Raw genomic sequence first — 55,916 nt, 5'->3', positions numbered from 1 at the left:
GCTGATGATCCATGGCCGCCCGGATCAGGCCCACAAGATCGTCGACGGCATCGAGCGTTCGGTGACCGGGCATGATCAGGATCCAAGCGGTCGACGCTTCGCCAAGGTGCGCCTGAAGATGCGCGATCACACCCCGATCAGGGAAGTCGTGCACACGCTGTTCTCTGTCTATCGCCAGCGCGCGCTGGTCGGCCTCGTGCTGATGGTCGCGCAGGCTTTCTTCTACAACGCGATCTTCTTCACCTTTGCGCTGGTGCTGACCGATTTCTACGGCATCAGCGCCGATCATGTCGGCTGGTACCTGCTGCCGTTCGCGGCCGGAAACTTCCTTGGTCCGCTGATGCTCGGCCGCCTGTTCGATACGCTAGGCCGCCGCACCATGATCATGTTCACCTATGGCGTCTCGGGCCTGCTGCTGGCGGTGTCAGGTTATCTGTTCTCGATCGGTGCGCTGAGCGCGCAGGGGCAGACCATTGCCTGGATGGTGATCTTCTTCTTTGCCTCGCCTGCGGCGAGCGCCGCCTATCTCACTGTGAGCGAGACCTTTCCGCTCGAAGTTCGCGCGCTGGCGATTGCAGTGTTCTATGCGGTGGGCACGGGCATCGGCGGCGTCGTAGGCCCGGCGCTGTTCGGCGCCCTGATCGACACGGGATCACGCAACAGCGTGTTCGCCGGCTATTTGCTGGGGGCTGCCCTGATGATCGCGGCTGCGATCGTGGCATGGCGCTACGCCGTCTCCGCGGAGCGCAAATCGCTCGAACAAATCGCGCGGCCGCTTGCCTTTATGGAGTAGACTTATGACATCGGAACTTGCTGAATTGGATCAGAAGCACGCCATGCCCGACGAAGAAGCGCCCGACGCCGTCCCGGTGCCGCATGCACTCGTCCCGCATCTCAACGAGACCGCGATCCTGCTCGACATCGACGGCACGCTGCTCGATTTGATGCCGACGCCGCGCGAGGTGTGGGTGCCGCCGGGCCTCTCGGAGACGCTGAACCGGCTGACGGAGCGCACCTCGGGCGCGCTGGCAATGGTGAGCGGCCGCTCGCTCAACGACATCGACCTGATCTTTGCGCCCGATGTGTTTCGCGCCGTCGCCGGTCACGGTGCGGAGATGCGGCTGTCGGTGGACAATGAAGCCGACGACGTGCACGCACCCCCGATGGACAAGGAGCTGAAGCGGCGGCTGGCCGCGATCGCAAAGCTCAGTCCCGGCATTCTGCTCGAGGACAAGGGCTATTCGCTGGCGCTGCATTACCGGCTTGCGCCGCATGCCGAGAAGGCGATCTATGAAGCCGTCTCGCTGATCCGGGCCGATCTGCCCAATGCGCCGATCGAGGTGCTGCCCGGCAAGTTCGTTTGCGAGATCAAGCATCCCGGTTTCACCAAGGCAACCGGCGTGCGCGAGCTGATGAAGCACGAGCCCTTCAACGGACGCCGCCCGATCTTCATCGGCGACGACGTCACCGATGAAACCGTGTTCGCGATCATGCCCGACATGAACGGGCTCTCCTTCTCGGTCGGCCGCCGCGCCATCGGCGTCAACGGTCACTTCGATGCGCCGAACGATGTGCGTGCGTTCCTCGCGCACCTGCTCGACGACACAAGGTTGGAATAAGGCACGGTCATCGCAGAGCCACATTGTAACGCGCAGTTCCTTCGCGCGCCTAACTTATGTTGCGTGAATTTCACGCCAAGGCTCCCCTTTTCCGAACGAAATCCCCGGGTTCCCTCAGGGAAACTGGTTCCAACGCGCGCGCCTGACTTTGGTTTCATTTCGCAGAAATGATGACAGGAACCATATTGATGAACGGCAGTTAAACGGGGTGGAATGAACAGGAGGGGACGACCTGTGAATTTAGTCGTCATTTCGAATCGAGTTGCGCGCGGGAAACCCAACGAGCCCATGACGGGCGGCCTCGCTGCGGCATTGCTTCCGGTCGTGGAGCATTCGGGTGCCATCTGGGTGGGTTCCTCCGGTCGCGTACGTGACGGCCATCAGAAGGAGCCTTTCGCCGAGATCGAGGCGCTGGGCTCCGGCGCGATTGCGACGCTGGATCTGCCGGCAGCGCATTATGGCGGCTACTATGAAGGCTTTGCCAACTCGGCGCTGTGGCCGGCGCTGCATTCGCGCAGCGATTTGATCCGCGTCTCGCGCGAGGACTATGTCAGCTATCGCGAGGTCAACGCGTTCATGGCGCGTGCCTTGATGCGCTTCCGCAAGGCACAGACTGCGTTCTGGGTGCAGGATTATCATTTCCTCGCGCTCGGCGCGGAGCTGCGCGATCTCGGCGTCGATGACCCCATCGGCTTCTTCCTGCACACTCCCTGGCCGGTGGCTGCGGTGATGCAGGGCGTGCCAAATCATCGCGAGCTGATCACGGCGATGCTGGCTTACGATCTGCTCGGTTTCCAGACCGACGAGGATTGTCAGAATTTTCTCGGTTATGTCGGCGGCGAGCTCGGCCTCACGGTCGATGATGGCGTCGTCATTTCCCAGCACGGTCGCACGCGCTGTGAAGTGTTTCCGATCGGCATCGATGCGGAAAAATTCGCGCAATACGCCGCGAAGTCGGTGTCTCATCCGGATGTGTCGCGGCTGCGCCGCAGCCTCAATGGCGAGCGGCTCGCGATCGGCGTCGACCGGCTCGATTACTCCAAGGGCCTCGTCAATCGCATCACCGCGTTCGACCGGCTCTGGACCGAGCATCCGCAGTTCGCGCGCAGCATTTCGCTGCTGCAGATCGCCAACCCGTCGCGGGGCGCGATCGAAGCGTATGGCAATCTGCAGAACGACGTCGCGCGCCTCGTCACCGACGTCAACGGCCGCCATGGCGAGGTCGACTGGACGCCGATCCGCTATCTCAACAAGGGTTTTAGCCAGACCGTGCTGGCAGGCCTTTATCGCACTGCGCAGGTTGGCGTGGTGACGCCGCTGCATGACGGCATGAACCTTGTCGCCAAGGAATATGTCGCCGCGCAAAACCCGGCCGATCCCGGCGTGCTGGTGCTGTCAAAGTTCGCCGGTGCTGCCAACGAGCTGGAGACGGCGCTGCTGGTCAACCCGCACGACATCGACGGCATGGCCCGTGCCATCGCGGTCGCTGCCGCGATGCCGCTCACCGAGCGCAAGATGCGCTGGGACGCGATGATGAAGACGTTGCGCGGCCACACCATCCAGCAATGGTCGTCGGATTTCGTCGCCGAGCTGGAGAAGTGCCGTACCGAGAAGGTCGCGGCCGCCCCGCTCGCCGCGCAACCGCCGCAGGCGCTTCGCTGGTTGAAGTCGGCGATATCGGGTGTGCGGTTGATCTAACTCGCGCCCCATTCTTATGGGGAGAGGCGAGCGTCAATAGCAATACGACACGCCATCCAGAATCGCACACTGCCGCTTGCTCGGCGCGTTCGGATCGTCCATTGGCACCACGCCCTTGCCCTGGCCGACGAACACGCCGGGTCCGACATGCACCGAGCTTTTGTTGCCGATGATCACGCTCTGGTGCGGGGTCGAGCTGGAGCGGGTCCCGTCCGGCCAGAGGATGGCATCGCCCGAAAGCACCCCGCGCCGCCCATCGTCGCAGGTCACATCGACGCCCTGCCGGATGCAGGCCTGCGCGTTGGCTGACGCGGTAAAGGCGGCGCCAAGGGCCAAAACAAGGGCCGAAATCAGGCTTGGCGCGGTGATGGTTTTGCAGATGGCCATGGCGTCCCCGTCGTGTTTGGCGTCGTTGAATGAATCGTCGCGCCAAACCCGCGACTGGTTCAGCCATAGGCAAGTTCCGGCGGTCTCGTGGCGCGAGATATTCCGCTGTAAATACAATATGTTGCGGAAAATCCGACCGTTTTACCTGCGATCCCTTGCAAAATCACCGGCGTCCCTTCAAGAGAAGGCGCTCCGGAGAGATGGCCGAGTGGCTTAAGGCGCACGCTTGGAAAGCGTGTGTGCGGGAAACCGTACCGTGGGTTCGAATCCCACTCTCTCCGCCATTCCACGATTCTGTAAGCCAAGCTACGATCTTCTACGATCCTAACAGCGCGGTTGAGCGCCTATCAGGCCGTGTCGGCGATCTCCTGGATCGCTCCCCCCGCGATAGGCTTCCTGTGGCTGCTAACGGGTGCGGTCGAACCCCTCATTGCCAGCGCGGAAAGATCACGCTGGCGTTGATGCCCCCGAAGCCGAATCCGTTGGAGACCGCATGCTCCATCGTCATGCGCCTGGCATCGCCGGGATCGCTTCCGCTCTTCCGGCCGCGCCGAGCAGATGACCGGTTGCCGATTTGGTGGCGCTCACATGGTTGCTTTCGATCATGCGCTCATTCTGTCGCCAATACAGCGCGAGCCAGCTCCGACGGATTCTCGACCGCGGAGAAATGGCCGGTGTTCTTGGGCGTCACCATCTGCGAGGCTGGAATCGGCGACCGGGTGCGTTGGCGTTCATTGGGCCGAGACCAATCGCTATCGCCATAAACGAGCGTCACGGGTGCCGAGATGTGCCGATAGTAGTCGCGGGCCTTGCTCCAGGAGCGCCAACCCGCCAGCACCTTGCGTGCGACCCGCTTGTATCCCGCGTCGAAGCTCGCGCTCGGATCAATTTGGTGAGTGGCCGTGGCCCGGGAGGTCAATGGAGTACACCGTATGTATGAGAAGCAGCGGAGGCCCGCTGCCGGTCTTTTGGAAACGTACGCTTAGCTTGTCCGATATCTTCAGCAAGCTTGGCTTGGCTTCGGTCGGGCTGAGCATTCGATCTCTCCGTGTTTCGAGGAGCGTGCTTTCAGGCGGCAGCGGCGTCGCGAACCTGTTCGGCCGCAGCATCCAAAAGCGCCTGAGCCAGATCAGGGTCGTTGACGACGCGCGAGAGCGTCACCGCGCCAACCATCGTCGCGAGAATGGCCATCGCTTTGCCGCGGGAGGTCTCGTCGCCGGTCCCGGCGACGAAACGGCTGAGCACGTCGAGATGCGCCTTGATCCCGGCCTCGAATGCCGCCTTGACGTCGGGGCCCTGTCGGGCGGCATCTGAGCCGAGTGCCACGATCGGGCAGCCGTCCATCTTCTCTTCGCGATGGTCGCCACTGAGGTAAAACCCGATCACTGCGCTAAGCGGATCATCAGGATTTTGAGCGGCTGCGTCCGACCATCGGCCGGTCGCGCTCTCCAATGCCCGCCTGGACGCCTCGACCGCCAGATCCTCTTTCGACGCGAACTGCTTGTAGAAGGCGCCTTGGGTTAGGCCGGCCCCCTCCATCAGATCCTTGAGCCCGATGCCATCGAAGCCGCGCTCCCTGAAGAGGCGACTTGCCACATTGATCACGGTTTGGCGGTTCTCCGCGGCCTGAACGCGACTTACTCGCATCGGCATCCTCCGAAGTTAGATTGTGCTCGAACTCTAATAGGCTAAATAGCGGCTGAACGCAATCTAACAAGAATCATCTCCCCTTCTTCTTTTAGATTGCATTCGAACTCTAAGCGAGATATAGAGTGCAAACGAAATCTAAATTTGGGAGACTGAGATGAAGATGCGGGGTTTTGCGGTCTTGGCCGGTATTTTGATCCCGGCGGGGGTGGCCACGTTCGTTAGTCTTGGCATCTTCGCCCCAGAAGCCTCCGCCGTGGGCGACCCGAGGCAGGAACCGCCGATGGTCAGCTTGGTCACGGCCGCACGGGTGAGCGGATCCGAGCGCGGGTTTACGGGCACTATCGGCGCGAGAGTGGAAAGCAATCTCGGCTTTCGCGTCGCAGGCAAGATCGTTGAGCGGCTGGTGAATGTCGGTGAGCAGGTCAAAGCCGGGCAGTCGCTGATGCGGATCGACGAAACCGACCTGCGCCTCGCGGTCGCAGCGAAGCGCAACGCCGTCGCCGCCGCGCGTGCAAGTGTCGTTCAGACCGAAGCCGATGAGCGGCGATACGCCAACCTGGTGAACGACGGATGGACTTCCAAACAGCGCTATGAGCAGGCGAAGGCCGCGTCGGATACTGCCAGTGCGCAACTCGCCGCGGCCGAAGCCGACGCTCGCGTCGCCGAGAACCAGGCGACCTATTCCGTCCTGCTGGCCGATGCGGACGGAACGGTTACCCAAACGCTTGGCGAGCCGGGACAAGTGGTCTCCGCCGGCCAAGCGGTCGTTCGGCTGGCACAGTCCGGTCCTCGCGAAGCTGTGGTGGCGCTTCCCGAAACGATCCGACCCGCGATCGGCTCGCTCGCCGAGGCGAGCCTGTATGGGAGCGATGGACGCCGCTATACCGCGCATCTCCGGCAGTTGTCGGATTCCGCCGATCCCCAGACCCGCACCTATGAGGCCCGCTACGTGCTTGATGGTGAGGCCGCGGCGGCACCGCTTGGCGCGACGGTCACCATTCGGCTCGCAAGCCAGGAGAGTCAGCCGGAAGTCCAGGTGCCGCTGGGAGCCCTGCTCGATGACGGCAGAAAGACCGGCGTCTGGGTCTTCGACAACGCTACCTCGACCGTTCACTTTCGGTCCATCAAGCTTGTGCGTGTGACCAGCGAAGCCGCCGTGATCTCCGGGCTGAGCTCTGGTGATCCCATTGTTTCGCTGGGCGCTCATCTCCTGCAGGACGGCGCTCACGTCAGGACCGCCTCTGAAAGCCGGAGCAACTGAAGCGTCTCAATCTTTCCGCGCTGGCCGTTGGAGAAGCCACATGCTGTACAGCTACATCGTCGAGCAAGAAATCCGAAAGACCTTCGACCACGTCAACAACCATCGCTGGGATGAAGCGGTGAAAGCAGTCGCGCCGCATGTCCATCACCGCGTTTCCGGCGCCCACGCCCTTGGCGGCGAGCGCCACGACAAACAGGCTGTGCGCCGCTGGTTTGAGCGGCTCGGACGCGTCCTGCCCACTCTCCATCTCACGGTCAACAATGTCTGGGTGAAGGGCTGGCCCTGGAACACCACTGTCTTTGTCGAGTGGGACGGCACCGCAACGCTGCTCGACGGCGACGCCTCGTACGTCAACCGCGGTCTCCACGTATTCACTCTGCGGTGGGGCAGAGTCCATGCACTCGAGGAATTTCAAGATTCACAGCAAGCCGCTCGTGGGCTTGGCGTCCAAGCGGCAGCTGGCCTCACAGAGGCTGTCGCCGAACCAATTGTGAGTTAGCAGATGAACCTCAATCTTTCCGCGATCGCTGTTCGCGAACGGGCCGTCACCCTGTTCTTCATCCTCCTGCTGGCGGCCGCGGGCGCCTACGCCTTCTTCATGCTCGGGCGGGCGGAGGACCCCTCCTTCACCATCAAGACCCTGACGGTCACCACCGTGTGGCCGGGCGCGACAGCACGCGAGATGCAGGACCAGGTCGCCGAACCCTTGGAGAAGCGGATTCAGGAACTGACCTGGTACGACCGGGTGGAGACGACGACGCGGCCCGGCTATGCGTACATGACGGTTACGCTGAAGGACAGCACGCCGCCATCGAGCGTGCAGGAGGAATTCTACCAGGCCCGCAAGAAGCTTGGGGACGAAGCGCGCAAGCTGCCCCCTGGCGTGCTCGGCCCCTTCGTCAACGACGAATATTCGGACGTGAGCTTCGCCCTCTATGCCCTCAAGGCCAACGGCATGCCGATGCGCGAACTCGCCAGGCAAGCCGAGACCATTCGCCAGGATCTCCTGCATGTACCCGGCGTCAAGAAGATCAACATCCTCGGGGAACGCCCCGAGCAGATATTCATCGAGTTTTCCTATGCCAAACTGACAACCCTCGGCGTATCGGCACCGGACATTGTTGCCGCCTTGCAGCGGCAGAACACGGTCACACCGGCAGGCTCGATCGACACCAAGGGGCCGCAGGTCTTCATCCGGGTCGATGGTGCTTACGACAGCGTTCAGGCGATCGCCGACACGCCGATCGTCGCTGCCGGGCGAACGCTGAAGCTTTCCGACATTGCCGAGGTCCGCCGCGGCTACGAGGATCCACCCACCTACATCATCCGACACCAGGGTGAGCCCACAATCATGCTCGCGGCCGTTATGCAGGAGGGCTGGAATGGTCTCGCGCTCGGCACGGCACTAGAGGAGCGGTCCGCAGCTATCGCTCGGACACTGCCACTCGGGATGAGCCTGGCCAAGGTCAGCGATCAGGCCGTCAACATCACCTCGGCGGTTGACGAGTTCATGATGAAGTTCGCGATGGCACTCGGCGTGGTGCTGCTGGTCAGCCTGCTCAGCCTCGGCTGGCGCGTCGGCATCGTTGTCGCGGCTGCCGTCCCCCTGACGCTCGCCGTCGTGTTCCTCATCATGCTGGAGACCGGCCGGTTCTTCGACCGCATCACGCTCGGCGCCCTGATCCTGGCGCTTGGTCTTCTCGTCGACGATGCCATCATCGCAATCGAGGTGATGGTGGTGAAAATGGAAGAGGGCATGGACCGCATCTCGGCGGCGGCCTATGCGTGGAGCCACACTGCGGCGCCGATGCTGTCGGGCACACTCGTGACGATCGCCGGCTTCCTGCCCGTGGGCTTCGCCCGCTCGACGGCCGGCGAATACGCCGGCAACATCTTCTGGGTCGTGGGGTTCGCTCTCGTCGTCTCCTGGATCGTCGCGGTGGTCTTCACGCCCTATCTGGGCGTCAAGATGTTGCCCGCGATCAAACCGATCGAAGGTGGTCACCACGCGATCTACGGTACGCCGAACTATCGGCGCCTGCGCGCGCTCATTACCTTCGCCGTGCGCCACAAGTTCGTTACCTGCGGCATCGTCGCCATCGCTTTCGCGCTTTCCGTCGTCGGCATGGGTGGAGTCAAGCAGCAGTTCTTCCCGACGTCCGACCGCCCCGAAGTGCTGGTGGAGGTTCGCCTGCCGGAAGGCACCAGCATCGAGACGACAACCGCCACGGTCGAGAAAGTCGAACACTGGCTGCAGGACCAGCCGGCGGCCAAGATCGTCACGAGCTATGTCGGTCAGGGCGCTCCCCGCTTCTTCTTCGCGATGGCGCCGGAGCTGCCTGATCCGGCCTTCGCCAAGATCGTCGTGCTGACGCCGGACGCGGAGGCGCGCGAGGCTTTGAAGCATCGGCTCCGACAGGCGGTGTCACAGGGCCTTGCACCTGAGGCCAATGTACGCGTCACCCAGCTCGTGTTCGGACCCTATACGCCTTTCCCTGTGGAGTTTCGGGTCATGGGTCCCGACCCCGCCCAATTATACGCGGTTTCTCAAAGGGCCCTCGAGGTCATGCGCGGCGTTCCCGACGTGCGGCAGGCGAATCGCGACTGGGGTGATCGTACGCCCGTGCTCCGTTTCATCCCGGATCAGGATCGATTGAACCTCATCGGCCTTTCGCCAGCCGAAGTGGGCCGGCAGCTCCAGTTCCTCCTCACCGGCATCACGGTTACGCAGGTCCGCGAGGACATCCGCAATGTCCCCATCGTGGCGCGCAGCGCCGGCGGTGAGCGACTGGATCCGGCGCGCCTGGCGGATTTTTCGTTGACGAGCCGGGACGGCCGATCAATTCCGCTCGATCAGGTCGGCCATTCGGAAGTCCGATTTGAAGAGCCGATTCTGAAGCGCCGCGATCGCATCCCTGTCGTCACGATACGCTCGGACATCAATGAGGCGACCCAACCTCCGGAGGTCTCTAAGGAGATCAAGATCGCCCTTCAGCCGCTGATCGCATCCCTGCCGGCCGGCTATCGTATCGAGTTGGGCGGATCGATCGAGGAGGCAACCAAGGCCAACGACGCGCTGGCGACGATCTTTCCCGCCATGATCGCTGCCATGCTGATCGTCATCATGCTGCAGGTGCGATCCTTCTCGACGATGGCCATGGTCGTGCTGACGGGACCGCTTGGCCTCGTTGGTGTCGTGCCGATGCTGCTGACCTTTCACCAGCCCTTCGGATTCAATGCGATTCTGGGCCTGATTGGACTGGCGGGCATCCTGATGCGCAACACCCTGATCTTGACCGAACAGATCAAGGAGAACCTTGCCGCCGGACTTGATGACTATCACGCCGTTATCGAGGCAACGGTGCAGCGCACGAGGCCTGTGATCCTGACCGCACTTGCTGCCGTGCTAGCGTTCATCCCCCTCACGCATTCCGTTTTCTGGGGGTCGATGGCCTATACGCTGATCGGCGGCACCGCAGTCGGAACGGTGTTGATCCTGCTGTTCCTCCCCGCGCTTTACGCTGCCTGGTTTCGGATCAAGCCCACCGCAGATGATATGCACGAGGTCTCGCGCGAGGAGCCGGAATTGCGACCAGCAATGGCTGCCGAATAAGGCTCCGTTACTCCAATGGATCGTCCGGTCCGAACGGGAAAAGAGTCCGACGAGGCCCGCGCGCGGATACTGGGAGCGGCGGAGGAGCGCTTTCGCCGCGTCGGTCATCACAGGACGTCGGTGGCCGACATCGCCGCTGAACTCGGCATGAGCCCGGCCAATATCTACCGTTTCTTTCCTTCCAGGAATGCAATCAACGAGTCCGTCTGCGGGCGTCTCATGAACGAGGTTGCCGACATCGCTTTCGCGATCGCACGCACCAACGCGCCGGCCGGGGAGAAACTCGACCAGCTTCTGACCGCCGTTCACCACCACAACAAGATGATGCTGGTCGGGGCACGGCCCATGCACGAGTTGATCGTCGCTGCCACGCAGGGAAACTGGCCAATCATCAAGGCGCATATCGAGCGGATGCTGACGATTTCTGAGGCGATCATACGCGAAGGCACCGAAGCGGGCGAGTTCGACGTCGAGGATGCCGTGCAAGCGGCGCGGGCGGTTAGATCCGCGTTCACGCCATTCTTTCATCCAATTCTGATCGAGCACTGCGTTCAGCACGACGGAACCGAAGCACGTCTGCGCGACCAGATACGCTTTATCCTGAAAGCTCTCGGCAAGACCGGTTAGCCAGTTTCCTATTTCCAGCCTACACCGAGGCCTGAGGTGCAGCGGGCAGCTGGTTAGTGGTAGCGAGGACCGTAGGTGCCCACGCGCCGAGATAACAAACAGCCCGTACATCGACGCGGATCGACTGCCACTCTCTTTACACGATCACAAAGTTCGATGCGTGCAACTGGCTGATCGCGGTGTCGATGAAATCGAGAGACCCTGCGTTAGGAGCACTGCCCAGGGCAAGCTGGGTCCCGCCATGTCCGTCGCTCTTTAGCGCGCTCATGATGTCGGCGACGGAGTGGTAATTGCCTGCGCCGTTTCCAAGGTCGATGACGCCGAGCGGGTCATTACCAAATCCGGAGATCGTATCGATTTGGCTGCTGGAGTTGACAGAGACGGTCAGACCCGTGCCGTGATCGTTGATGTCGACATGGGCCGGGCCATTGATGATCGCCTGATTGCCGAACCCGACAAAGTTGAACTGGTCCGATCCGCCATTGACGGTAATGACGTCCAGGCCAATCTGGTTTGTCACACTTGCCGTGGACCCGTTGAGCGCCACGTGATTGGCGACTCCGCCAAGTGTGATTGTATCGTGGCCCGCGCCAGCAACGACGTTATCCGCTCCGTTGCCGGCTATGATCGTGTTCGTTCCGGAACCGACGGTGATCTGGTTGACCATCCCGCCGAGATTCACGGTGTTGTCGCCATCACCGAGCGTGACGCTGTTGGCGCCGCCTCCGCCCGTGACGAGATCGTTGCCATTTCCAAGCATGACCGTGTTGCCAAATCCGGAGAGCGTCACTTGGTCGTTGCCGTTGCCAGCCGTCGTTAGGCTGGTGCCGTCACCGGGATGGACAAGATTATCGCCGTTGCCCAGCGCGATGATGTTCCCGTAGCCGCTGGCGTCGATGGTGTCGTTGCCATGACCGAGCGTAATCATGGTGGCGCCTGTCGATCCCGTCACCGTGATATTGCCGTCGCCACCGGTTACGCGGTTGCCGAACCCCTCCAGGTGGACGGTGCTGTCGCCGCTCGGCACGTCAACCGTGCCGTATAGTCCGGCGTAGATCGTGTCGTTCCCGCCATTGCCGTGGATAATATTGAACATACCATAGGCGTGGATGATGTCGTTGCCCGTCGTGCCCTGAATGGTCGCATAACCGGATGCGGGACCGTTGACCGTCGTGGGACCGGCTTGATGTGTGTCGATGACGGAGGTGTGGGCGTCGCTGACGGTCAAGCCCACGCTGCTCGTGTCGCTCAGCGTGAATATGGTCGTTGCGCTGCCGTCTCCGTGCGGCGAGGACACAAAGGTGAGCGCGTGCAGTTCGGCGGTCAGCTTGTCAGCGCTGGTCGCTGCAAGCTCGTAGATTCCATTTCCAAGCGAGGTCAATCCTGTCCCGGACAGAATGCCGGCCGCGCCCGCGAGGGTGATGAGGAGGCTATCCGTTGCTCCCGCGTTTGGATCTGTGATCGTTACGGTCGCGAATGGATTGATCGCAGCTTCGTTGCTGGTCGCTTGTCCCGATACGACTCCAGCGATGGAGGGCAGCGCTGCGGCCGTCAGCAGAATGCCGCCGGAGCCGTCTTTCGTGATGCCGAAACGCGTAACCGACGTATCCGCCAGTGAGAAGGTCTCGCTGGCCGCACCGTTGCTGACCGTGAGCTTCGAGTCGGATACAGTCGCCGTCGCGCCGCTGGAATAGGACAGACCGGAAAGATCGATCTGGTCGCCCAGCGAGACGCCCTTGATCTGGCTTGCAAAGGTCGATGGGCCCGAAACCAGCTTCTGCTCAATCTTGAATGTGCCTTGGCCGGAGAAGGTGATCGCGTCGTCCGACATCGCGCCCGCCTTGAGATCGAGCGTGCCGCCGGCGATCGTGGTCGCGCCGACAACGCCACCCAATTCGACGAGTTCCGCGGCGCCACGATAAATTGTCGACGCGTTCGCAGTGCCTTGATCCAGCACATCAAGCATGCCGCCGTTCAAAGTCGTGGAAGTGACGATGCCGCCGTCCGAGACGGAGATGCTTCCTGAATTGAGCATCGTTCCGCTCGCTGTGCTGGCGTCGACCGCCGGTGCGCTTGGGTCGCTCGTGGGGTCTGCAATCGACCCCGAAACCGTCATCACACCGCCATTGATAGTGGCGTTCTTGGCGATCCCCGCCCCGGACAGGTGCAATTGGCCGCCGCTGCCGACGACAGCTGAATCGACTTCACTTCTGATGACGAAGGCGTATTGGCCCCCGGGAGAATGATAGACGGTTTCTCCCGAAGCATTGACGATGCCGCCTGATTTGACAATTGTGCCGCTGGCAATGCCCCCATTGGTGAGATTCTGGACGCCGCCGGCATTGACGGTCGTTGACGTAACGATGCCAGTATCGACATCTTGCGCGCCGCCATTGTTGACGGTCGTATGATCGGCCCGCCCTGGACCCGGCTCATCGTGTATATAGAGGCCGGTTACACGCTGAATGCCGCCCATGTTGATCGTGGTGTAACTCGCGGTGGAGATAAGTCCAACATCCTGTTCGCCGCCATTGATAACGGTGTTGCTGGCGGTGCCTCCTTCGCCGTAGTTACCTAAGATTTCCTTGCCGCCCGCTGATATCGTCGTGTTCGTGGCTGTGCCGAACACCTCAAAGAGTATGCCGTTCGACACGGTGAAGCCGTTTTCCGTGTAGCCATAGTCGATAATAAACGTTGCGCCACTCTGGAAGGTGGTATTGGACAGCGTCGCGCCGGCTTCAGCGATAAGCGTTCCGCCTGCGGAGATACTACTGTTATTGAGGACACCGCCGTCCAAAACCGCTAGCGTCACGCTCTTCGCGACCGTAAATCCGTTCTCGATCGTGCCGTCGCCGATCTCGAGAGTGCTGCCGGCGTTGAAGACTGTCCCCGAAAAATTGGCGTTACCAAGCACGATTAAAGCGCCGTACTGATTGACGGTCGTGTTGGTCGCGGTTGCGCCGGCGGACAGTTGCATCGTTCCGTAATTGATTATCGTGCCGGTCGCTGTGCCACCTGCATCCACATTCAGCCTGCCGAAGTTTTGGAGGGTGGTCCCGGATACCAACGCTCCGTTCGATACCGTCAGGATTCCAAAACTTTCGACGGTGGTGCCGGTCGCCATGCTGGCGTCGACGGCGGGCTGGCCCGGGACGTTGGCGAACGGATCCGGTATCGATCCCGAGACGGTCATGGCGCCGCCGTTGACGATGGTGTTCACTGCAGTCCCGCCGCCAGTGACGTCGAATTCACCCTGATAGTTGATGGTTGCCGCGGTCGCCACGCTTTGGATAACCGGCGGCGGATACACCGGCGCCGTTTCCACGGTTTCACCTGAAACTTTGAGAACACCGCCGGAATTGACGATCGTGCCGCTGGCGCTGCCGCCGTTCGTCACGTTCTGGACGCCGCCGGAATTGACAGTCGTCGCGGTTGCGCTGCCCGTGTCGATGTCCTGCTCGCCGCCGTCATTGATCGTGGTGTGATCAACCTCGCCGGGAGTTGGACCTTCATGGACAAATTCGCCAGTTACGCGCTGGATTCCGCCCTGGTTGATGGTCGTGTAGCTGGCGACGCCGTCGAAGATAACGTCCTGTTCTCCGCCATCGATGACAGTGTGGGTTGCCGTGCTCGTTGAGAAAGATCCGCCGACAGTCTGCAAGCCGCCAGTTTGGATCGTCGTGTTATCGACGGAAGCGCCGCCACTGACATCCATCGTGTCGCCATTGTGGATGGTAATGCCACTGGCGGGAGGAATAACCGTCATATGAATGCTCCGCGTTCGGTGCTTGGAAAATCAAACGAGCAAAGCAAAATCATGCGAGGGCTATTCAACCTAAAACTGCGATGGCTGAAAATGTCTGTCAAGCAGTTGCTGTCTCTGAACGAAATGTTGAACGGATGCTCGCACGATTTCTGCTGCCGAAATCGTGACCTGCATATGCGTGCATATTGCTGGATCAGTTTATCGACAGCATGACGAAAATTGCGGCGGCCACCCGTTCTCGAGTGTCTGCGCGAAACTTTTGCGGCACATGGTGGGGTATGGAAAGTTCCATCGTCGTTTCGTGGCCCGGCGAAGGTCCGAGCCCGGTTCCCCCTCTCTCCGCCAACCGGACTTATCACACCAACTTCCACCGCCCGTCCCCTGCGCGCTTCAGCGCGGGATCGCTCACCCGCACATGCTCCGCGAGGAAATCGATGAATGCGCGCACCCGCGCCGGCAGCGGCGCCGTATGGCCGACATAGACGGCGTGGATGTCTTCGCGGTCGCCGGGATTATAGTTTTGCAGCACCGGCACGAGGCGGCCGGCTTCGATGTCGGGGCCAATGTGGAAGAGGGCAAGGCGGGCAAGCCCGACGCCGCCGAGCGCAAGGCGGCGGGCTATCTCGCCATCGCTGGCGCGGGCGGCCGGCGGCGGCACGGCTTCCTCGGTCTGCTCGCCGCGCTTGAACGGCCAGCCGCGGATCGAGCGCGGAAAGGTCCAGCCGATGCCACGGTGCTCGGCGAGATCCGCCGGCGACTTCGGTATGCCCGCGCGGGCAAGGTAATCCGGGGCGCCGACCACGACCATGCGGCTGGAGCCAAGTTTTCGCGCGACGAGACGTGACGTGCGCAGGGGACCTGCGCGGATGGCGACATCGGCGCGCTCCTGCATCAGGTCGATCAGGGTGTCGGTCAGCACGAGGTCGAGCGTGACGTCGGGATGTTTGGCGAGAAAGCGCGGAATCAGCGGCATCACGTGCAGCATGCCGAAGGGGATGTTGCTGTTGACCGTGAGGCGGCCGCGGGGCGTGGCGCCGGATGCGGCTTCACGTTCGGCTTCCTCCATCTCGCCGAGGATGCGCACGGCGCGTTGGTAGAAGGCCTGGCCTTCCTCCGTCAGCGTGAGCTTGCGCGTGGATCGGTTGATCAGCCGCGAGCCGAGCCGCGCCTCAAGCCGAGAGATCAGCTTGCTGACACCTGATGGAGTCAGCCGCAGTTTTCGCGCGGCCTGGGTGAAGCCGCCGAGGTCGATAACGCGGACGAAAACCTCCATCTCGGCGGAGCGGTTGGTGTCGAAACGGGCCATATTGAATTCACGTCACAAATGATTGGATTGTGGACATTCTAATGGTTTTGCTGCGGCGCGGCTATCTGCGTGGCTCGTCTTCACCCATCGGAGTCACGCATGCCTCCCGCCGTTCTCGCGCTCACCGCCGGTGCCTTCGGCATCGGCACCACAGAGTTCATCATTATGGGCCTGCTGCTCCAGGTCGCCGCCGACATGCATGTGTCAGTGCCGGTCGCGGGCCTGCTCATCTCCGGCTATGCGCTCGGCGTGTTCGTCGGTGCTCCTGTGCTGACGCTAGCGACCCGGCGGCTGCCGCGAAAGACCGTGCTGCTGGCGCTGATGGCGATCTTTACGCTCGGCAATGCAGCCTGTGCGCTCGCGCCGAACTACGAATTGTTGATGGCCGCGCGGGTGCTGACCTCGCTGGCCCACGGTACCTTCTTCGGCGTCGGCTCGGTGGTGGCGACCAGCCTCGTCGCCGAGGACAAGCGCGCCTCCGCGATCTCGACCATGTTCATCGGCCTCACGGTCGCGACACTGCTCGGCGTGCCCTTCGGCGCCTGGTTCGGCCTGATGCTCGGCTGGCGCGCGGCATTCTGGGCGGTGACCGTGATCGGCGTGATCGCCTTTGCGGTGGTGGCGGCGCTGGTGCCAGGTCACGTCGGTAACGGCGACAAGCCGATCTCGCTGGCCGAGGAGATTGCCGTGCTCGGGCGAGGACAGGTGCTGCTCGGCCTCGCCATGACCGTGTTCGGCTTTGCCGGCCTGTTCGTCGTCTTCACCTATATCGAGCCGATCCTGACGCGCTTCACCGGCTTTTCGGAAGCCTCGGTTTCGCCGATCCTGCTGGTGTTCGGTGTCGGGCTTGCGATCGGCAACGTCGCCGGCGGCAAGCTCGCCGATCGTGGTCTCGCGCTTGCGCTGACCGGCACGCTGGCCGCGCTCGCCATCGTGTTGCTTGGCCTCTCCGCCGTGCTGTCGGTCAAGATCCCCACCATTGCGCTGATCCTGTTGCTTGGCATCGCGTCGTTTGCGACCGTCGCGCCGTTGCAGTTGCGCGTGCTGGAGGCGGCCGGCCCGAGCGGCCGCACGCTCGCATCGAGCCTCAACATCGCCGCGTTCAATCTCGGCAACGCGCTCGGCGCCTGGGCCGGCGGCATCACCATCGATCGCGGGTTCGGCCTTTCCGCGCTGCCGCTGGTTGCGGCCGGGATCACCGCAATTGGACTCGTGCTGGCGCTGTGGAGCCTTCAGCTCGACCGCAGGCAGGCCGCAGTTGCGGCGTGCCCGGCGGAATAGCGGCATCATCGAGCATGGAAAAGCTTGGTTCGAAGGATGTCAGCCAAATCGCTGGGCGCACGCCTCTATGAACGAGCAGGCCTGCTCTTTCGATTGGAACAGTCCACGGGTCTGCCAAAGCCGCGCAACTGCGTGTGTAGTATCTCTGTCGAAGGTCGCGAAAGCATTTCTATGAACGGCCAGAAACGGCGATTCCCGCGCTTCGGCCAGCCTTCTCGCTGCTTCCGACTTGTCGCTGAACTGCCAAATGACGGGACATTCCTGGCCATCGAATCTGTATAAATCCGAAAAGTCGCCATAAGTATGCAGCAGGTAGCCGGCATACAGCGCAAACTCAGTCATCTGCTTGCTTCTCGCGCGCTCGAGAAACGCATATGAGAATATCGTCTTCTCGCGAGCTTCAACGTATTCGATCAACTCACGGACGACGGAGGCCGAGAGAACAAACGGAGTGATGGGTGGCATGAATTTCCTAATTGCGGCCTCGTCGATCCGAAAATACCGGCACGTGCTCTCGAAGTAGGCGCGCAAAGGATGCTGCTGGAAATTCCGGACATATGAACGCATGAATTGCCCGTCGACCGTCTCGAGATAGGCTCGCGACAACGGATTGACCAAATGGTTCTTCGCATCCAGCACAATGTAGCGAGGCGTCTCGATCGTGCGGGCAACCATCAGCTTCAGAGCCTGCTGGCGAAACCAGCCCGCCGTATGCGGAAATGCACCAAATGCACAGGCTTGCATGAAGCGCACCCGCGGCGCCAGCCGGCCGTAGCAGTTGAAGAGCCGGGTCCGATCGAGCTCTCCCTCATCGGAGTTGTCGATGACGACGATGCTGCTAACGAAGCCGTCACGATCATCGAGAAACCGGTGCAGCGAACAAGCCTGGAGCTCTAGGAGCGGTTGATCCAGCGCATGTGAAACTGTCACGACGGTATATGGCATGGGAGCAGTCAAACCGTCCTGATCCGAGAATTGCTGTAGCGCTGATCGTGCATGATGCTACGCAGACGTGCTGCATGGTATCTTATCTGGTGTTCGCACGAAGCACCCCGCTTGGCCTCTATCCTCGCGCGGATGAACCGAAGGAGGGTTTTGCCGTCGATCTTTCCGTGCAGATAATTGGCGTAAGCGTCGTGACAATGCCGGTACATCTCCTTCAGGTCGGCATTGACGCGCAGTCTGGCATGCGACCCAAGGCCCGTAGTCGCCGCCGAAGTCAGGGAGTCTGGTCTCATCCTGCGCCAATACAGGACCTCGCTCGTCCAGGACACCGATCCGGCAAGCAGAAAAAGATTGGTCAGGAGAACATCGTAGCCGAATTTGAAGCCACCATAGAACCCTCCGAGAGCGGCGAGCGACGACCGCCGAAACAATCCATGATGAGGCGCTCGATACTGCAGCCGTTGGTCTAGCAATCCTTGCGGTCCGGCCGAAAAAATTCGTTCGCCGGCTTCAATTCGGTCATGACGATCGTGAAACCGGCGCAACGTCGAAAAAGCATAATCGGATCGGTTTGTGCAGAGCTTATTCAACAAGGTCTCGACGCGGGTGGGAACGCTCCAATCGTCGGCATCCTGCACTAGCAGGAACGGATCCTCCGTTGCTGCGGCGGCTACAGCCCGACAGAAGTAGGGCCCCCGGTTTTCTCCCAGGTCAAATCGAATCAGCCTTGGATCGTCGATCTGGGACAAAATAGGCCACGGGTTGGTGGGATCGCCATCGCTAACGACGATCACCCGGATTTTCCGGTGCGATTGTTCAAGGAGGCTCGTGACCGAGTGATAGAGATACGAGTTGCACCGGTAAGTCGGGATGCAGGCAGTTATCCAGAGGTCGCGAATGGCGCGATCCGTCATCGCTGGATCATCTGAAAGCTGCCGGCATCCGGAGGCGGACGTTTTGCGTCCGCGCTGATGCGGGTTCGGCAGGGACACGCTTGTTCGGCTGGGCTAGTCGCCATCGCATCGCTCCTTGAGCAGGGAAAATTTGTCGGCAAACCAGCGGAAATCCCGCGAGAAGGACTGGTGCAATCGAGCACGGTGATTCCAAATTCCATTGCTGGCGACTTCGGCCAGCCAGCTCGCGAGAGCAGCAGGTGCAAGCGTCGCATAATAGTCGTATGTCTGAACGAGCAGTTCTTTCGGCAGATAGCAGCAGGCAAAGCGTAGATAGTTGCGGTGAAGCACCGCGCTGTTGTCTTGAAGGAACGAGCCAACATCGGACCGCGGCCGGAAGCGATGACTTATCAGTAGCTCCGGAACAGTTCTGATCTCACAGCCGCTCAACCACGCGCGGAGGCTGAATTCGGGCTCGGCCGCGCCGTAGAGCGGCAATGACTCGTCATAACCGCCGAGCCGCCAAAATGTCGATTGTTCGATCACCGTGCCGGTACACGCGGCTATCGGTGCGAAGCCGCCATATCCGTCGGCTTTGGGTATCCAGGTGACGCCCATCGACGGTAGCAGCAGCTGACAACCATAGCCGCGAAACGAGGACGCCATGTCGCCGATGGTTGCAGCGAGGATTCGTCGGCTCGCGAGGTTCTGCCAGATGGGCAAGTCCCAGTTCGGGGGGAAACGGGTATTGCCATCGGTGATGACATAGATGGGATAGCGCGCCACGCGCGCTCCGCGATTGCGGGCGAAGGGGATTCCCGACCAGCTTTCGAGACGTATCACGACGAGGCTGGCCTCGCCGTAGCAATCCGCGACCGGCATTAGGCCGTCACATGAATTGTCCGTTGATCCGTCGTCAACGACGACGATCTCCACCGGAAACGAGCGCGATCGTCCCGACAGAATCGACTCCACCGTTTGTACGATCCGGTCGCCCTCATTCCTGACTGGAATAATGACACTCACCGGCGTGATTCGCATGTTTTGGCTGCTCATTCCGGTCTTTGTAACGACGAGCATTCCGCTATCGAGAAGCGCCTTCAAGCGGTTCGACGCGTGACGCGAACCTTATTCCTCCTTCGACTCGCGCATCACGCCATCGCCGAGCGCGACGACTGCAACCACGCCGACCACGACCAGTCCAACAACACCCACCACACCGAGGGCGGACGATCGGATCAACTTGCTGACTGCACGCTGACCGAAGTCGGACAACGGGGGCGGCGGAGGGGACGGCGCATCCGGGGGAGTCGCGTATGCCGGATAGGCTGGTGACGCCGGCGGCACCCACGCCGATCTCGCAATGCCCGTGGTGCCGCTACCATTGGGCGGTGGACTTGGCGGCTTGGGTGGTTTCGGAGGTTTAGGAGGCTTTGGGGGAGGCTTGGGTGGCTTTGGAGGCTTGGGCGGTTTAGGGGGCTTGGGTGGCTTCGGCGGGGGAACAGGAATCTTGCCGCCCAGCGAGTTGAAATCCTTGATCAGCTGAGCCCAATCGACGCCGTTCGGAGCTTTGTCCTTCCCCTTTTCGAGCTGATCGGGCGTGAACAATACGTAAGTATCACCATGGTTCGCGGCGGAGCAGTACTTCTTGATCGCCTTCCACGTCATGGTGCCGAGAAGACCCCAGCTGTCGATGATCACACCATCCGCGGTGTATCCGACGCCAGCAACGCAATGCCCATTTTTCTCGACGGGCGGCCCAGCTGCGTCCCAGACAAAATTAGGCGCAGAAGGTGCCGGACTTATCCATTTGTTAGGAAGCTCCAGCCCGAGAAACAGGTTCTCGAACAGATAAAGCGCCGCGGCCAACTCGTTCCTGTTCGTCGGATCCACCGCTAGTGATCCGAGAAGCTTGGTCCCGTTAGCGAAGCCGTGTTCGAACCAGTAGTTGAGGGCTGTCGACTCATCGCAACCATTGTCGGTGCTGTCGTCCCCCGGAACATATCCGCCGATCGCGCTGTAGTCTGCGATAATCTGCTGCGAGGAAGCCGTAAACAGGTCATTGGCGTTGCCTGTCTCCACGCCGACCACGTGATAGCCGCTCGCTATAACGCAGTCACCCAACTGGGAATTGAGATAGTCGTTATCGAGAACCGGCTTAGCCGGCGCACTGTAATCGACGGCGGGAGGTGGCTTGGGAAGCTTCGGCAGCAGGTAGTTCTTGAGGAAGAGCCGGGGCCCCCGGGCGACCGGTCTGCGTCGCCCCATTTTTACGGTTCGATTGAGGTGCGGCAAATAAATCTTTTTTAAAGCCATAAGAACAAGGCCCTTAACCTAACGGTTTGAAGAGGCTTTCAATGCGAAGAATAAAAATCAATTAACATGAGTCACTGTAATCTATGGTTGTATGGAGCGCAATCGCTTGAGGTCGGGATTTTTGGCCTCGTGTGTCGGGCTTGAATGGCACGGCCCTGCAAGCAGAGATTCTGAGGTTTAATGGTCAGCTATAACTAATAGAAAGCAGCGATCGCGGCGCTGATCCCCGCTGGAAGATTGGTCTCGCCCGTCAACGTGGTGATGAAGACGGGATCATCGACCACAGCGAGACCGTCCAGCTTGATCGGATGCAGCGGCGCCGCCGCGGCTGTGACGGCACGCAAATCGGGACCGGTCCGAATGCCGTTATATTCGAGCCGCGGTCGCAATTGGACATTGTTGCCGAACTGCTCGTCGAGCGCGAGGCGCCAACCATGACGCGACACCTTTCCGCTGGCGATCGCCGCACTCATGGCGAGGCTATGGTGCTGCAGCGTGCCGAGATTGCCGAGCGCGGCGCCCAACCGGCTGGTCGCCTCCGCCAGCGTGATTTTCTCGATGCCGGGATCCTGATCGGGCGAGGTGAAGTCGATCAGCCGCGCCGTCCCTCCGATCACGAGGTCCTCGCCGCTCCCTCCGGCCTGTTGCATGGCCTTCTTCGATCCGTAATGCGGTTGCCCACCGATCGTCACCAAAGCGATATCCTGCTCGCGCGAGTTGATCAGATGATCATAAGGATCGCCATCCCGGCCGTTGACGACGAGGAGATCGGCAAACTTGCCATTCGCGATCGTTCCCAGCTTTCCATCCCATTTCAGGATCTCAGCCGGATTGCGCGTCGCCATCGAGACGATGTCGTAGGCGCTGAATCCGAGCCCGAAATGCGCTGATACGACCTTCGCAGCCTTCAGCTCGCCCAGCAGATTCTTGCTGCCCGACGGCGACCAGTCCGAGCCGAGCGCGATGGTGAGGCCGGCCGCACGTGCGGCGACGACATCCGTCGTCTTCCCGTACAGCAGCAGATTGCTCAGGGGAGACCACACGACCTTGGCCTTGTGCTCGGCCATCGTGGAGAAGTCGGTCGCGTCGAGCGCCGTGCAATGGATGCCGGCCAGCGACGGCTCGATCGCCCACGTTCCCGCGGCATTCTTCAGCGCAAGAAAATGACTATGCGCCTTGGCATCGATGCCCTCGCTGAGATGAAGCAGAAAGCATGCCGACGACTTGAGCTCGTTGTCGAACTTCGCCCAATCCTGGGCGTCCACATCGGGGATCTTCGAGTGTGCCCGCGGCAGATCGGGAGGGCTGCCGATCTCGACGGCGCGCAGCGCTCCCTTGTAGTATTTGTGGATCGTCCCGCTCCAGTTCGACAGCGTGATCCCCTGGCTCGTCGTCGTGCCGGCGACCAGACATTTGGCTTCGACGTAGCGAACCAACGCCGGCAGCAGCGAGCCGTCGTCGGCAAGCGCAATCGCGCTCATCGGGCCGGTCACCGAGGTCTTGTACGATGCCGCGTTCTGCCACTGGTCGCGGTTCTGGTACAGCTGCGGCACGTGCCAGAGCGGCAGGATGTTGTAGCTCAGGTGATTATGCAGCTCGATCAGGCCAGGGTAGATGGTGCCGCCGGTGTCGATCGCATCGACGGTCTCGAAGCCTGCCGGCGCGGACTGTCCCTTCGGCGTCACGGCAGCGATACGATGATCCTCAATGAAGATCGTTCCGCTGTCGATGATGTCGCCTTCGGCGGCCATGGTCACGATCCGCCCGGACAGGGCCCATCGTTTCGGCGCGATTGGGGCCGGGCTCATGGGATCACTCCATCGGGGACGGTGATCGCGATCGTGCGCCGCTTGGCCGCCGCGTCAGCGCCCTGGCGTGTCGCCCATGGTGCGTCTCCGCGCATCCAGACCGGCAGGCCCGCCGGAATATCCTTTGCGATGATGTCGACCAGCTCGGAAAGCTTGAAGGCGTCGCCATACGGCACAAGTGCGGCTGCTGCGTCGGGATGCTTGATCTGCGGTCCGAGAGCTGTCAGCGCGGCATTCCACTTGGTCAGCATGACCTTGGTATTCGCCGCCTGCGTCGCTGCATCGGGTGCGGAGCTCTCCGGCCAGGTCGGATGAGGAATGTGCTGATATGCAAGGGCCTTGTAGGCGGCGCCATCGGCGGTCATGAGCCAGGCGTGCCAGGCGTCGTCCGCAAGACTGCCAAGCGAGACAACGGCTTCGATGCTGCCGAGCCCCAGGACGGCCTTGAACCATTTGTTGCGATAGAGGACGATGCCCGGCTCGTTCTTGTGCTTGTTGCCGCCGCTCTGTCCGTAGACGCTGTACAGGAAGGTGTTCACCATCACATAGCTCTGCGTGATGCCGAGCTTCGCCAGAAAGCCCTGGGTCCGCCGGCCCGCAGTGCCAATCAGGATCCGGCGCACGATCGTTTCGTGCTGGGCGGGATCCTGACCGATTACGAGCACGCGCGCTGATCCGTCGAGCCGGCCGCGGTGAAAGATCGGACCCCATTCGACCCGGAAATCGTGTGGATCATAGGCCTCAGGGCCGGGGTAGTCGGCGCATAGATCGTGAAATGGCTGCTGGCCGTATCCGCTGTCGAAGTCAACGAGCATGGCAATGCTCCAATATGTCGATGCAAAAGAACTGCGTCAAAATAACTCGGTCGCAACCCGGCAATCTTAACGCTAGTTCGCCGCGCCGTTCAACCACTTTGTAGGCCATGAGCGCGGACCTAAGGTGCCTTCGCCGGGGCACGCGATGGTGCGTCGCGCCAGCGCGCCATGCAGAATCGCACCTGTACAGCCGCGCATGCCGTCCGTAACGTTCGCCGCGCAATTTCAGGAGATGCGGCGTGGCGAAGAAGACGGCGATGAAGAAAAACGCTTCCAAGAAGGCAGCGAAAACCTCTGGCCAGAAGAGTCCGGTCCGCAAAGGGGCCGTCGCCAAGACGATAAAGAAGACGACAAAGAGGACCGTGGCGCCGGCGCGCAAATCGGCCACTGCGCGCCCCCCCAAGGGGCCAGCCTGGCAATGGTCGGCGGTAGAGACCGCGGCGGCGATCCGCGCCGGCGCAATCTCCGCGGTGGAAACCGTCGAGGCGCATCTGGAGCGGATGCATGCGGTCAATCCGCGGCTGAACGCGGTCGTCGTCGATCTCGGCGAGGACGCGCTGAGGGCCGGGCATGCGGCCGACAGGCGGCGCGCCAAGGGCGGCGAGCTCGGCCTCCTGCACGGCGTGCCCATCACCATCAAGGAAAACGTCGACTACGAAGGCCGACCCAATTTCAACGGCGTCCCCGCCAACAAGGATCTCGTTGCGCCATCGGATTCGCCTGTGGTGCGTAACCTGAAGAAGGCCGGGGCAATCGTCATCGGCCTCACCAATACGCCGGAATTCTCGTTCCGCGGCTTCACCGACAATCCGCTGCACGGATTGACCCTCAATCCCTGGGACCCGAACATCACCTGCGGCGGCTCCTCGGGCGGCGCGGGGTCGGCGGTTGCCGCCGGCATCGGCACCATCGCGCATGGCAACGACATCGGCGGCTCGCTGCGCTGGCCGGCGCATTGCAACGGTGTTGCTACCATCAAGCCGACGCAGGGCCGCATTCCCGCCTTCAACGCAAGCGCGACGGCGGAGCGGCCGATGCTGGCACATCTGATGTCGGCACAGGGGCCGCTCGCCCGCCACGTCGGCGACGTCCGTCTCGCGCTGGAGGTGATGAGCCAGCGCGATCCGCGCGATCCCTGGTGGGTGCCGGCGCCGCTGACCGGACCGAAGCCGAAGGGCCCGATCAAGGTCGCGCTGGCCAAGATCCCGGAAGACATGGCGGTCGATCCGGCGGTCAGCGCGGCGCTGCGCCAGGCCGCCGATCACCTGGAGCGCTCCGGCTATCGCGTCAGCGAGGTCGAGGTGCCCGACATCAACGGCGTCTGGCAGACCTGGTGCGACATCATCACCAACGAGACGGTGGTGATGCAGGAGGCCGGCATGCTGAAGGTTACGTCGGAGGACTTCCACAAGGCGTGGGGCGGCATGAAGACCAAAGCCAACGCGCTCGATCTCAAGGCCTGGATGCAGGCGACAGCCGCCCGCAACGGCCATATCCGTGCCTGGCAATTGTTCTTCGAGGAGTATCCGGTGGTGCTGGCGCCGACCACGGTGAAGCCGACGCCGGGTCCGCGCGACGACACCGTCAGTGCCGAACGCGTGCAAGAAATCTTTTGGGGCGAGATCCGCTTCATCTCCGCGATCAACGTGCTGGGGCTGCCCGGCGCCGTGGTGCCGGTGGCCGTGCACGATGGCAGACCGATCGGCGTGCAGCTCATCGCGGGCCGCTACCGCGAGGATCTCGCGCTGGACGCTGCCGCCGCGATCGAGAAGCGCGCCGGCGTGCTGACCCACCGGCTCTGGGAGACGATGGCCTGAACTTGCTCGCGGGGCTTCGCGCGGTACGTGCGAAGCCCCGCGAGAGGGCATCATTCAAATTTTAGCCAATTCACCAACAAATATTAGGGTTACTTCCTCTATCTCTAGGCGAATTATTGTCCGCTTTACCACCCGCCTCTAACAGAGGGACGGCGGACAACGCACATGCCTCATACAGGCCAATAAGTGCAGCCCGCTCCACGCGGAGGTGGTACGATGCGCAACGAGACGATTGCTATTCACGCCGGCTACGAGCCCGAAGCCACCACGCACGCGGTTGCCGTGCCGATCTACCAGACCGCGGCGTACGCCTTCGACAGCGCCGATCATGGCGCGGCCCTCTTCAATCTCGAGGCCGAAGGTTTCCGTTACAGCCGCATCGCCAATCCGACCAGCGCGGTGCTGGAGAAGCGCATCGCCCAGCTCGAAGGTGGCGTCGGCGCGCTCGCGGTCGCGACCGGCCAGGCTGCGTTGCATTTCGCCTTCGTCAACGTCGCCGACCATGGCGGCAACATCGTGTCCGTGCCGCAGCTCTACGGCACCACCCACACGCTGCTCTCGCACATCCTGCCGCGGCAGGGCATCACCGGCCGCTTCGCCGAGAGCGACAAGCTTGATGCAATCGAGAAGCTGATCGACGAGAACACCCGGGCGGTGTTCGCCGAGACCATCGGCAATCCCGCCGGCAATGTCTGCGACATCGAGGCGCTGGCCAGGATCGCGCATGCCCACGGCGTGCCACTGATCGTCGACAACACCGTCGCCACGCCCATCCTGCTCAAGCCGTTCGACTACGGCGCCGACATCGCCGTGCATTCGCTGACCAAATTCCTGGGCGGTCATGGCACCACGCTCGGCGGCGCCATCGTCGATTCCGGAAATTTCCCCTGGGCCAGGCACGCCGATCGCTTCCCGGCCTACAACAAGCCGGACGCCTCCTACCATGGCCTCGTCTATGCCGAGCGCTTCGGCAAGACCGCCTATATCGAGCGCGCGCGCAGCGTCTATCAGCGCACCATGGGTTCGGTGCTGTCGCCGTTCAACGCCTTCCTGCTGCTCCAGGGCATCGAGACGGTGGCGCTGCGCATGGAGCGCCATTGCGAGAACGCCCGCAAGGTCGCTGAATTCCTGCGCAACGATCCGCGCGTCGCCTGGGTCAACTACACCGGCTTCCCGGATAGCCCCTATTATCCGCTGGTCCAGAAGTATCTCGACGGCAACGCCTCCTCGCTGTTCACCTTCGGCATCAAGGGCGGCATGGAAGCCGGCAAGAACTTCTATGATGCGCTGAAGCTGATCACCCGCCTCGTCAATATCGGCGATGCCAAGTCGCTGGCCTGCCATCCGGCCTCGACCACGCACCGGCAAATGTCGCCGGAGCAGCAGCGCACAGCCGGTGTGCTGCCGGAGACGATCCGCCTCTCGATCGGTATCGAGCATGCCGCTGATATCATCGAGGACGTCGACCAGGCGCTGGAGAAGGCCTGTCCGGCCGCGCGTCTTCAGGCCGCGGAGTAGGCAATCCGGCCGATGAGCGTCTTGATCGACAGGGATCAAGGTATCGCAAGCCCGGCACTGGTGCCGGCCGAGGGCGATCTCGCGCGCGATCATGCCGGTGCCGAGCTCAACATCGGGCTGATCAACAACATGCCGGATACGGCGCTGAAGGCGACCGAGCGGCAGTTCATGAAGCTGCTCCAAGCCGCTGCAGGGCCACGCCGCATCCGCTTCCATTGCTTCTCGCTGCCGTCGGTGACGCGCTCGCCGGAAGCGAAGTGGCATGTCGAGAGCGAATATTCCGATCTCTCCGATCTCAAGCGCGAGAGGTTCGACGGGCTGATCGTGACCGGTGCCGAGCCGGTCGCGCCCGAGCTCGATCAGGAGCCGTACTGGCGCGATCTCACCGAGCTGGTCGACTGGGCCAGGACCAATACCCGCTCGACGATCTGGTCATGCCTTGCCGCTCATGCGGCGGTGCTGCATCTCGATCGCATCGAACGGCAGCGGCTGCCGGCCAAATGTCATGGCATCTTCGACTGCGCGACTGTGACCGGCGACCCGCTGACGCGTGATGCCCCGGCGCCGCTCAAGGTCTCGCATTCCCGTCTCAACGAAGTCACTGAGGGAGATCTCACGCAGGCCGGCTATCAGGTGCTGACCAGGTCGGCGCAGGCCGGCGTGGACGTCTTCGTCCGGCAGTATGACAGCCGATTCGTGTTCTTCCAGGGTCATCCCGAATATGACGCGCTGTCGCTGCAGCGCGAATATTTGCGCGACGTCGGCCGCTTCCTCGCGCGCGAACGGGAGGCCTATCCGGCGTTCCCCGTGAGTTATTTTGACGCAGCGACGGAGGAAAAACTCGCGCGCTTCGAAAAGCGGGCGAGGCACCAGCGGCATCCGGCACTGACCAATGAATTGCCGGCGCTGACTTTGCGCACCGATATTGCGGCCGGCAGCGCCGCGGCCGCGCTTTTCCGCAACTGGCTGCAGTATCTCGGCACAGACGCGGAAGCTCCGCTGCTGGCGCGTTAACCCAAGGCTGTACGTCACGCGTTAGGATTACCCAGGCGTTAAGCTTGCCTCAGACCGCGCGCAAATGTTTCAGTAGAGAAATATGAAATCACAGGGAATGCACCCGTGCTGTCGGCTCTCAACGGACGCTTGAGCAATCGGCTGGCCCGGCATTTCCGCGCCGCGCCGCACCGCTTGCCGGCGCACGCGCCGATGGTGAGCTTCACCTTCGATGACGCCCCCGATAGCGCCGCAGGCGAGGGGGCCTCGCTGCTGGAAGCGCATGGCGGGCGCGGTACGTTCTATCTCGCCGGCAGCCTGATCGATCGGCCCTCGGATCATTGGCATGGCCTGTCGAACGATGCGATCGTCCGGCTGCATCGCGGCGGCCACGAGATCGGCTGCCACACTTTCTCGCATTCGCGCGCGGTCGATCTCGACGAGAGCGCGATGGCGCGCGAGATCGAACGGAACCGCAGTTATTTTCTCGGCATCGATTCCTCGATCCGGCTCGAGAATTTCGCCTATCCATATGGCCTTGCCTCGGTCTGGCGCAAACCGCAGCTCGCCCAGAACTTCCGCTCTGCGCGAGGCATCCTTCCGGGTGTCAACAGCGATGTCATCGATCTCCAGTTCCTGCGCGCTTCGCCGTTGGTCAATTACGAGATCGATATGGCGGGCGTGGACCGTTATTTCGACGAGGCGGTCGCAAGCGGCGGCTGGCTGATCTTCTACGGCCACGATGTCGTCGACGCGCCGAGCCCCTATGGCTGCACCCCGGCCTTGTTGCGCCACGCGCTGAAGGCTGCGGAAAAGCGCAACATGCCGATCGTGACGGTCGCCGAGGCCCTGCGCCGGATCGGGGCGTAGCAGACTCTTCCCTTCTCCCCTTGTGGGAGAAGGTGGCGCGAAGCGCCGGATGAGGGGTATCTCTCCGCGAACTCCAATGCCGAACAGGAACCGGGGCTAGATACCCCTCACCCGTCTCGCCGCTTCGCGGCGAGCCACCCTCTCCCACAAGGGGAGAGGGAAAGAGCCGCGCCCGCCGCGCAAACAGTCTTGCAACGCCAGCGCCGTCATGCGACTGGCGTTATGACGAATCTCGCAAACCCCCGACACGCCACGCTCATGTCCGCCCCTTCCACCGCTCCGCTGCCAGCGCCGGCCGATGGCCGCGATGCGCTGTCGGTGCTGCATTCGGTGTTCGGCCTGCCGGGGTTCCGAGGCGCGCAAGGCGAAATCATCCGGCACGTGACCGACGGCGGCAATTGCCTGGTGCTGATGCCGACCGGCGGCGGCAAGTCGTTGTGCTATCAATTGCCGTCGCTGTTGCGTGAGGGCTGCGGTATCGTTGTCTCGCCGCTGATCGCGCTGATGCGCGACCAGGTCGCAGGTTTGATCGAGGCCGGCGTCAATGCTGCCGCGCTCAACTCGTCGCTGACATCGCAGGAGGCCTCCGACATCGAGCGGCGTCTGATCGCAGGTGATCTCGATCTGCTCTATGTCGCGCCGGAACGCCTGGTGACGCCACGCTGCCTGTCGATGCTGGCGCAGGCCAAGGTGGCGCTGTTCGCGATCGACGAAGCGCATTGCGTCTCGCAATGGGGGCATGACTTCCGGCCCGAATATGTCGGCCTGTCCATCATCGCCGAGCGCTTCCCCGACGTGCCGCGCATCGCGCTGACCGCGACCGCTGACGACCTGACGCGGAAGGAGATCGTCCAGCGACTCCAGCTGACAGACAGCCCGCAATTCGTATCGAGCTTCGACCGGCCCAACATCCGCTACGAGATCGTCGACAAGCGCAATGCGGTGTCGCAGCTGAAGGAGTTCATCCGGGAACGCCATGCCGGAGACGCCGGCGTGGTCTATTGCCTGTCCCGCAACCGCGTCGAGGAGGTTGCTGCCGCACTCGCCGAGGCCGGCATTGCAGCGCTGCCCTATCACGCCGGGCTCGATGGCCAGGTGCGCTCGCGCAATCAAGATCGCTTCCTCAATGAGGACGGCATCGTCATCGTCGCGACCATCGCTTTCGGCATGGGTATCGACAAGCCCGACGTGCGCTTCGTCGCCCATCTCGATCTGCCCAAGAGCATCGAGGCCTATTACCAGGAAACCGGGCGTGCGGGGCGCGACGGCAAGCCGTCGGCGGCGTGGATGGCCTACGGCCTATCCGACATCGTGCAGCAGCGCCGCATGATCGACGAGTCCAGTGGGTCCGATGACTTCAAGCGCGTGTCGATCGGCAAGCTCGATGCGCTGGTCGGGCTCGCCGAGACCGCGCAGTGCCGGCGCCGGCGGCTGCTCGCCTATTTCGGCGAGACCTCGCATGGCGAGACTTGCGGCAATTGCGACAATTGCCTGACCCCGCCGCAAATGCGCGACGGCAAGGTGTTGGCGCAGAAGCTGCTATCCTGCGCCTATCGCACCGGACAACGTTTCGGTGCGATGCATCTGATCGACGTGCTGATCGGACGTCTGACCGAGAAGGTGACGCAGTTCGGCCACGACAAACTGTCGGTGTTCGGCATTGGGCGCGAGCTCAACGAGAAGCAATGGCGCACCGTGCTGCGGCAGCTGGTGGCCATGGGCCATTTGCAGAGCGACAGCGAAGCCTTTGGCGCGCTGAAGCTGACGGAGACCGCGCGCGGCGTGCTGCGCGGGGAGACAGAAGTCTGGCTGCGCGAGGAGGCGCCGGGCACCCGGGTCCGGTCAAGCCGCGCAAAATCCCGCCGCGGCGACCTCGCGCCGGCGGCCAGCGCACCGAAGGGCGACGTCGATCCCGAATTGCGCGCGCGGCTGCGCTCCTGGCGCTCGGATATCGCGCGCGAACGCGGCGTGCCCGCCTATGTCGTGCTGCACGATGCCACCATCGACGGCATCGTCCGGGCCTGGCCGACCACGCTGGACGAGCTGCGCAATGTGCCGGGGATCGGCGACAAGAAGCTCGAGCACTACGGCGACGAGCTGCTGCAGATCGTCAGGACGCGGTAGGAAGTAGCGCAGCGGTTGTCGGCGCGCTCAACTCCCTCCATACGTCATCCCGGACAAGCGCAGCGAAGCGGAGCGCAGATCCGGGATCCATACCGCGTGATCTATCTTGGGGCACGCGCGGAGAGGGTCTCGGGTCTGCGCTTACGCTTGCCCGGGACGACATCGGAGTGGAGGCGCGAGGTGCTGCCTACTTCACCCGTTCCGGAACGCATACCCATAGCCGTTCAGCGCCGGCGCGCCGCCGAGATGGGCGTAGAGTATCTTCGCGCCCTTCTCGAAATGGCCCTTCCGGGTCAGGTCGATCAGGCCCTGCATCGATTTGCCTTCATAGACGGGGTCGGTGATCATCGCCTCTAACCGCGCGGTGAGGCGGATTGCCTCCTTGGTCTCCTCCGACGGCACGCCATAAGCGGGATAGGCGTAGTCCTCGATCAGCACGACGTCGTCTGCCACGATGTCCTTGCCAAGCTCGACGAGCTTTGCCGTGTTCTGCGCGATCTCGAGCACCTGTGCCTTGGTCTGCGCCGGCGTGAACGACCCATCGATGCCGATCACTTTTCGCGCGCGGCCGTCGGCGGCAAAGCCGACCAGCATGCCGGCATGGGTCGAACCGGTCACGGTGCAGACGATGATGTAGTCGAACTTGAAGCCGAGCTCTTTCTCCTGGTTGCGCACTTCCTCGGCGAAGCCGACATAGCCGAGCCCGCCAAATTTATGCACGGAGGCGCCGGCCGGGATCGCGTAGGGCTTGCCGCCCGCGGCTTTCACGTCCTCGATCGCCTGCTCCCAGCTCTTGCGGATGCCGATGTCGAAACCATCGTCGACCAGGCGCACGTCAGCGCCCATGATGCGCGAGAGCATGATGTTGCCGACGCGGTCATAGACCGCGTCCTCGTGCGGCACCCAGGCTTCCTGCACCAGACGGCACTTCATGCCGATCTTGGCGGCGACCGCCGCGATCATGCGGGTGTGGTTCGACTGCACGCCGCCGATCGAGACGAGCGTGTCGGCGTTCGACGCGATCGCGTCGGGGATGATGTATTCGAGCTTGCGCAGCTTGTTGCCGCCATAGGCGAGACCGGAATTGCAGTCCTCACGCTTGGCGTAGATCTCGACATTGCCGCCGAGGTGCTTCGAGAGCCGTTCCAGCTTCTCGATGGGCGTCGGGCCGAAGGTCAGCGGATAGCGCGCGAATTTGTCCAGTCTCATTGGATCATCCCGATTGGTGTTGGTGTCTGGGATGTGGCTAGCATTGCGCTGCAAGAAGGTGCTCTCGAATATTGCGCCCATGTTGCACACAATCTTGCAAATATTATCTTGGGAGCTAATATTCCTTCCGTAGCAGCATCAATTTACGGAAGCTTCTTCCATGTCCGCCCGTCTCGACCGTATCGACCTCAAGATGTTGAGATTGCTGCAGAATAATGGCCGGCTAAGCAACGCCGAGCTGGCCGAAACCGTCGCGATCAGCCCCGCCACCTGCCACCGTCGCACCCAGCGCCTGTTCGAGGACGGCTTTATTGCCGCGGTCCGCGCCATGGTGGCGCCGAAGAAGGTGGCCAAGGGCACGCTGGTGATGGTCGGCGTCGTGCTCGACCGCTCGACCCCGGAGAGCTTTGCGACCTTCGAGCAGGCGATCACGAGGCTGAAATTCGTGCTCGACTGCCACCTCGTCGCCGGCGACTTCGACTACTTCCTGAAAATCCGTGTCGGCGACATGGAGGACTTCAACCGCATCCATGGCGAGCAGCTCATCGCGCTGCCCGGCGTTCGCCAGACCCGCACTTTCTTCGTGATGAAGGAGGTCGTCGACAACGCGCCACTGGAGTTTTGAGCCAGAGCGTTTTCCAGCGAAGCGGAAACCGGTTCGCGGCATGAAAACGCATCAAACAATAATGCAGAGCTATTGATGCGCGATACGCATCGTGAGAGATTCGTCCGATGCAGCCGCTTCCCTTTCGCCCGCATGAACCTGTCGCCCCGGCCTACCGGCGCGGCTGGGTCGACGAGGCCGTAGCTGCGATCGAAGCCGACCAGTGCCGCACGGCCGACACCCACCTGATCCGGCTGATCGTGCCGGCGCTGGCGGGCATCGACCTCTATCTGAAAGACGAGTCCACGCATCCGACCGGCAGCCTGAAGCACCGGCTGGCGCGCTCGCTGTTCCTCTATGCCCTCTGCAACGGCCATATCCACGAAGGTACGCCCGTTGTGGAGGCGTCATCGGGCTCGACCGCGGTGTCGGAGGCGTATTTCGCGCAGATGATCGGCGTGCCCTTTTACGCCGTGATGCCGCGCACGACCTCGGCGGAAAAGATCGCCGCGATTGAGCATTATGGCGGCAATTGCCATCTGATCGACGACGGCCGCGCGCTCTATGCGGAGGCTGCCGCGCTCGCGACCCGGCTGAGCGGCCATTACATGGACCAGTTCACCTTCGCCGAGCGCGCCACCGACTGGCGCGGCAACAACAACATCGCCGAATCGATCTTCACCCAGCTGAAGGGCGAGCCGCACCCGCTGCCGGACTGGATCGTGATGGGGGCGGGCACCGGCGGCACCTCGGCCACGATCGGCCGCTATTTGCGCTATCGCCAATATCCGACGCGGCTGTGCGTCGCCGATGTCGAGCATTCCGCGTTCTTCGACTGCTTCCGCTCGCAGGACCGCTCCCATCTCTGCGAACGTCCCTCGCTGATCGAAGGCGTCGGCCGTCCCCGGTGCGAGCCGTCGTTCGTGCCGGGCGTGGTCGACCGCATGATGAAGATTCCGGATGCGGTCACGATTGCCGCGATGAACGTTTTGTCGCGCCGGCTGCGGCGTGCGGTCGGCGGCTCTACCGGCACCAATTTCCTGGCGCTGTGCCGGCTCGCCTCGGAGATGCGCAAGGCAGGCCAGACGGGATCGCTGGTGACGCTGATCTGCGATTCCGGCGAGCGTTACCGGCAGACCTATTATGAGCCCGCCTGGCTCGCCGCGCGCGGTCTCGATCCGGCGCCGTTCGAGGCGGCCTTGTCGTCGTTCCTCGACACCGCGCAGCCACTGGCGCTCGCGGTCGACGATATCGTCAATCCGCAGAGCCCATGACGCCCCGAAGGCTTCAGATCGGCGCCCCTCTGCCATTTGCGAAATTGCACGGTCGTCACGGCAACTTCACTTGCCTTGCGCGCGCATGCGGGCGAGCTTTCCATCTTCTCAACGAGGAGATCCTGCCGTGCGCCTTCCCATTCTCGATCCGAAAGAGCTGAGCGACGAACAGAAGCCGCTTTATGCCGACATGCAAGCCGGCATCAAGGACCACTTCAAGGGCTTTGTGAACATGCGCGACGACGGCGCGCTGCTCGGCCCCTGGAATCCCTGGGTCCGCGAGCCGCGCTTCGGCAAGCCGGTGTGGGAGCTGGTCAAGGCGATCGCGTCGAACCCGCTGCTGCCGGCGCCGGTGCGCGAGGTCGCGATCCTCGTCACCGGTTCGCATTTCCGCTCCGGCTACGAGCTCTATGCCCATGTGCTGGTCGCCGAGCAGCGCGGCCTCTCCGACGAGAAGCTTGCGACCATCGTCGCGGGACAGCGGCCGGTCGATCTGACCAAGCAGGAAGCGGTTGCCTACGACATGGCGTCTGCGCTGGTCAGCGGCGGCGTGTTGCCCGAGCTGACCTATCGGGCTGCGGTGAAAGAATTCGGCGAGCACGGCGCGGCCGAGCTGTCCTATCTCGTCGGGGTCTATTGCATGGTCTCGGTCACGCTGAATACGTTCGACGTGCCGGTGCCGGAGTAGCCGGTACCCTAGTGGCGCACGGCATAAAGCGGCGTGCGCAGCGTCATCTGGTAGGACGGCTTCGGCATCCACGCGATCTGTGCGGTGATGCCGAACAGGCGGTTGTCATTGTCATCCATGCGGTCGAGGTCGAGGCGCAAGATCGGCTGGGTGAACGGCTCCGCAAGCGTCCGGCCTGCGAGCTGCGCACCGCCGAACGACTGCACACCGAGGCGCCCGGTGAATTTCCAGTTGCTCGGCCATTGGTAATAGCCGCCGGCGTAGAGGATTGTGTTCGGCCTGATCCGGGCAACAAGGCTGGCAATGTCGGTGTGGGTGTATTGCACGCCGGCGAGCCAGCCGCGCGTCTCGTCCTTGTCGAGCGCGTAGTCGAATTCCAGGATGTTGTTGAACGAATTCGTCATGCCCTGCTCGTTCGGCACCGATTGGGTCAGCGTGGATTGCAACGTGATCGTCGGGATCCTGCCGCCGTTCTGCTGGTAGAGGTCGGCCTGCACGCCGATGTTCCAACTGGTGATGTCGAATGTCGACCAGCCGCCGCCGATATCCGTCGTCGAACCTGATACACCGCCATAGAGCGATACGCGATCGCTGACGTCCACGGTCAGCGGCAGGTCGACGGTGATCGATTTCGCGGCCGGCAAGCCGTTCGGCAGCGTCGCGCCGCGTTGTGCCGCCAGCGCTTCGAACGCGGCCGAGAGCGAGGTGTTGCCGAAGCCGAGCCCGAGCGTGCCCGCAGGGATCGTTGCATAGGTCGTGCGAAGATCGAGGTAGATGTTCGGGACGACGGACTTTGCCGCCGTGTCCTCGTCCCCATCGGCGGCGTAGACAGCGCCCGCCGGGATCGTCAGACACAGCAGTCCTGTTGCGACAGCGCGCAAGACCGAGTCGGACGTTGGGCTGCGGTGGGACACGTGACAATCCGACGCGTGGCGATCTGGTGACGGAACCGCCCGCTAGATGGAACGTGATCGTTCGTGTGGTCAAGGTCTATCTGCGGACCATGGACGATGCGCATGCGCGCGGTTACCCTGCCGTGATCGCGCTGACACACACTCGCCCGCCACAGTGCAGGCCGGACAATGGAGGACGACAGCGATGAACACGTCACGCCGCATCTTGCTTGCCGGACTAGCGGGGCTCGCCGTGGCTCCATCCGCAGCCCCCGTCTTCGCTGCGACACAAGCGGACCACGGCGCGACGGTGGCCGAAGAACGCTTTGCCCGCACGATCGCCGCAGCACATGCGCCTGATATCGCCTGCGCGCACCAGGCCGAGCGTTACGCCGACGCGCATTGGCGCGAGTATCTTGTGGCGGCGCGCGCTGTGCTCGACGCACGGGCGTAGTCGCGCCTCATTTCTCCACCGCGCGCCTGACCTGCTCGCCGATCTGCGACAGCACGAGCTGCGCCTGCGGCAGGATCGCACCCATGGCGTGGAAATTGTGGACCATGCCGTCATGGCAGACGTGCTCGACCGCGACGCCCGCGGCGAGCAGCTTGCGCGCGTAGGCATTGCCCTCGTCGCGCATCGGGTCGAACTCGGCGGTGTGGATGATTGCGGTCGGCAGGCCTGAGAGACGCGTCGCGCGCAGTGGGGAGATGCGGGGATCGGCGGCATCCAGGCCCTCGGGCAGGTAATCTGACAGATCGGCCTCGATGGTGGTGCGGTCGATCAGATGTCCCTCGGCGAAGGCTTCGCGCGAGGGCGAGGTCTCCTCGAAATCCAGCACCGGGCAGATCAGGCATTGTGCGACGATGGAGAGGCCGGCGCTCTGCGCCTCTTCCTGGCATACGATCGCAGCGAGCGTCGCACCGGCGGAATCGCCGCCGACCACCAGCCGATCGGCGTCGATGCCGAGAGATGAAGCTTTGCGCGCGACCCATTCGGTGGAGGCGATCGCGTCATCGACAGCAGCAGGAAATTTGTGCTCGGGCGCGAGGCGGTAGTCGACCGAAACGAGTCGACAGCCGGTCGCATGCGCCAGTGCCGCCGCGATACGGTCATGCGTCGCAATGCTGCCGGCGACGAGCCCGCCGCCATGAAAGAACACGAAGCCCGGCGCGCGCTCGCCGGCAGACGCCGGCGAATAGAGCCGATAGGGCAGCTCGCCGCCAGGGCCGGGCAACTTGCCGTCCGAGGCCGTCACATCCGGCGCCTCGGTGCGCGCGAGCTGCATCAGCTTCGCCAGCGATTGTCGCCGCGCCTCGACGCTCGGCCGGCTCCGCGCCTGCGGCGTAGCCGCAGCCATCATGGTCAACAAGCGCTTTGCGAGCGGATCGAGCGGCATGGCAAACTCCGTGAAGTGCCTGACACTATAACCTCCCGGTATGCGAGAGTTGGTGCTTCCCGGCAGCAAATCGTTTAGAAATTGGGACAATAGTGCCCGGATATTTTTCGAGGGGAGGCCGGTCATGGCCGAGATCAGGAAGTCGATCGAATATTCGCCGAGCTGGACCTTCTTCGAGGGCAAATGGCATGACGGCAACGTGCCGATCATGGGGCCGCGCACGCATGCGGCCTGGCTCGGCTCGGTCGTGTTCGACGGTGCGCGCGCATTCGAGGGCGTGGCGCCGGATCTCGACCGTCACGTCGCCCGCGCCAATCAATCCGCGATCAATTTTGGCCTGAAGCCGGTGGTCGATGCCGACACCTGGCTCACGCTCGCAAACGAAGGCATCGCGCGCTTTGCGCCGAACGCCGAGCTCTACGTTCGTCCGATGTACTGGGCGCAGAACGGCGCGGGCGGCGGCGTGCTGTTCGATCCTGAAACCACCAATTGGTGTCTGTGCATCTACGAGGCGCCGATGCCGAAACCGGTCGGCAGCGCGATCACGCTTTCGCCGTTCCGCAGGCCCACCGCCGAATGCGCGCCGGTCGAAGCCAAGGCCGCCTGTCTCTACCCGAACAATTCGCGGGCGCTGGCGGAAGCCGCCTCGCGCGGCTTCCAGAACGCTCTGATGCTCGACATGCTCGGCAATGTCGCGGAGTTCGGCAATTCCAACGTGTTCATGGCGAAAGACGGCGTGGTCTTCACGCCGGTGCCGAACGGCACCTTCCTCAACGGCATCACGCGCCAGCGCGTGATCGGCCTGCTCCGCGGTGACGGCGTCACCGTGGTCGAGAAGACGCTGCGCTATGCGGATTTCCTTGCCGCCGACGAGATCTTCTCCACCGGCAATTTCGCAAAGGTCGCGCCGGTGATTCGCATCGACGCGCGCGAGCTGAAGCCGGGCCCGCTCTATACCAGGGCGCGCAAGCTCTATTGGGATTTTGCGCATGCGGTGAAGCTGGCGGCCTGACGGGAGCTAGCCCCGCCGCCGAAACCGGCTGAACTGAAACGCCTGCGTCGAATGCCACGGCGTGTGGTGCGTCTCGTTGCGCGTCTCCACCAGCTCGAACTCCGGCCCGAGCTCCGCCGAAAGGCTCGTGCTGTCATGCCGCTGGACCGGCAGGCCGCTGCATTTCTCCGGGCCGTCGGGCGCGAATGTCGCGATGATCACGTGCCCGTCCGGCGCAACCGCCGACCGTAAGCGCTCGACGTAAGCGGCCCGGTCGTGCGGATCGGTCAGGAAGTGAAACGCGGCGCGATCGTGCCAGACGTCCCAGATCTTCGCCGGCCGCCATGCGGTGACGTCGGCGACGATCCAGTCGACCGTTGAGGCGGCCGCGCCGATTCGCTTCTTCGCTATGTCGAGCGCGTTGGCGGAAAGGTCCAGCACGGCGAGATTGCGCTGTCCGTCCTGAAGCAGTGCATCGACCAATCGCGATGCGCCGCCGCCGATATCGATGATGGCGGCGTCATGATTCGGGCTGGCCGCACGAATCATCTCGAGCGAGATCGCCGGGTTGTCCTGAAACCAGCTGACCTCGGCCTCGCCCTTGGTGGCGTAGACATTCTGCCAGTGCGTGGTTCGGTCAGACATGGTGGGCTCCGGCCTTGGCCGGGATGGCGGTGACGTGGCGATGCCGCAATCAATTGGTCGTTTGCGCGCCCGCGTGTACGGACGCGCCGGCGCGGACGGGAGACCCTACTCGTCCTTCTTCGACATCTTTTCGAGGCGTTCCTGCATGTCCTTCATCTGCTGGCGCAGATCGTCGATATTGGTGTCCTTGACCGGCTCGGCGCTGGCGTCCGGTTCTGGCTCCGCCGAGCCCGCGGGACGGCCTGCGGTGGGGACAAACGGCTTGAACATCGAGAAGGTCTGCTGGAACAGCTCCATGTTGCGGCGGACCTGTTCCTCCAAGGGCGCAAACGGAGTTCCGGACAGCGAGTTGGCGATCTGCTTGCGGAACTTCTCCTGCTCCTGGGTCAGCGTCGCGATCGACTGCTCCAGATATTTCGGCACCACCATCTGCATGCTGTCGCCGTAGAAGCGAATCAGCTGGCGCAGGAAGGTGGTCGGCAGCAGGTTCTGGCCCGCCTTGTTCTCCTGCTCGAAGATGATCTGGGCGAGCACGGAGCGCGTGATGTCGTCGCCGGTCTTGGCGTCGTAGACCAGGAAATCTTCGCCATCCTTGACCATGGCGGCGAGGTCTTCCAGCGTCACGTAAGTGCTCGTTCCGGTGTTATAGAGCCGGCGGTTCGCGTATTTCTTGATGGTCGTGGGTTGGTCTGATTTCGCCATGGGCTCTCACTTCAAAGACGCTGAGAACGGGAACCTGCAGGGCCAATGCCGCAGGGCGGGAAGAGTACGCAACGCAACAAAATAAGCATTTTCAAAGGGGGCACGCTACCGTTTTGTGCGGCACGGTTAATCGCACAGCAAAAACGTGCTTGCGAAATCGCCAAGAACGCTATTTTGAATGCGCTGCGGCATGAATTCGGTCGCCAGCCGATTGACATGCCGCAACGACGTTAACAGGATGCCGTTCGAGACTGGCGAGCCATTTCCCAGCCCCGTCTGCCCCCATTCAACCCCAGGAGATGCCCATGTCAGACGATGTCGTCATCGTCAGCGCCGCCCGCACCCCGGTCGGAAGCTTCAACGGAGCGTTCGCGACCCTTCCCGCCCACGATCTCGGCGCGATCGCCATCAAGGCCGCGCTGGAGCGCGGTGGCATCGAGCCCGGCCGGGTCTCCGAAGTCATCATGGGCCAGATCCTGACCGCGGCTCAGGGCCAGAACCCGGCCCGCCAGGCCTCGATCGCCGCGGGCATTCCGGTCGAGAGCCCGGCCTGGGGCGTCAACCAGCTTTGCGGCTCGGGCCTGCGCACGGTCGCGCTTGGCTACCAGGCGCTGCTCAACGGCGATTCGGAAATCGTGGTCGCTGGCGGCCAGGAATCCATGAGCATGGCTCCGCACGCCCAGTATCTGCGCGGCGGCGTCAAGATGGGCCCGGTCGAGTTCGTCGACACCATGATCAAGGACGGCCTGTGGGATGCCTTCAACGGCTACCACATGGGCAACACCGCCGAGAACGTCGCGCGGCAGTGGCAGATCACCCGCGCCCAGCAGGACGAGTTCGCGGTCGCCTCGCAGCAGAAGGCCGAGGCCGCGCAGAAGGCCGGCAAGTTCAACGACGAGATCGTCCCCGTCACCATCAAGACCCGCAAGGGCGACATCGTCGTCAGCGCCGACGAATATCCGCGCCATGGCGCAACGCTTGACGGGATGGCGAAGCTCAAGCCCGCCTTCGAGAAGGAAGGCACGGTCACCGCAGGTTCGGCCTCCGGCATCAATGACGGCGCTGCCGCCGTGGTGCTGATGACCGCGAAGCAGGCCGCCAAGGAAGGCAAGAAGCCGATCGCGCGCATCGTGTCCTGGGCGCAGGCCGGCGTCGATCCGAAGATCATGGGCTCGGGCCCGATCCCGGCCTCGCGTGCCGCGCTGAAGAAGGCCGGCTGGAGCGTTGGCGATCTCGATCTGATCGAGGCCAACGAAGCCTTTGCGGCGCAGGCCTGCGCCGTCAACAAGGACCTCGGCTGGGATACCTCCAAGGTCAACGTCAATGGCGGCGCGATTGCGATCGGCCATCCCGTCGGCGCCTCCGGCGCGCGCGTGCTGGTGACGCTGCTGCACGAGATGCAGAAGCGTGATTCGAAGAAGGGCCTCGCCACGCTGTGCATCGGCGGCGGCATGGGCATCGCGATGTGCATCGCGCGCGACTGAAGATCACTGACGCGTGCGCTGCACGCGTCAGTGAGTGCGTTGCACGCGACTAAAAAGGCGGCGGTTGCAAATCAAATATTCTTCGCAACCGCGCAAGCCTCGACTAAATACAAACGCCCGGCTCAATGCCGGGCGTTTTGTTCTTGATGTCCGTCAAAGCAACCGCATAATCCGTACCTAAAAACGATCGCTCAGAAACGTCCGAAGAGTCCAAGGGAAGGAATACGACATGGCACGAGTTGCATTGGTGACGGGTGGTACCCGGGGCATCGGAGCTGCGATCAGCAAGGCGCTGAAGGCGGCCGGCTACAAGGTCGCGGCGAGCTATGCCGGCAATGATGTGGCGGCGGAGAAGTTCAAGGCCGAGACCGGCATCGCCGTCTACAAATGGGACGTCAGCAATTTCGATGCCTGCGCCGAAGGCGTGAAGAAGGTCGAGGCCGAGCTCGGCCCGGTCGATGTGCTCGTCAACAATGCCGGCATCACCCGGGACACCGCCTTCCACAAGATGACGCTCGAGCAGTGGAACGCGGTGATCAACACCAATCTCGGCTCGCTGTTCAACATGACCCGCCAGGTGATCGAGGGCATGCGTGCGCGCAAGTTCGGCCGCGTCATCTCGATCTCGTCGATCAACGGCCAGAAGGGCCAGTTCGGCCAGGTCAATTATTCCGCGGCGAAGGCCGGCGACATTGGCTTCACCAAGGCGCTCGCAATCGAGAACGCCAAGGGCGGCATCACGGTCAACGCCATTGCGCCTGGCTATATCAACACCGAGATGGTGCAGGCCGTGCCGAAGGACGTGTTGGAGAAGAACGTGATCCCGCAGATCCCGGTCAACCGGCTCGGCGAGCCCGAAGAGATCGCGCGCGCGGTCGTATTCCTGGCGGCCGACGAGGCTGGCTTCATCACCGGCTCGACCTTGACCATCAATGGCGGTCAGTATCACGCCTGATATGGCGTCAAGCCTGTAGCGTTGGGCGTGACAAGGCGATAGTGAAGACGAACATGCCCGGCCTCGTGCCGGGCATCATCGTCCTCAGAGCCTTTGATTCATGACCCCGCGCACCGCCACACTGATCGGACTGACCGCGATCCTGATGTGGTCGCTGTTGTCAGTGATGACGGTGGCGACCGGAAAGATCCCCGCGTTCCAGCTTGCGGCGATGACCTTTGCGATCGGCGGTCTCGTCGGCCTGCTCACCTGGATCGGCCGCGGCGACGCCGCGAAAAGCCTGCGTCAGCCGCTCATCGTATGGCTCGTCGGCGTTGGCGGCCTGTTCGGCTATCACGCGCTGTATTTCCTCGCGCTGCGCTTCGCGCCGCCGGCCGAAGCCGGCCTTCTGAACTACATGTGGCCGCTGCTGATCGTGCTGTTCTCGTCGTTCCTGCCGGGCGAGCGGCTCGCCGCGCATCACGTCATTGGCGCCGTGCTCGGCCTCGTCGGCACCGTGCTGCTGTTTGCCGGCAATACCTCCGGCTTCGCGCCGGGCGCGGTGCCGGGATTGGTCGCGGCATTCGTCGCCGCCTTCGTCTGGGCGACTTATTCGGTGCTGTCGCGGCGATTGAAGGCGGTGCCGACCGATGCGGTCGCGGGCTTCTGCCTCGCCACGTCAGTGCTCGCCGCGCTGATGCATTGTCTGCTTGAAACGACGGTGTGGCCCGAGACGAATTTGCAGTGGCTCGCGGTGATCGCACTCGGCGTCGGTCCCGTCGGCGCTGCCTTCTACGCCTGGGACATCGGCATGAAACGAGGCGATATCCGCGTGCTCGGCGCCGCCTCCTACGCGACGCCGCTGCTCTCGACCGGCTTTCTCATCGCCGCCGGATTTGCCAAAGCCAGCGCCAGCATTGCGATTGCCGCAATCCTGATCGCCGGCGGCGGCCTGATTGCGGCAAAGGACATGGTGCTGCGGAAGCGATGAGGCGCATCAAAGCGCCGGCTGCCAGCCCAACGGGCGGTACTTCGCTTCCGGTATCTGTCCGAGCTCTGAGCGCCGCAAACGTTGCGGCGTCAGGCCATAGAATTCCTGGAAGCTGAGGATCAGCGGCCGCCATTTGTCGGGATCGATGCGGTTGTCCACGCCGTCCATCATGATGTCGGGATGCGCATGAACACGGGTGATCCGGAGCTCGATCGCCACGAGACGGCTGCGCCAGACTGCATCGTCCTGCGCCATCCCGTGCACATGCGCGACCTTCGCTTCCATCTGCACCGGGCATTCGGCAACGCGCGGCGCACTGACTGTCTCGCCGGCTAACGCCGTCAGGTCGCTCAAGCCGAACTTGTCCTTCTCGTGCCGGTAGCCACGATAGAGTTTGCCTGGCGGCACGGGATCCGAGCCCGTGGTGCGGGCGAGACGGTCGACAGCAGCGACGAGGTCCGCAGACGGCAGATTGAGCACGCATTCGCCTGTGCGCATCATGTTCTCGGTCGTCTTGGAATTGCTTGCGAGCCCGAGCATGCAACGCCATCCCACCCACCACGCCGACGACATCGGCGCGAGATTGTAGGTGTCGTCGTCATTGGTCGACCCGATGAGGACGACCGGCGTTCCGAAATATAAAATGGCCGGGTCGATCTGGACGGCGGCGGGATCGAGTGTTCCATGCATCGTGCGCTCCTATTGATTGGAAGCGCAGTCCTAATGGGGGAAAGGCATCGAACCCACCCGATTCCAGATCTGGCGTTACGGCTCCCAGCCCTGCGGCGCGAGCTCGAATTTTGCGAACTCGAAGGCGGGCGCCACGGTGCAGCCGACCAGCGTCCATTCGCCGGTGGTCTCCGCCATCTGCCACGCATCCGCCGGGACGATGGCCTGCGGCCGCTCGCCGCTCACGAGGTCCGTGCCGAGCCGCACCTCGTGCTGGGAGCAGCCCTCATGCGCGATGCGCAGCATCAAGGGGCTTCCGGCATAGTAATGCCAGGTCTCGACCGCATCGATGCGATGCCAGTGCGAGCGCTCGCCGCGCGCGAGCAGGAAGTAGATGAGGGTCGAGCGCGAGCGGCCATTGGCGTCGGTGGTCTGGTCGCGAAAGGTCTCGCGATAATGTCCGCCCTCGGGGTGCGGGCGGAGCTCAAGGCGCGCGATGATCTCGGCTGCAGTCGGCATCGATCCCCGTCAGGACTTGGTCTTCAGGACTCGGTCTTCAGGACTTGTGCTTCAGGACCTGTGCTTCAGGACTTGTTTTTGCGCTCGCGCAGCTCGCCGAACACCGCAGCGGCATCCGCGCCCTTCATGTGTAGCCTGGCTGCGACCGACGGTTCATCGGCGCGCAGGAACACGTTTGCTCGCTTCTCATCACCAAGCAGTGAGGGAATGGTCGGCTTGTTCTCTGCCCGCAGCCTCGTCACTTCCGCCGCGCGCGCCTGGAGCGCTGCGTTATCGGGATCGACGGTCAGCGCGAACTTGACGTTGGACGCCGTATATTCGTGGCCGCAATAGAGCTTGAAGTCGTCGGGCAGGGCGCGCAGCTTCAACAGCGAGTCCCACATCATCGGGTAACTGCCCTCGAACACGCGGCCGCAGCCGATCGAGAACAGCGTGTCGGCGGCGAACAGGGTCTTCTCGGTGTCGAACACGTAGGAGATATGGTCGAGTGTATGGCCGGGCGTTTCCAGCACACGCCCGAGCAGCGTGCCGACCTTGACCACATCGGCATTGGCGACGCGCAGGTCGACGTCTGCGATCTTTGTCGTCTTGTCATGCGGCGCGACGACGCGGCAATTGAATTTCTGCTTGAGTTCGGCGACGCCCCCGACATGATCGCCATGATGATGGGTGATCAGGATGTCGGTGAGCTGCCAGCCCTCGCGCTCGAGCGCCGCCAGGATCGGACCGGCCTCCGGCGCGTCGATCGACGCCGTCGCCTTGGTTTCCACATCGTGGATCAGATAACCGAAATTGTCGTTTAAACAGTTGAAAGTACGAATTTCGGCGGCCATGTCATCTCCATCGCGCTCAGCCCCGTCAGACAAATATGGCGTTAACGCTGCGCAGGCAATGCAATATTCCGCGCGCAGCCGCCGCCTTGTGCATGTTACATTGCCGTCATGACCATCGACGTCGTCGACCTTCGCGAGTTCTATTCCCGGCGCCTCGGCATCGTGGCACGGCAGATGATCAATCGCGGCATCCGGGAGCGGTGGCCGAATGCCGATGGCCAGCGCGTGCTCGGCATCGGCTATCCGACGCCCTATCTCGGCCTGTTCCGCGAGGACGCGGAGCGCTGCATCGCCTTTATGCCGGCGGCCCAGGGCGTGTTGAAATGGCCCACTGGGCGGCCCGCGCTGGCTGCGCTGGTCGATGAGTTCTCGCTGCCGCTTCCCGACGCCGCGGTCGACCGCATCCTGCTGGTCCATGCGCTCGAGATGTCGGACGACCCGGCCGCGCTGCTGCGGGAGGTCTGGCGGGTGCTGTCGCCGTCCGGCCGCGTCATGGCGGTGATCCCGAACCGGCGCGGCGTATGGACGCGCAGCGACAACACCCCGTTCGGCCATGGCCGTCCCTATTCGCGCTCGCAGATCACGGACCTGTTGCGCCAGACCTGGTTCACGCCGACCGGCTGGGGCGAGGCCTTGTTCATGCCGCCTTATGCGGGCCGCTGGGTGCTGAAATCGGCGCAGATGTGGGAGCGTGCCGGTGCTGCGCTGTCGCTGCCGTTTGCCGGCGTCCACATCGTCGAAGCGACCAAGCAGGTCTATCGCGCGATCCCCGCCAAGCGCGAACGGGCGCGGCTGATTCCGTCTTTGAAGCCGGTGCTGGTGCCGTCCTCGACGGTGACGCGGACCTGAAAACAAATCGTCCCGGCGAGGCCGGGACGATGCAGTTCATAAAATCAGGACAAGCGTTCCGGCTTACTCGCTGGGGGCGAGATCGTCGCCGGAAGCGGCAGGAGCTGCCTCGCGCTCGGGGCGCGGGCCGTTATGCGGCCGGCGGCGCCGCCGCGGAAAACGCTCGCCACCGCCGCCATTGCCACCTTCGAGGCTGCCCGGAGTGCCGCTTGCCTGTGGCTGCGCGCCGGTGATGAACGACGGCAGGCGGTCGACATTGCCGGCGTCGGCGACGACAGGCTGCGGCTGGTTCGGCGGTTGCGGCTGGTGCTGCTGATATTGCGGTTGCGGACGATGGTCGCGTTCGCGGTGCTCGCGCGGCTGCTGCTGGTCGCGAACATAGGGCTGCTGGTTATTGTCGCGCTGCTGATAGTCGCGATTGTGATCGCGCTGGCCGTCACGCTGATAGGGCTGTTGCTGCTGCGGCGGCTGCGGAACAAAGCCTGGCTCCTGGCCGAAATTCGAGAAGTTCTCGCCGTCGTCCTCGCCGTCGTCGCTGCTGGTGCTGATGGGCTCGTCGCCGCGCGGCTGCTGATTCTGGCGGAACTGTTCCTGCGCCGCCGCGATCAGGCGGAAATAATGCTCGGCATGCTGGTAGTAGTTTTCGGCGGCGACCGGATCGCCGGAGGAGCGCGCGTCACGCGCCAGCTGGAGATATTTCTCGGCGATGTGGGAGGCGGTGCCGCGGATCTTGATGTCGGGGCCGTTCGATTCGTAGACCCGGGTCATCGGGTTCTGGCCGCGCCGGTTATTGTTGTTGTTGTTATTATTATTGTTGCGGTTGCGCATCCGCTGCTTGTTCTGACCGTTTCTCATGTCCTGCCTTTAATTACAGCCCTAAAGGTTGCACGCACTACTGATTGCCACGAGTGACCTGATGACAGCGGTTCACATGCCCCACGCGCACCGCGCGCAAGAGCGGATTAAACCCTGCCGATGTTCGTCGACCGTCGCGTTCAACAAAGACGCGTTCCCCACCGCCAGCATTCATTGCCAGCGAACCCATTCATATCGCTTGCCGAAACAAGCCCTGCTTTGTTGCGTAAGTCTTCAAGCGCAATATCAGGCTTTCGTTCACGTTGCGGTCGGAAAGCAGCGTACCTCAATGGGCCATCGCGCTTAACAGGACCTGCGGCTTGGAACCTTAAATCAGTGAAGCTCTCGCCTGAGAGCCCGGCTTTCGCCCGTAGGTCTACGGGGCCGACACCGATGTGCTGATCGGAAGGTAGTCGTTCCCAGGGGATATTCCAAGAGGTTTTTTAGAGCCCAATCCGGCTTTTATCGGGGCATTTTTCGGGCCGAGACCGCCCTGGGAATGCCCGCCAGGTCGGCCTTGGGCGGCGTGTCGATCGATAACGCGGCCGCCGCCATCAAGGTCTGGATATCGCCGGCCTGGCCCTGTCCGGCTTCGACGATCAGGGTGCCGCCGGGCACGAGCCGTTCGGCCGCCTGCGGAATCAGCGCGCGGTAGGCGTCATAGCCGTCATTTCCGCCGTCGAGTGCCAGATGCGGATCGTGCTCGCGCACCTCGACGCTCAGTTTCGGAATTTCCCCGGCAGGAACATAGGGCGGGTTCGACACGATCAGATCGAACGGGCCATGAAGCGCCGACGCATAGGAGCAGGCGACGAACGCCGCGCGATCGGCAAGGCCGAGGGCGGCGGCATTGCCTTTTGCTGTGCCAAGCGCAGTGAGGCTGAGATCGGTGCCGACGCCGAAAGCATCCGGAATCTCGTGCAGCAGTGCGAGCAGGATCGCGCCTGATCCGGTGCCGATATCAGCAATACGTAGGCCCTGTCCCGCGGTCGTGCGTTCACGAAAAATCTCGAGCGCCAGCTCCACCACGGTCTCTGTGTCCGGCCGCGGCACCAGCGTCGCCTCGGAGAGGCGGAACGGCAGGCCCCAGAATTCCCGCGTGCCGAGAATGCGGGCGACCGGCTCATGTGCAAGCCTTCGCTGCGCATATGCTTCGAGCCGCGCAGCCTCCTCGGGTGTGAGATGTCGTGCCGCCTGCGCGATCAGGCCGGTCAGATCGAGCCCCAGCGCGGCGCCGACGAGAAGGCGCGCATCGAGAGACGGCTCTTCGATGCCGGCCGATTGCAGCCGCGCCACGAGCGCGCGCCGCGCACTCTCGATGCTGTGTCCGGAATCGAAACCTGTCGCCAATGGAGCCATCCTGCCTGGCATCGTGGATAGATCGGCGGCATTGCTTGCGTCAACGGAAAGCAGCGCGTTTGATCGCTCTGCGCAGCCGAGGAGGGCATCCATGACGGCCTATGACGATCAGAACGTGTTCGCAAAGATCCTGCGCGGCGAGATTCCCTGTTTCGAGGTGTTCAGGGATGACCGCAGCTTCGCCTTTCTGGACATCATGCCGCGCTCGCCGGGGCACACGCTGGTCATCCCGAGGGCGCCGGCGCGCGGTATTCTCGACATTGCGGATGACGATCTCGCCGCGGTGGCGCGAACCGCCAAACGGATCGCGATTGCGGCGATGAAGGCGTTCGACGCGGAAGGGATTATCCTGCAGCAGTTCAGCGAGCCGGCCAGCGGGCAGGTGGTCTTTCACCTGCACCTGCATGTCATGCCGGTCTGGGCTGGCGTCGAGCTGCTACCGGCGCAGACGCGCAAGGAGGAGATGGCCGTGCTCGCCGGTCATGCCAAGCGGATGATCGCGGCAATTGGTGGCTGATGAGCGACTGACTAGACGCCGAGATAGCGCTGCAGCAGCTCCGGCTGGGCCTTGAGCTCCTGCGCCGGCCCCTCGTGGACGATGTGGCCGTTATTGATGATGTAGATCCGCGTCGCCAGTGCCAGCGTTGCCGCCAGATTCTGCTCGACCAGCACGATGGTCTGGCCGGCGGCCGCGAGCTCGCGACAGGCCTTGACGAGATCGTGGACGATGACGGGCGCCAATCCTTCGAACGGCTCGTCCAGCAGCACGATCTTGGGATCGCGCACCAGCGCCCGCGCAATCGCGAGCATCTGTTGCTCGCCGCCGGAGAGCTCGGTGCCGCGATTGCTGCGCCGCTCCTTCAGTCGCGGGAACATCTCGTAGATGCGACCGAGCGGCCAGCGTTTCGGGGCGGTGATGCCGGCGAGGACGATGTTCTCCTCCACCGACAGGCTGCCGAAGATGCGGCGTTCCTCGTGCACGAGCTGCATGCCCGCTTGCGCGATCTTGTGGCTCCTGCGGCCGGCGATATCGGTGCCGTCGAACTTCACGCTGCCGCTGCGTGGCGTCACGACGCCCATCAGGCTTTTCAGCGTGGTGCTCTTGCCGGCGCCGTTGCGGCCAAGCAGCGCCACCACCTCGTGACGTTCGACATGCATGGCGACGTCGAACAGGATGTGGGAATCCCCGTAATAGCTGTTCAGGCCGTTGACCTCGATCAGGCTCATGCGGCGATCTCTCCGTGCACGCCGCCGAGATAGGCTTCCTGCACTGCGGCGTTGGTCTTGATTTCCTCAGGCGTGCCGGAGACCAGCACGCGACCCTCCTGCAGCACGGTCACGCGCTCGACCAGCTCGAACAGCGAATCCATGTCGTGATCGATGATGATCATGGTGCGGCCACGCGCGATCGATTTGAGCAGCTTGACGGTCTCGACCCGCTCGCGCGGGCTCATGCCGGCCAACGGCTCGTCGAGCAGCAGCAGGCGCGGCGATGTTGCGAGCGCAAGGCCGATCTCCAGCCTGCGTTTCTCGCCATAGGCGAGCTCGGACACGGGCGTGTCGGCACGGCGGGTCAGGTTCACCAGAGCGAGCGTGTGCTCGACCTGCTCCGTCAGGCCCTTGACGCCGGAGAGCGTGCGGAACAGGTCGAGCCGGAATTTTCCGCGCAGCTCCGCGAGGGCGGCGATCGTCAGGTTCTGCCGCACCGTCAGGCCCGTGAAGAGCTGGTTGACCTGATAGCTCTTGGTCAATCCGAGCTGGCATACTTCAGTGACCTTCAAGCCGGTGATGTCGCGGCCTCCGAACACAATCTGACCCGAGGTCGGCGGGATCTCGCAGGTCAGCATCTTGAAGAAGGTGGATTTGCCGGCTCCGTTGGGGCCGATGATGCCGCGCAGCTCGCCCTGATTGACGCTGAAGTCGATGTCGCTGTTGGCAACGAGGCCGCCGTAGCGCTTGGTGAGACCAGTGGCTTTCAGGACCGGCCCGGAATAGGCGGGATGCTCGACCTTCCTGGCCTGCATCGGCGCCGGGGCAGGTGGCTGCGTGACTTCAGCATCCGGCTCCGCTTCCGTCCGCTTATGCTTGCCGAACACGAGGCCGTAGAGATCGACGATGCCGCCGACGATGCCGCCGCGCAGGAAGCAGACCAGCAGCACGAACACGACGCCGAGCACGAGCTTCCAGGCCGCTCCCAAGCCGAGCGCGGACTGGAGGAAATCCTGCAGGAACAGCCACACGGTTGCGCCGACCAGCGGGCCGAACAGCGTGCCCCTTCCGCCGATGGCGGTCTGCATCACGAGCTGGCCGGAGGTGTCGAAGGTGAAGGCGTCGGGCGGCATGAAGGCCTGGAGCACGCCGAGCAGGCCGCCGGCGAAGCCCGCGTAAGCGGCGGCGATGACGAAGGCGGTCAGCTTGTAGCCGTGGATGTTGTGGCCGACGGCGCTGGCGCGCAGCGGATTGTCCCGGATCGCGCTCAGGATCGCGCCGACCGGTGAGCGCACGATCCTGAGCGCGATGATGATGCCGATGAAATAGCACAGCGCGATGAACTGATAGAGCGACCAGCCATCGGTGAAGTGGATGGTGGTGAAGCCGAGATTGAAGCTCGGGGCCGGCACGCCCGGCAGGCCATTCTCGCCGCCGGTGAAATCCGAGAGCGGATTGAACTCGACGAAGAAGAACACTTCCGCGATCGCCACCGTGATCATGGCGAAGTAGATGCCGGTGCGGCGCAGCGCAATCAGGCCGATCAGATAGCCGGTCGCCGCTGCCGCGATCATGCCGATGACCAGCGCGCCGAGCACGTTGCTGAAGCCGGCGCGGGTCAGGAGGTAAGCGGCAACGAAGCCGCCGGTGCCGTAAAAGGCGGACTGTCCGAACGACAGCAGGCCGGTGAAGCCGAACAGGATGTCGAAGCCGAGGCCGAACAGGCCCCAGACCAGGATCCGGTTCACCGTGTTCGGCGCAAAGCCGAGATGAGGCAGCACGAAGGGAGCCACGATCAGGCCGATAGCCGTCAATGTCTCGATCAGGAACGGGCGTTGCTTGAGCATCAGCGGATCACTTACTCGCGGCCCGGGACGCCGAGCAGGCCATGCGGTCGCACCACGAGCACGAGCGTCATCGCCGCAAACAGCATCACATAGGCGTAACCGGGGTTGAACATGGAGGTGACACTGATGATCTCGCCGGCGATCAGGCCGCCAAGGATCGCGCCGGGGAACGAGCCGACGCCGCCGATCACCACCACCACGAAGGTCTGAACCAGGATGTCGTCGCCGATGCCCGGCGTCAGCGACACCACCGGCGCGTTGACGATGCCGGCGAAGCCCGCGGCCATTGCGCCGATGCCGAACACGATCATGAAGACGCGGTAGACGTTGATGCCGAGCGAATCGACCATCACCGAATCCTCGATGCCGGCGCGCACGATCATGCCGAGCCGGGTGCGGTAGAGGATGATGAACAGCGCGCCCAGTGCGACCGCGACGATGCCGACCACCGCGAGGCGGTAGGTCGGATAGAACATGAAGCCGAGATTGGTGATGCCCTGGAACAGCGCCGGCGGCGGCACCAGCTGCGACTGGCTCGAAAAGATCAGGCGCACGAGTTCGACGAAGCAGATGCCGAGCCCGAAGGTCACCAGCAGCTGATCTTCGTGCGGGCGATGATAGAAGTGGCGGATGATGACGCGTTCCATCACGACGCCGAGCAGCATCACGAACAGCGAGCCCGCGATGACGGCGAGGATGAACGATTCCGTGTACTGGTAGGTGACGAAGCCGGCATAGCCGCCGATCATGAACATCGCGCCATGCGCGAGATTGAGCACGCCGAGCGTGCCGTAAATGATGGTCAGGCCGGAGCTGATCAGCGCAAGCAAGGCGCCGAGCGCAAGCCCGTTGAAAAGCTGCGAAACGAGATTGGGCCAACTAATCATGCAACGATCGCTGTTGTGACGCGCGATAGATATGCGTCAAAAAGGGTGACGCCGCAGGTCCAGAGGAGGCCCACGGCGTCACAGGGGTTAGCTCGGGATCAGGTGTAGTCGCCGAGATGGCAGCCGAATGCGTCCGGCTTCTGCATCAGGCCTTCACCCGGGACGATCTCGACGACGTCGTACCAGTCTTCCTTGTTCTTCATGTCCTTCTGCTGCTTGCCCTTGACGATGATCACCGGGCGAATGCACTGGTGATCCTCGGGGCGGTAATGCACGTCGCCGACGAGGGAGGGGATCGTCTCGCCCTTCTCATAGGCCTTGATCACGTCGGGCGGATTGAAGCTGCCGGCTTCCTCGCACATGCGGGCCCAGTGAGCGAAGCTGACATAGGCGTTCTCGGCGCCCCATTCCGGCTTGTAGCCGTACTTCTTCTCGAAGGTCTCGTTGAACATTTTGGCCAGCGGGAACTTGTCTTCGATCGTCCACCAATAGTCGGTCGCGGCGTAGACGCCCTGCATCAGGCCGCCGGTCTCGCGCGCGATGAACGGCACCTGGTAGGGGACGACCAGCTTCATCTTGTCGAGCACGCCGAACTGCTTGGCCTGCTGGGTCGACAGCACCGCGTCGTGACCCCAGTTGACGTTGATCAGGACGTCGGCGCCGGAGTTCGCGACGTTGAGCAGATACGAGGAATAATCGGGCGCGCCGAGCGGCGCGACCTGGTTGGTCACGGTGGTCCAGCCGGCGCTCGCCAGGAAGTCCTGCATCGATTTGGTGACGGTGTGGCCGTAGGTGTAGTCCGGCGTGAGATACGCGGCCTTCTTGCCCTTACCGAACTCCCGCACCATCACCGGGCCGATCGCCGCCGCCGCGGTCTGGCCGAAGAAATTCTGACGGACGCCGTAGCGCACGCAGTCCTTGCCGGTGGTATCGTTCGAGCCGGAAATGCCGCACACGAAGATCACATGCTCGCGCTGGGCGAGCTTGTTCAGCGCGACCGCAACGGCGCTCGACGTGCCGCCGGTGATCATGATCGCCTTGTTCTCGCTGATGAAGCGCTGCTGCGCCTGCACCGCTTCGTTCGGCTTGGCCGCAGAATCCGCGACGCCGAACTTCAGCTCCTTGCCGAGCACGCCCTTGCTGGTCTTGGGCGAGATCTTCTTGATCAGCTCATGGCCTTCATTGATGTGCTCGATCGCGAGCTGATAGCCCTTGAGCTCATCCTCGCCCTGCACGGCGTAGGTCCCGGTGCGCGGCACGGAAATTCCGATGAAGGCCGTGGAACCCGACACGCCCGCCGGATAGGAGCCGATCGCCGGCTTGTCCTCGGCTAAGGCCGGCATCGCTGGCAGCACCGTGCCGCCGATCAGGCCCGCTGTGGTCTGGAGCAGGCCACGGCGCGAAAGGCCGCGGCGGATGAGATCGTCAGTCATGGTCGTTTCCTCCGAACATCGTTCTTGTTTGCAAGCAAAACACGACTTGTCCGGCGGCAAGCCGGCCTCATAGGCCTGCCTGCGCCGGGCACGTCACATCCGCGTGTAGCTCTCGGCCATAAGCATTGCTTGTGAACGCCGTCTGTCAATTTCGTCTTTGGTCGAACGACGAAAATTATGTCGTGAAAACATATCGGAGCACGATATATATTAGCCTTTGTGAGTACGGGGCTGGCGGGTTCGGCGAGCGAGATGGCGCGGCAGACGACAGTGGCAGGTGCCCGGAAGCGACGATCCTGGCCGCGGGAGGCGGAGCGGCCTGAGGCGGCGCGGCCCGCGGAGGGCAACGACCAGCGCGCGACGCCGCAGTCCGGCGAGCCCTCCCGCACGTCCGAGCCACGCAACCGGCCGGCCGGCGAGCGGGGACCGGCCGTCGGCTCCGTTCCGGCCAAGCGCGCGCCGGCGCCGATGAAGAGACTGAGCGTGCGGGCCCAGAACGTCCTGAAGGAGCTCGCGGTCGAGCTCACCGGCGAGCAGCCGCCGAAGGGCGACTGGTCGCCTTCACGCGAGCTGCTGCGCGCCCTGACGGCCGAGCGCCTCGCGACCGCGCGCAATTGCGGTCCGCATACGATACGGGAGATCGTCGACTGGGCGCAGGGCTGTGGCGTCACCATCAAGCCGGTGCTTCCGCCCTGCGGCTCGCTGTCGCAGATGTGGTCGGAGCTGATCGCCAATGCGTCGGCCGGCGCCTTGACCAGTGCGGAGATCGCCGGCGCGCTGCAGCGCTCGATCCGGCGGAAGAGCGTCCGCATCCCGATCGCATTTCAGGTCATCCTGGTGAAGATCCTGTTGTCCAGCTTCGAATAGGCGGTCGGATAGCTGTGCATCCGTGACACCGGCCGGTTGGTCCGGCTGCGGCCGCTTGCTACTTTAGACTATGTCTCCCGCGACGCGGGGCGGCATGGTCGAGGTGGCATGGTTCAGGCGAAGAAGGCGCAGCGGTCCAAGGTGGTGACGTCGGCCAGGCGCGCCGGCGGCGCGATGCGCGATGCCGACTACGCAGCGCTGGCGCAGTTTCGCTACCAGATCCGGAGCTTTCTGGCATTCAGCGAGGCGGCGGCTGCCGAACAGGGATTGACGCCGACGCAACACCAGGCGCTGCTTGGCATCAAGGGTTTTGTCGGCTCCGGTCCCGCGACCGTCGGTGATGTCGCGCGCTTCCTGCTGGTCCGGCATCATTCCGCTGTCGAGCTGATCGATCGATTGGCCAAGCTCGGGCTCGTCAGCCGCGGTGCCGATCCGGAGGACGCCAGGCGCGTACATCTCAAGCTGACGAAGAAGGGCGAGCAGAAGCTCCAGGCGCTCTCGCGGAAGAATCTCGAGGAACTTCGCCGTGCTGCGAGCCCGGCGCTGAGCCGTCTGTTGAAATCGTTCGGAGAGTCCAGCGAGGCCTGAGCGCCGCGCCGCCCGTCACGCTGCCGCGCCCTGCGCGGCGAGCTGTGCGGCCTGGTGCTCGGTGGTCAGCGCATCGGTCAGTTCGCCGAGCGCTTCGCCCGCGATCACCTGCGGCAGCTTGTAGAGCGTCAGATTGATGCGGTGGTCGGTGACGCGCCCTTGCGGGAAATTATAGGTGCGGATGCGCTCGCTGCGGTCGCCGGAGCCGACCTTCTCCTTGCGCTCGGCCGAGCGCGCGGCATCGAGGCGCTGCTGTTCGGCGTCGTAGATGCGCGAGCGCAGGATGTTCATGGCGGAGGCGCGATTCTTGTGCTGCGAGCGGCTGTCCTGCATCATCACCACGATGCCGGTCGGAATGTGGGTGATGCGGATCGCCGATTCGGTCTTGTTGACGTGCTGCCCACCCGCGCCTTGCGCGCGCATGGTCTCGATGCGCAGATCGTCGTTCTTGATCTCGACGTCGACCTCCTCGACTTCGGGCATCACGGCGACGGTGGCGGCCGATGTATGGATACGCCCCTGCGTCTCGGTGTCGGGCACGCGCTGCACGCGGTGGACGCCGGATTCGAACTTCAGCTTCGAGAACGCGCCGCGGCCCTGCACCTCCGCGATGATTTCCTTGTAGCCGCCGACGGTGCCTTCGCTGGCCGAGATCACCTCGACCTTCCAGCCCTGCAGGCTTGCGAAGCGTTCGTACATCCGGAACAGATCGCCGGCGAACAGCGAGGCCTCGTCGCCGCCGGTGCCGGCGCGGATTTCCAGCACGACGTTGCGGTCGTCCATGGCATCCTTGGGCAGCAGCGCGACGCGGATTTTCTGGACCAGCTCCTCGATCTTCGGCGTCAGCTCGTCGCGCTCGGCCTCGGCCATGCTGCGCATCTC

The 55,916-nt window shown here is 63.2% G+C and carries 51 protein-coding genes, 1 tRNA gene and 1 pseudogene (2 of these 53 running past the window's edge); 26 read left to right on the top strand and 27 right to left on the bottom strand.

Annotated elements, in window-relative coordinates:
* From ABID59_RS35215 to ABID59_RS35205, 3 genes are all read left to right on the top strand, one after another.
* Window positions 1-793, top strand: partial view of an MFS transporter gene (locus ABID59_RS35215; RefSeq protein WP_354086408.1) — the 3' portion only. Its footprint begins 695 nt before the window's first position; only the last 793 of its 1,488 coding nucleotides appear in the window; its start codon lies off the left edge, out of view; it ends in the stop codon at window positions 791-793.
* Window positions 794-797: 4 nt separating this feature from the next.
* A complete protein-coding gene (otsB, locus tag ABID59_RS35210) occupies window positions 798-1,619 on the top strand; it encodes a trehalose-phosphatase (protein ID WP_148755848.1) in 822 nt (273 codons plus the stop codon).
* Between the two features lie 234 nt (window positions 1,620-1,853).
* On the top strand, window positions 1,854-3,317 hold the full coding sequence (locus tag ABID59_RS35205) for a trehalose-6-phosphate synthase (RefSeq protein WP_187435406.1): 1,464 nt from the start codon (window positions 1,854-1,856) through the stop codon (window positions 3,315-3,317).
* A gap of 33 nt (window positions 3,318-3,350) precedes the next feature.
* On the opposite strand, the gene ABID59_RS35200 is transcribed toward ABID59_RS35205, so the two are convergent.
* Window positions 3,351-3,704: a hypothetical protein gene (locus tag ABID59_RS35200; protein WP_354086407.1), complete on the bottom strand. Its 354-nt coding sequence runs from the start codon at window positions 3,702-3,704 to the stop codon at window positions 3,351-3,353.
* Between the two features lie 194 nt (window positions 3,705-3,898).
* Between ABID59_RS35200 and ABID59_RS35195 the strand changes: the two genes are divergently transcribed.
* Window positions 3,899-3,988: transfer RNA gene (locus ABID59_RS35195), tRNA-Ser, on the top strand.
* Between the two features lie 143 nt (window positions 3,989-4,131).
* Here ABID59_RS35195 and ABID59_RS35190 read toward each other — a convergent pair.
* The 3 genes and pseudogenes from ABID59_RS35190 to ABID59_RS35180 form a co-directional block, all read right to left on the bottom strand.
* Window positions 4,132-4,292: pseudogene (locus tag ABID59_RS35190) on the bottom strand (beta-ketoacyl-ACP synthase II); the annotation flags it as partial.
* Window positions 4,293-4,314: 22 nt separating this feature from the next.
* The gene (locus ABID59_RS35185) at window positions 4,315-4,623 is read right to left on the bottom strand and encodes an alpha/beta fold hydrolase (protein ID WP_246230415.1); all 309 of its coding nucleotides are present in this window, start codon (window positions 4,621-4,623) and stop codon (window positions 4,315-4,317) included.
* Window positions 4,624-4,772: 149 nt separating this feature from the next.
* Window positions 4,773-5,351, bottom strand: coding sequence for a TetR/AcrR family transcriptional regulator (locus ABID59_RS35180; RefSeq protein WP_148755841.1), 579 nt, complete (start codon window positions 5,349-5,351; stop codon window positions 4,773-4,775).
* A gap of 157 nt (window positions 5,352-5,508) precedes the next feature.
* On the opposite strand from ABID59_RS35180, the gene ABID59_RS35175 reads away from it, so the two are divergent.
* From ABID59_RS35175 to ABID59_RS35160, 4 genes are read left to right on the top strand one after another with little or no spacing between them, the layout of a single operon-like run.
* A complete protein-coding gene (locus ABID59_RS35175) occupies window positions 5,509-6,615 on the top strand; it encodes an efflux RND transporter periplasmic adaptor subunit (protein WP_148755840.1) in 1,107 nt (368 codons plus the stop codon).
* A 40-nt stretch (window positions 6,616-6,655) separates the two neighbouring features.
* Window positions 6,656-7,114: a nuclear transport factor 2 family protein gene (locus ABID59_RS35170; protein ID WP_148741716.1), complete on the top strand. Its 459-nt coding sequence runs from the start codon at window positions 6,656-6,658 to the stop codon at window positions 7,112-7,114.
* A gap of 3 nt (window positions 7,115-7,117) precedes the next feature.
* The gene (locus ABID59_RS35165) at window positions 7,118-10,228 is read left to right on the top strand and encodes an efflux RND transporter permease subunit (RefSeq protein WP_148755839.1); all 3,111 of its coding nucleotides are present in this window, start codon (window positions 7,118-7,120) and stop codon (window positions 10,226-10,228) included.
* Between the two features lie 15 nt (window positions 10,229-10,243).
* Window positions 10,244-10,855 carry a TetR/AcrR family transcriptional regulator gene (locus ABID59_RS35160; protein WP_148755838.1) on the top strand — a complete coding sequence of 204 codons (612 nt, stop codon included), beginning with the start codon at window positions 10,244-10,246 and terminating at the stop codon, window positions 10,853-10,855.
* A 136-nt stretch (window positions 10,856-10,991) separates the two neighbouring features.
* Here the strand turns inward: ABID59_RS35160 and ABID59_RS35155 are convergent, their stop codons facing one another.
* The gene (locus ABID59_RS35155; protein WP_354086406.1) at window positions 10,992-14,621 is read right to left on the bottom strand and encodes a hypothetical protein; all 3,630 of its coding nucleotides are present in this window, start codon (window positions 14,619-14,621) and stop codon (window positions 10,992-10,994) included.
* 355 nt (window positions 14,622-14,976) lie between these two features.
* Window positions 14,977-15,927 carry a LysR family transcriptional regulator gene (locus ABID59_RS35150; RefSeq protein ID WP_354086405.1) on the bottom strand — a complete coding sequence of 317 codons (951 nt, stop codon included), beginning with the start codon at window positions 15,925-15,927 and terminating at the stop codon, window positions 14,977-14,979.
* Between the two features lie 99 nt (window positions 15,928-16,026).
* Here ABID59_RS35150 and ABID59_RS35145 point away from each other — a divergent pair, with 99 nt between their 5' ends.
* Window positions 16,027-17,208, top strand: a complete 1,182-nt coding sequence (locus ABID59_RS35145) for an MFS transporter (protein WP_354086404.1) — start codon at window positions 16,027-16,029, stop codon at window positions 17,206-17,208.
* Window positions 17,209-17,247: 39 nt separating this feature from the next.
* Here the strand turns inward: ABID59_RS35145 and ABID59_RS35140 are convergent, their stop codons facing one another.
* The 6 genes from ABID59_RS35140 to ABID59_RS35115 form a co-directional block, all read right to left on the bottom strand.
* Complete coding sequence (locus ABID59_RS35140) at window positions 17,248-18,153, bottom strand: DUF6492 family protein (RefSeq protein ID WP_354086403.1); 906 nt, start codon at window positions 18,151-18,153, stop codon at window positions 17,248-17,250.
* 8 nt (window positions 18,154-18,161) lie between these two features.
* Window positions 18,162-19,067, bottom strand: a complete 906-nt coding sequence (locus ABID59_RS35135; RefSeq protein ID WP_148755833.1) for a glycosyltransferase family 2 protein — start codon at window positions 19,065-19,067, stop codon at window positions 18,162-18,164.
* Between the two features lie 93 nt (window positions 19,068-19,160).
* Window positions 19,161-20,150, bottom strand: coding sequence for a glycosyltransferase family 2 protein (locus ABID59_RS35130; RefSeq protein WP_354086402.1), 990 nt, complete (start codon window positions 20,148-20,150; stop codon window positions 19,161-19,163).
* 24 nt (window positions 20,151-20,174) lie between these two features.
* A complete protein-coding gene (locus tag ABID59_RS35125; RefSeq protein ID WP_354086401.1) occupies window positions 20,175-21,362 on the bottom strand; it encodes a hypothetical protein in 1,188 nt (395 codons plus the stop codon).
* 194 nt (window positions 21,363-21,556) lie between these two features.
* Window positions 21,557-23,170: an amidohydrolase family protein gene (locus tag ABID59_RS35120; RefSeq protein ID WP_354086400.1), complete on the bottom strand. Its 1,614-nt coding sequence runs from the start codon at window positions 23,168-23,170 to the stop codon at window positions 21,557-21,559.
* The gene (locus ABID59_RS35115) at window positions 23,167-23,985 is read right to left on the bottom strand and encodes a uracil-DNA glycosylase family protein (RefSeq protein WP_148755829.1); all 819 of its coding nucleotides are present in this window, start codon (window positions 23,983-23,985) and stop codon (window positions 23,167-23,169) included. Before ABID59_RS35115 ends, ABID59_RS35120 begins: the two co-directional genes overlap by 4 nt.
* Before the next feature lie 239 nt (window positions 23,986-24,224).
* Between ABID59_RS35115 and ABID59_RS35110 the strand changes: the two genes are divergently transcribed.
* The 5 genes from ABID59_RS35110 to recQ all read left to right on the top strand — a co-directional run bounded on the left by ABID59_RS35110 (window position 24,225) and on the right by recQ (window position 31,307).
* A complete protein-coding gene (locus ABID59_RS35110) occupies window positions 24,225-25,802 on the top strand; it encodes an amidase family protein (protein WP_354086399.1) in 1,578 nt (525 codons plus the stop codon).
* A gap of 216 nt (window positions 25,803-26,018) precedes the next feature.
* Window positions 26,019-27,320, top strand: coding sequence for an O-acetylhomoserine aminocarboxypropyltransferase/cysteine synthase family protein (locus ABID59_RS35105; protein ID WP_148755827.1), 1,302 nt, complete (start codon window positions 26,019-26,021; stop codon window positions 27,318-27,320).
* 12 nt (window positions 27,321-27,332) lie between these two features.
* Window positions 27,333-28,334 carry a homoserine O-succinyltransferase MetA gene (metA, locus tag ABID59_RS35100; protein ID WP_354086398.1) on the top strand — a complete coding sequence of 334 codons (1,002 nt, stop codon included), beginning with the start codon at window positions 27,333-27,335 and terminating at the stop codon, window positions 28,332-28,334.
* 105 nt (window positions 28,335-28,439) lie between these two features.
* Window positions 28,440-29,183 carry a polysaccharide deacetylase family protein gene (locus ABID59_RS35095; protein ID WP_354086397.1) on the top strand — a complete coding sequence of 248 codons (744 nt, stop codon included), beginning with the start codon at window positions 28,440-28,442 and terminating at the stop codon, window positions 29,181-29,183.
* A gap of 258 nt (window positions 29,184-29,441) precedes the next feature.
* Window positions 29,442-31,307, top strand: coding sequence for a DNA helicase RecQ (gene recQ, locus ABID59_RS35090; RefSeq protein ID WP_354086396.1), 1,866 nt, complete (start codon window positions 29,442-29,444; stop codon window positions 31,305-31,307).
* A 192-nt stretch (window positions 31,308-31,499) separates the two neighbouring features.
* On the opposite strand, the gene ABID59_RS35085 is transcribed toward recQ, so the two are convergent.
* The gene (locus ABID59_RS35085; RefSeq protein ID WP_148755823.1) at window positions 31,500-32,516 is read right to left on the bottom strand and encodes a 1-aminocyclopropane-1-carboxylate deaminase; all 1,017 of its coding nucleotides are present in this window, start codon (window positions 32,514-32,516) and stop codon (window positions 31,500-31,502) included.
* A 160-nt stretch (window positions 32,517-32,676) separates the two neighbouring features.
* Between ABID59_RS35085 and ABID59_RS35080 the strand changes: the two genes are divergently transcribed.
* From ABID59_RS35080 to ABID59_RS35070, 3 genes are all read left to right on the top strand, one after another.
* Window positions 32,677-33,141 carry an Lrp/AsnC family transcriptional regulator gene (locus ABID59_RS35080; RefSeq protein WP_354086395.1) on the top strand — a complete coding sequence of 155 codons (465 nt, stop codon included), beginning with the start codon at window positions 32,677-32,679 and terminating at the stop codon, window positions 33,139-33,141.
* Between the two features lie 107 nt (window positions 33,142-33,248).
* Window positions 33,249-34,394, top strand: coding sequence for a PLP-dependent cysteine synthase family protein (locus ABID59_RS35075; RefSeq protein ID WP_354086394.1), 1,146 nt, complete (start codon window positions 33,249-33,251; stop codon window positions 34,392-34,394).
* Window positions 34,395-34,521: 127 nt separating this feature from the next.
* The gene (locus tag ABID59_RS35070; RefSeq protein WP_187435405.1) at window positions 34,522-35,082 is read left to right on the top strand and encodes a carboxymuconolactone decarboxylase family protein; all 561 of its coding nucleotides are present in this window, start codon (window positions 34,522-34,524) and stop codon (window positions 35,080-35,082) included.
* An 8-nt stretch (window positions 35,083-35,090) separates the two neighbouring features.
* Here ABID59_RS35070 and ABID59_RS35065 read toward each other — a convergent pair whose 3' ends face one another.
* Window positions 35,091-35,963 carry a hypothetical protein gene (locus ABID59_RS35065; protein ID WP_148756474.1) on the bottom strand — a complete coding sequence of 291 codons (873 nt, stop codon included), beginning with the start codon at window positions 35,961-35,963 and terminating at the stop codon, window positions 35,091-35,093.
* A 217-nt stretch (window positions 35,964-36,180) separates the two neighbouring features.
* Between ABID59_RS35065 and ABID59_RS35060 the strand changes: the two genes are divergently transcribed.
* Entirely contained in the window at window positions 36,181-36,429 is a 249-nt protein-coding gene (locus ABID59_RS35060; protein ID WP_148756471.1) for a hypothetical protein, read from the top strand.
* A 7-nt stretch (window positions 36,430-36,436) separates the two neighbouring features.
* On the opposite strand, the gene ABID59_RS35055 is transcribed toward ABID59_RS35060, so the two are convergent.
* Window positions 36,437-37,372: an alpha/beta hydrolase gene (locus ABID59_RS35055; RefSeq protein WP_354086393.1), complete on the bottom strand. Its 936-nt coding sequence runs from the start codon at window positions 37,370-37,372 to the stop codon at window positions 36,437-36,439.
* A 124-nt stretch (window positions 37,373-37,496) separates the two neighbouring features.
* Here ABID59_RS35055 and ABID59_RS35050 point away from each other — a divergent pair, with 124 nt between their 5' ends.
* Window positions 37,497-38,384, top strand: coding sequence for a branched-chain amino acid aminotransferase (locus ABID59_RS35050; RefSeq protein WP_354086392.1), 888 nt, complete (start codon window positions 37,497-37,499; stop codon window positions 38,382-38,384).
* Window positions 38,385-38,390: 6 nt separating this feature from the next.
* On the opposite strand, the gene ABID59_RS35045 is transcribed toward ABID59_RS35050, so the two are convergent.
* Window positions 38,391-39,008 (bottom strand): class I SAM-dependent methyltransferase, encoded by a 618-nt coding sequence (locus tag ABID59_RS35045; RefSeq protein ID WP_354086391.1) that lies wholly within the window; start codon window positions 39,006-39,008, stop codon window positions 38,391-38,393.
* 105 nt (window positions 39,009-39,113) lie between these two features.
* A complete protein-coding gene (phaR, locus tag ABID59_RS35040; RefSeq protein ID WP_354086390.1) occupies window positions 39,114-39,710 on the bottom strand; it encodes a polyhydroxyalkanoate synthesis repressor PhaR in 597 nt (198 codons plus the stop codon).
* Between the two features lie 305 nt (window positions 39,711-40,015).
* On the opposite strand from phaR, the gene ABID59_RS35035 reads away from it, so the two are divergent.
* The 3 genes from ABID59_RS35035 to yddG all read left to right on the top strand — a co-directional run bounded on the left by ABID59_RS35035 (window position 40,016) and on the right by yddG (window position 43,119).
* A complete protein-coding gene (locus ABID59_RS35035) occupies window positions 40,016-41,194 on the top strand; it encodes an acetyl-CoA C-acetyltransferase (RefSeq protein ID WP_148756466.1) in 1,179 nt (392 codons plus the stop codon).
* Between the two features lie 229 nt (window positions 41,195-41,423).
* Window positions 41,424-42,149 (top strand): acetoacetyl-CoA reductase, encoded by a 726-nt coding sequence (gene phbB, locus ABID59_RS35030; RefSeq protein WP_085403614.1) that lies wholly within the window; start codon window positions 41,424-41,426, stop codon window positions 42,147-42,149.
* 100 nt (window positions 42,150-42,249) lie between these two features.
* Window positions 42,250-43,119, top strand: a complete 870-nt coding sequence (gene yddG / locus ABID59_RS35025; RefSeq protein ID WP_148756465.1) for an aromatic amino acid exporter YddG — start codon at window positions 42,250-42,252, stop codon at window positions 43,117-43,119.
* 6 nt (window positions 43,120-43,125) lie between these two features.
* Here yddG and ABID59_RS35020 read toward each other — a convergent pair whose 3' ends face one another.
* The 3 genes from ABID59_RS35020 to gloB form a co-directional block, all read right to left on the bottom strand.
* Window positions 43,126-43,809 (bottom strand): flavin reductase family protein, encoded by a 684-nt coding sequence (locus ABID59_RS35020; RefSeq protein WP_148756464.1) that lies wholly within the window; start codon window positions 43,807-43,809, stop codon window positions 43,126-43,128.
* A gap of 75 nt (window positions 43,810-43,884) precedes the next feature.
* Window positions 43,885-44,307, bottom strand: coding sequence for a cupin domain-containing protein (locus tag ABID59_RS35015; RefSeq protein ID WP_354086389.1), 423 nt, complete (start codon window positions 44,305-44,307; stop codon window positions 43,885-43,887).
* Between the two features lie 65 nt (window positions 44,308-44,372).
* The gene (gene gloB / locus ABID59_RS35010) at window positions 44,373-45,140 is read right to left on the bottom strand and encodes a hydroxyacylglutathione hydrolase (RefSeq protein WP_148756462.1); all 768 of its coding nucleotides are present in this window, start codon (window positions 45,138-45,140) and stop codon (window positions 44,373-44,375) included.
* Window positions 45,141-45,248: 108 nt separating this feature from the next.
* Here gloB and ABID59_RS35005 point away from each other — a divergent pair, with 108 nt between their 5' ends.
* Window positions 45,249-45,989 carry a methyltransferase domain-containing protein gene (locus tag ABID59_RS35005; RefSeq protein ID WP_148756461.1) on the top strand — a complete coding sequence of 247 codons (741 nt, stop codon included), beginning with the start codon at window positions 45,249-45,251 and terminating at the stop codon, window positions 45,987-45,989.
* Between the two features lie 63 nt (window positions 45,990-46,052).
* Here the strand turns inward: ABID59_RS35005 and ABID59_RS35000 are convergent, their stop codons facing one another.
* Both ABID59_RS35000 and prmC read right to left on the bottom strand, forming a co-directional pair.
* On the bottom strand, window positions 46,053-46,844 hold the full coding sequence (locus ABID59_RS35000; RefSeq protein ID WP_354086388.1) for a DUF4167 domain-containing protein: 792 nt from the start codon (window positions 46,842-46,844) through the stop codon (window positions 46,053-46,055).
* A 462-nt stretch (window positions 46,845-47,306) separates the two neighbouring features.
* Window positions 47,307-48,203 carry a peptide chain release factor N(5)-glutamine methyltransferase gene (gene prmC, locus ABID59_RS34995; protein WP_354086387.1) on the bottom strand — a complete coding sequence of 299 codons (897 nt, stop codon included), beginning with the start codon at window positions 48,201-48,203 and terminating at the stop codon, window positions 47,307-47,309.
* Window positions 48,204-48,294: 91 nt separating this feature from the next.
* Here prmC and ABID59_RS34990 point away from each other — a divergent pair, with 91 nt between their 5' ends.
* A complete protein-coding gene (locus ABID59_RS34990; protein ID WP_354036207.1) occupies window positions 48,295-48,720 on the top strand; it encodes an HIT family protein in 426 nt (141 codons plus the stop codon).
* Between the two features lie 11 nt (window positions 48,721-48,731).
* On the opposite strand, the gene ABID59_RS34985 is transcribed toward ABID59_RS34990, so the two are convergent.
* The 4 genes from ABID59_RS34985 to ABID59_RS34970 all read right to left on the bottom strand — a co-directional run bounded on the left by ABID59_RS34985 (window position 48,732) and on the right by ABID59_RS34970 (window position 53,579).
* Entirely contained in the window at window positions 48,732-49,430 is a 699-nt protein-coding gene (locus ABID59_RS34985; RefSeq protein WP_354086386.1) for an ABC transporter ATP-binding protein, read from the bottom strand.
* Window positions 49,427-51,259 carry a branched-chain amino acid ABC transporter ATP-binding protein/permease gene (locus ABID59_RS34980; RefSeq protein ID WP_354086385.1) on the bottom strand — a complete coding sequence of 611 codons (1,833 nt, stop codon included), beginning with the start codon at window positions 51,257-51,259 and terminating at the stop codon, window positions 49,427-49,429. The genes ABID59_RS34985 and ABID59_RS34980 overlap by 4 nt, the downstream gene beginning before the upstream one ends.
* An 11-nt stretch (window positions 51,260-51,270) precedes the next feature.
* Complete coding sequence (locus ABID59_RS34975; protein ID WP_148756455.1) at window positions 51,271-52,146, bottom strand: branched-chain amino acid ABC transporter permease; 876 nt, start codon at window positions 52,144-52,146, stop codon at window positions 51,271-51,273.
* 98 nt (window positions 52,147-52,244) lie between these two features.
* Window positions 52,245-53,579 carry a substrate-binding protein gene (locus ABID59_RS34970; RefSeq protein ID WP_354086384.1) on the bottom strand — a complete coding sequence of 445 codons (1,335 nt, stop codon included), beginning with the start codon at window positions 53,577-53,579 and terminating at the stop codon, window positions 52,245-52,247.
* A gap of 252 nt (window positions 53,580-53,831) precedes the next feature.
* Here ABID59_RS34970 and ABID59_RS34965 point away from each other — a divergent pair, with 252 nt between their 5' ends.
* Together ABID59_RS34965 and ABID59_RS34960 are read left to right on the top strand one after the other, a co-directional pair.
* Window positions 53,832-54,446 carry a hypothetical protein gene (locus ABID59_RS34965; RefSeq protein WP_354086383.1) on the top strand — a complete coding sequence of 205 codons (615 nt, stop codon included), beginning with the start codon at window positions 53,832-53,834 and terminating at the stop codon, window positions 54,444-54,446.
* A gap of 108 nt (window positions 54,447-54,554) precedes the next feature.
* Window positions 54,555-55,034: a MarR family winged helix-turn-helix transcriptional regulator gene (locus tag ABID59_RS34960; RefSeq protein WP_354086382.1), complete on the top strand. Its 480-nt coding sequence runs from the start codon at window positions 54,555-54,557 to the stop codon at window positions 55,032-55,034.
* 15 nt (window positions 55,035-55,049) lie between these two features.
* Here ABID59_RS34960 and prfA read toward each other — a convergent pair whose 3' ends face one another.
* Window positions 55,050-55,916 carry the 3' portion of a peptide chain release factor 1 gene (gene prfA, locus ABID59_RS34955; RefSeq protein ID WP_148756451.1) on the bottom strand. It continues 219 nt past the right edge of the window, so 867 of the gene's 1,086 nt are visible here — the last part of the coding sequence; the start codon falls outside the window, past its right edge — the gene reads right to left on this strand; its stop codon occupies window positions 55,050-55,052.

The sequence above is a fragment of the Bradyrhizobium sp. S3.3.6 genome (genome assembly GCF_040546905.1).
Taxonomy (GTDB): domain Bacteria; phylum Pseudomonadota; class Alphaproteobacteria; order Rhizobiales; family Xanthobacteraceae; genus Bradyrhizobium; species Bradyrhizobium cytisi.
Note: the sequence above shows the minus strand (reverse complement) of the source record. Positions and strands in the feature narration are given on the sequence as shown.

What these genes read in the sequence shown, in the direction of transcription:
- ABID59_RS35170 (WP_148741716.1), top strand. Translation starts at nt 6,656, where the DNA reads ATGCTGTACAGCTACATCGTCGAGCAAGAAATCCGAAAGACCTTCGAC.
- ABID59_RS35125 (WP_354086401.1), bottom strand. Translation starts at nt 21,362, where the DNA reads ATGGCTTTAAAAAAGATTTATTTGCCGCACCTCAATCGAACCGTAAAA.
- ABID59_RS35000 (WP_354086388.1), bottom strand. Translation starts at nt 46,844, where the DNA reads ATGAGAAACGGTCAGAACAAGCAGCGGATGCGCAACCGCAACAATAAT.
- ABID59_RS35020 (WP_148756464.1), bottom strand. Translation starts at nt 43,809, where the DNA reads ATGCATGGAACACTCGATCCCGCCGCCGTCCAGATCGACCCGGCCATT.
- ABID59_RS35145 (WP_354086404.1), top strand. Translation starts at nt 16,027, where the DNA reads ATGCCTCCCGCCGTTCTCGCGCTCACCGCCGGTGCCTTCGGCATCGGC.
- ABID59_RS34990 (WP_354036207.1), top strand. Translation starts at nt 48,295, where the DNA reads ATGACGGCCTATGACGATCAGAACGTGTTCGCAAAGATCCTGCGCGGC.
- ABID59_RS35150 (WP_354086405.1), bottom strand. Translation starts at nt 15,927, where the DNA reads ATGGCCCGTTTCGACACCAACCGCTCCGCCGAGATGGAGGTTTTCGTC.
- ABID59_RS34980 (WP_354086385.1), bottom strand. Translation starts at nt 51,259, where the DNA reads ATGCTCAAGCAACGCCCGTTCCTGATCGAGACATTGACGGCTATCGGC.
- ABID59_RS35050 (WP_354086392.1), top strand. Translation starts at nt 37,497, where the DNA reads ATGGCCGAGATCAGGAAGTCGATCGAATATTCGCCGAGCTGGACCTTC.
- ABID59_RS35080 (WP_354086395.1), top strand. Translation starts at nt 32,677, where the DNA reads ATGTCCGCCCGTCTCGACCGTATCGACCTCAAGATGTTGAGATTGCTG.
- ABID59_RS35035 (WP_148756466.1), top strand. Translation starts at nt 40,016, where the DNA reads ATGTCAGACGATGTCGTCATCGTCAGCGCCGCCCGCACCCCGGTCGGA.
- ABID59_RS34965 (WP_354086383.1), top strand. Translation starts at nt 53,832, where the DNA reads ATGGCGCGGCAGACGACAGTGGCAGGTGCCCGGAAGCGACGATCCTGG.
- ABID59_RS35165 (WP_148755839.1), top strand. Translation starts at nt 7,118, where the DNA reads ATGAACCTCAATCTTTCCGCGATCGCTGTTCGCGAACGGGCCGTCACC.
- yddG (WP_148756465.1), top strand. Translation starts at nt 42,250, where the DNA reads ATGACCCCGCGCACCGCCACACTGATCGGACTGACCGCGATCCTGATG.
- prmC (WP_354086387.1), bottom strand. Translation starts at nt 48,203, where the DNA reads ATGGCTCCATTGGCGACAGGTTTCGATTCCGGACACAGCATCGAGAGT.
- ABID59_RS35015 (WP_354086389.1), bottom strand. Translation starts at nt 44,307, where the DNA reads ATGCCGACTGCAGCCGAGATCATCGCGCGCCTTGAGCTCCGCCCGCAC.
- ABID59_RS35200 (WP_354086407.1), bottom strand. Translation starts at nt 3,704, where the DNA reads ATGGCCATCTGCAAAACCATCACCGCGCCAAGCCTGATTTCGGCCCTT.
- recQ (WP_354086396.1), top strand. Translation starts at nt 29,442, where the DNA reads ATGTCCGCCCCTTCCACCGCTCCGCTGCCAGCGCCGGCCGATGGCCGC.
- ABID59_RS35140 (WP_354086403.1), bottom strand. Translation starts at nt 18,153, where the DNA reads ATGCCATATACCGTCGTGACAGTTTCACATGCGCTGGATCAACCGCTC.
- ABID59_RS35120 (WP_354086400.1), bottom strand. Translation starts at nt 23,170, where the DNA reads ATGAGCCCGGCCCCAATCGCGCCGAAACGATGGGCCCTGTCCGGGCGG.
- ABID59_RS35060 (WP_148756471.1), top strand. Translation starts at nt 36,181, where the DNA reads ATGAACACGTCACGCCGCATCTTGCTTGCCGGACTAGCGGGGCTCGCC.
- ABID59_RS34985 (WP_354086386.1), bottom strand. Translation starts at nt 49,430, where the DNA reads ATGAGCCTGATCGAGGTCAACGGCCTGAACAGCTATTACGGGGATTCC.
- phaR (WP_354086390.1), bottom strand. Translation starts at nt 39,710, where the DNA reads ATGGCGAAATCAGACCAACCCACGACCATCAAGAAATACGCGAACCGC.
- ABID59_RS35135 (WP_148755833.1), bottom strand. Translation starts at nt 19,067, where the DNA reads ATGACGGATCGCGCCATTCGCGACCTCTGGATAACTGCCTGCATCCCG.
- gloB (WP_148756462.1), bottom strand. Translation starts at nt 45,140, where the DNA reads ATGGCCGCCGAAATTCGTACTTTCAACTGTTTAAACGACAATTTCGGT.
- otsB (WP_148755848.1), top strand. Translation starts at nt 798, where the DNA reads ATGACATCGGAACTTGCTGAATTGGATCAGAAGCACGCCATGCCCGAC.
- ABID59_RS35180 (WP_148755841.1), bottom strand. Translation starts at nt 5,351, where the DNA reads ATGCGAGTAAGTCGCGTTCAGGCCGCGGAGAACCGCCAAACCGTGATC.
- ABID59_RS35075 (WP_354086394.1), top strand. Translation starts at nt 33,249, where the DNA reads ATGCAGCCGCTTCCCTTTCGCCCGCATGAACCTGTCGCCCCGGCCTAC.
- ABID59_RS34975 (WP_148756455.1), bottom strand. Translation starts at nt 52,146, where the DNA reads ATGATTAGTTGGCCCAATCTCGTTTCGCAGCTTTTCAACGGGCTTGCG.
- ABID59_RS34970 (WP_354086384.1), bottom strand. Translation starts at nt 53,579, where the DNA reads ATGACTGACGATCTCATCCGCCGCGGCCTTTCGCGCCGTGGCCTGCTC.
- ABID59_RS35175 (WP_148755840.1), top strand. Translation starts at nt 5,509, where the DNA reads ATGAAGATGCGGGGTTTTGCGGTCTTGGCCGGTATTTTGATCCCGGCG.
- ABID59_RS35160 (WP_148755838.1), top strand. Translation starts at nt 10,244, where the DNA reads ATGGATCGTCCGGTCCGAACGGGAAAAGAGTCCGACGAGGCCCGCGCG.
- ABID59_RS35005 (WP_148756461.1), top strand. Translation starts at nt 45,249, where the DNA reads ATGACCATCGACGTCGTCGACCTTCGCGAGTTCTATTCCCGGCGCCTC.
- metA (WP_354086398.1), top strand. Translation starts at nt 27,333, where the DNA reads ATGAGCGTCTTGATCGACAGGGATCAAGGTATCGCAAGCCCGGCACTG.
- ABID59_RS35115 (WP_148755829.1), bottom strand. Translation starts at nt 23,985, where the DNA reads ATGCTCGTTGACTTCGACAGCGGATACGGCCAGCAGCCATTTCACGAT.
- ABID59_RS34960 (WP_354086382.1), top strand. Translation starts at nt 54,555, where the DNA reads ATGGTTCAGGCGAAGAAGGCGCAGCGGTCCAAGGTGGTGACGTCGGCC.
- phbB (WP_085403614.1), top strand. Translation starts at nt 41,424, where the DNA reads ATGGCACGAGTTGCATTGGTGACGGGTGGTACCCGGGGCATCGGAGCT.
- ABID59_RS35045 (WP_354086391.1), bottom strand. Translation starts at nt 39,008, where the DNA reads ATGTCTGACCGAACCACGCACTGGCAGAATGTCTACGCCACCAAGGGC.
- ABID59_RS35055 (WP_354086393.1), bottom strand. Translation starts at nt 37,372, where the DNA reads ATGCCGCTCGATCCGCTCGCAAAGCGCTTGTTGACCATGATGGCTGCG.
- ABID59_RS35155 (WP_354086406.1), bottom strand. Translation starts at nt 14,621, where the DNA reads ATGACGGTTATTCCTCCCGCCAGTGGCATTACCATCCACAATGGCGAC.
- ABID59_RS35085 (WP_148755823.1), bottom strand. Translation starts at nt 32,516, where the DNA reads ATGAGACTGGACAAATTCGCGCGCTATCCGCTGACCTTCGGCCCGACG.
- ABID59_RS35105 (WP_148755827.1), top strand. Translation starts at nt 26,019, where the DNA reads ATGCGCAACGAGACGATTGCTATTCACGCCGGCTACGAGCCCGAAGCC.